Here is a 45,185-nt window from a genome sequence, read left to right on the forward strand (position 1 = left end):
TATAAACGAACAAAACCTGGAGTTATTTAACTTCAGGTTTTGTTCGTTTATAATTGTTTTAGATGTGATAGTTAAGGAGGTACGGAAAATTGCGTGAAGGAATCGCTATACATGAATGTTCACCAAAGTATACAGATCAAATTATAGATTTAATTTTACATATTCAACAAGAAGAATTTAATGTATCTATTTCAAAAGAAGATCAACCGGATTTATTAATCATTAATGATTTTTATCAAAAAGGTTTGGGTAACTTTTGGGTGTGTACTTATCAAGAAGAAATAGTAGGAACAATCGGGTTAATTGATATCGGTAACAGGCAAGTTGCACTCCGAAAAATGTTTGTGAAGCAAGAATTTAGAGGAAAAGAGTTTCTAGTCGCTCAAACGTTGTTAAATACTGCTATTAAATGGTCGAAGGAAAATGGTGTTAATCAGATTTTTTTAGGAACTATAGATGTTTTTAAAGCAGCTCAAAAATTTTATGAGAAAAATGGTTTTACAAAGGTTATACAATCAGAATTGCCGGAAAGGTTTCCTTTAGTGAAGGTAGATACTCTATTTTACAAATTAGATACGAAAGAGGCACAAGTTTAAATCTTAATTGTTTTAAGAAAGTGAACAATATAGATATACTTCGTGTCTTTCATATAAAATGGATTTGCCACGTAGCTTTTACAATGGGTATACTAAGGAAGTAGTACATAGACGGAGGTATAAAATAGATGATTAATAAGCAAAGAATACTTGATGAGTTTCTTGAGTTAGTACAAATCGACTCAGAATCAAAATACGAAACAGAAATTTCGAAAGTTTTGAAAGAGAAATTTGCTTCATTAGGACTAGAAGTAATTGAAGATGATGCTGCTGCGAAAACAGGTTTTGGAGCAGGAAACTTAATTTGCACTTTGCCAGCGACTAAAGAAGGAGTAGATACAATTTACTTCACTTCTCACATGGATACTGTAGTTCCTGGTAAAGGTGTAAAACCTTCAATAGTTGATGGCTATGTAGTAACAGACGGTACAACGATTCTTGGCGCTGATGATAAAACAGGCTTAGCAGCTATGTTTGAAGGAATTCGTGTATTAAAAGAACAGAATATTCCGCACGGAACAATTCAATTTATTATTACTGTTGGTGAAGAATCTGGTTTAGTAGGTGCGAAAGTTTTAGACCCATCTCTTATTACTGCTAAATATGGTTATGCATTAGATAGTGATGGTAAAGTAGGAGAAATCGTAGTAGCTGCTCCAACACAAGCAAAAATCACTACGACAATTAAAGGAAAAACAGCTCATGCTGGTGTAGCTCCTGAGAAAGGAGTTAGTGCAATAACAATTGCAGCAAAAGCTATTGCGAAAATGCCACTAGGTCGTATCGATGAAGAAACAACAGCAAACATTGGTCGTTTCGAGGGTGGTAAGCAAACAAATATCGTTTGTGACCATGTGGATATTCTTGCAGAAGCACGCTCTTTAGTCGGTGAGAAAATGGAAGCGCAAGTGGCAAAAATGAAAGAAGCTTTCGAATCAACTGCTAAAGAAATGGGCGGAGAAGCTATAGTTGGTGTAGAAGTTATGTACCCTGGATTTAAATTTGATCATGGTGATCACGTTGTAGAAGTAGCGAAGAAAGCAGCTGAAAAAATTGGCCGACCTTCTTCATTACAACACAGCGGTGGCGGTAGTGATGCCAACGTAATCGCAGGTTTTGGTATTCCGACTGTAAACCTTGCTGTTGGTTATGAGGAAATCCATACTACAAATGAAAAAATGCCCATCGAAGAGCTAGAAAAAATTGCTGAAATGGTAGTTTCTATCGTTCAAGTGGTGGCCGAATAATAATGGTTAAAAGCAGTACCCAGTGTCGGTACTGCTTTTTGTATACTTAAAATTTTAAAAATTTTAATATTTATGATAATATTTTCGTTATCTAGCGAAAAAAATGAGTACAAGCTTAATGAATCGATAATTTAAACGCAGGATGATATTAAATATAGAACTTTTTCAGTAGTAGGGTATTTGTTATTAATGTATAACATGTTAAGGGGATAAAGAGTAGATGACAAAGGAAATAGGGAATGTAGTGTTAGCTTTCTATGAGGAAAAATATAAGGAAATGATTTGTAATTATCAATTAGATGAAACACAAAAAACGTTTACAACGCTACCTTGTGAAGCGCTTATCGCCTGTGAAAATGATGCGTCTAGTTTTCCTATTGTAATATTGAAGGATGATCAACCAGTTGGTTTTTTTGTGTTGCAGGTTGGTGAAACGATTAGTCATCTCACTGAGGTTGATGATATGATGTTAATTCGATCAGTATCCATAAACCCTTCATACCAAGGCTTTGGTTATGCCCAGGATGCGATGAAGATATTACCTGAATTTGTAAAAGGATATTATCCAAATATTATGGAGCTTTTTCTCATTGTGAATTTCAAGAATACAAGAGCAGAACACGTTTATATCAAGACGGGCTATGTTGATAGAGGGAATAGAATACAAGATGCTAGTGGGCTAAAAAAGATTCTTCATTTTGTTTTGCATTAATATATTTAAAAATGAAAATGAATGAACCAATAAAAGAGGTTGCTTGATAGATTACTATTTTAAGCAACCTCTTTTATTGGTTTAATTTATAAAATTTAGTAATATATAACTATTGAGATTGATTTTAGATGTAAATAGTCTGATAAAAGGAGGAAAACAAATTGAATTTAAATGATGTTAAACTAGCATTTTATGAAGAGAAGTATCGAGAGAAGGTTTGTAGCTATGAATTAGATGATAATCAGAAAATATTTACGCTTATGCCGAGTGAGGCTATTTCTATGTTTGCTACTAATACTTATTCTGATCCAGTTGTCATGTTACTTCAACAAACTCCAATTGGTTTTTTTGTTCTTCATGATGCAAAGGACGCTTTACATGACAGAGAAGTAGTGAATACGATGTTTGTTCGATCATTATCCGTTAATCCACGATATCAAGGTAATGGTTTTGCTCAAAAGGCAATGCGTATGTTACCTCAGTTTGTTAGGCAACATTATCCACATGTTTTGGAGCTTTTCTCGGTAGTTAATTTGAATAACGCTCGAGCAGAGAGTGTTTACTTGAAAGCAGGTTATGATTTTCGTGGAATTAAACGTGAAGGCCTAGAAGGCATAGAAAAGATTTTGCATTACACATTGCAGGCTAGAGATTAATCGTGATAGATAGCTAATAATTGTTATAAATTTAAGTTTCATTTAAGCGTTTTTATAGACATAAAGTGAACAACTTTGATAGGCTCTTCTTTGTATTTATATTTACTAGGAGGGTATACATTGAAATCTGTCAAAATTTTACTTTTATTATTATTAAGTATTTCTCTCGTTGCTTGTTCATCAAATGATGATGAGAAAAAGGAAAAGAAGGAAAATAATGATGCTGTAGAAGTAGATAAAGGTTTATTGAACGTTGATGTAACGTTACCGGCAGCATTTTTCGAAGGAGAAGACATTGATACTACTATTGCCCAAGCTAAAAAAGATGGTGTGAAAGAAGTTATCAAAAATGAGGATGGCTCACTTACTTATAAAATGTCTAAATCTCATCATAAAAAAGTAATGAAAGAGATGGAAAAGACAGTAAAAGACTCTATTAAGGAGCTTGAAACAAATAAAGATTTAGCTTCTATTAAACGCGTAGAGACCAATAAGTCTTTTTCAGAATTTACAATTGTAGTGAATCAAGCAGATTACGAGAATAGTATGGATGGCTTTGCGATTTTAGGCATTGCCATGCAATCTATGGTTTATCAATTATTTGATGGTGTGAAACCTGACGATTATAAAGCTACAATTCATTTGAAAGATGAAGCAACTTCGAAAGTCTTTGATACAATCGTTTATCCAGATGCACTTGAAGAAGAACAAAAATAAAAGTGATTTTAATGGAAGAGGGGCTGAATGTATTCAGTTCCTCTTTCGCGTTATGTTATACTTGTCCAAAAAAAGTTGATAATTCATGGTATGGGAACCATACTTAATAAATATTGTTAGAAAATTAGGAGTGAATGAAAAATGTCAGAAATTCAATTTAGACAACCAACAATCGATGATGCTCAGGACATCGTTCAATTTTATAATTATGTAGGTGGAGAAACAACTTATTTAAGTTTTGAAAAAGATGAATACCCATTAAATGCTGATGAACAAGCTAAGTCGATTAAATCAATGGTTGAACAAGAAAATTGTATAATGATCCTCGCTTTAACAAATAACCAAATCATCGGGATAGGAACAATAACTTCAAGTAATAAAATCAAATCAAGACATTCAGGAGAACTTGGCATAGTTGTGCAAAAAGATTATCAAGGAAAAGGTGTAGGGAGTCAAATTATTCAGCAATTGATTGATTGGACAAAATCAAATGGAATTACTACAAGAATTCAGCTGGATACAAGATGCGATAATGTAGGGGCAGTAGAGCTTTACCAGAAATTTGGATTTGAAATCGAAGGATGTTTAAAGAATTCTACATTATTGAACGGAAAATACTATGATTTATATGTGATGGGATTACTGTTAGATAAATAAGAGAAGGTATAGGAATAAAGTGGTGAACACTGATTGTTCTGTCTGTGAACTAAGAAACTATGCTTAAATGAAGCCATTTGTTAAAATAGAGACATTAAGCAATATAAAATGGTGATAGTTATGAAGAATATGTATCCTGTTAATGGCAGAGTCATTTTACATGTTGATATGAATAGTTTTTATGCATCGGTAGAAATGGCATATAATCCGCAATTAAAGGGTAAACCATTAGCAATTGCGGGTAATCCGAAAGAGCGACGAGGTATTATCGTTACTTGTAGTTATGAAGCACGAAAATATGGTGTAAAAACAACAATGTCTCTTTGGGAAGCGAAGAAGCTATGTCCGAATTTACATGTTTTAAAACCGGACTTTGATAAATATCGCACGATGTCGATGGCTATTTTTCAATTGTTACGAACATATACAGAGTTAGTTGAACCTGTGTCGATTGATGAAGGGTATTTGGATATTACACAATGCAGTCATTTAGGTTCACCGATGGATATTGCACGAAACATTCAAAAAAGAATTTATGAAACGATGGATTTACCATGTAGTATTGGTATTGCTCCGAATAAATTTTTAGCGAAAACAGCTTCAGATATGAAGAAGCCGATGGGAATTACAATCCTACGAAAAAGAGATGTACCTCATATACTATGGCCTAAACAAACAGCGGAAATGTATGGTATAGGTCAAAAAACAGCTGAGAAATTACAAACTATCGGTATTCATACTATTGGTGATCTTGCTAAAGCAAATGAGATTCAATTGAAAGCGTTGCTTGGAATTAACGGTTTAAAGCTTAAAGAAAAAGCGAATGGCATTCATCAGTCACCAGTTGACCCTGAATCGATATATGATTTCAAAAGTGTGGGAAATTCGACCACCTTGCCGAAGGATATTACGAATCAAAGAGAACTCTTTGATGTTTTGCAAAAGCTATCTGCCAAAGTCTCATCACGTTTAAAAACGAAAAAGCTACTCGGTACAAAAATTGGTGTTACAATACGTTATCAAAATCGAAAAACCATTAATAGAAGTCAAACAGTGTTGAATCCTTTTGTTGAGAAAGAAGATATTTATCATAAAGCTAAGGATTTATTCCAGAAGCATTGGAATGGTAATGCCGTACGGCTTCTTGGTGTAACAGCTTTTGATGTGATTGAAGAACAAGAAGCTGTGAAACAATTAGATATCTTTTCATTTGAAAAAGATGCGAAAGAAGAACCATTATTGAAAACAGTGGAAGCATTACAACAGAAATTTGGGAAGAATATTATTTATAAAGCTGCTAAAGCATCTAATGCAGAGAAGAAATCATCCTTCACGGAAACGAGCTTTAGTAAAGATGTTTTTGATGATTTTCACAAGTTATAATTGGTTCTAAGTTTCATATAACCCAAGTTTCACCTTATGAAATAATGATTTGCGTAGCAAAATAGTATAAAATAAGATATGAAGTAATTTAAGTTGAAGGAAGCTTCAATCACTGGTACAGTAAGTAATGCTTAATATAATACTTATTGAGATTGACTACAGAAGGGACGTTACAATATGCAACAAATTGGTGTTATAGGTCTAGCTGTTATGGGTAAGAACTTAGCGTTTAACATTGAAAGCAGAGGATATTCTGTTTCAGTGTATAACCGTTCTCGTGAAAAAACAGAAGAAATGATGAAAGAATCTGAAGGAAAGCAAATTGTTCCTACATATACGCTTAAAGAGTTTGTAAACTCTCTAGAAAAACCACGTAAAGTGTTGTTAATGGTTAAAGCTGGAGCGGCTACAGATGCTACTATTCAGCAATTAAAACCGTTACTAGATAAAGGTGATATTGTTATTGACGGAGGAAATACATTCTTCGAAGATACAGTGCGTCGTAATAAAGAATTAAGTGAAGCAGGCATTAACTTTATTGGTACTGGTGTATCTGGTGGAGAAGAAGGTGCTTTAAAAGGACCTTCAATTATGCCAGGCGGACAAAAAGAAGCATATGAATTAGTTGCCCCAATCTTTAAAGAAATCGCGGCAAAAGTTAACGGTGATGCATGTACTACGTATATTGGTCCAGATGGTGCCGGTCATTATGTGAAAATGGTTCATAATGGAATTGAATATGGTGACATGCAGTTAATTTCTGAATCATATTTCTTATTGAAAAACGTGCTTGGTTTAAGTGCAAAAGAGCTTCATGAAGTATTCTCTGAATGGAATCAAGGTGAGCTTGATAGCTATTTAATTGAAATCACAGCTGATATCTTCAAGAAATATGATGAAGAAACAGGTAAGCCAATGGTTGATGTGATCTTAGACCGTGCTGGTCAAAAGGGAACAGGAAAATGGACGAGCCAAAGTGCGCTTGATTTAGGTGTTCCACTACCAATCATTACTGAATCAGTATTCGCTCGTTTCTTATCAGCGATTAAAGAAGAGCGAGTAGAAGCAAGTAAAGTTCTTTCTGGACCAGAAACAAAAGCCTATACAGGCGATAAGAAAGCGTTGATTGAAGCAGTTCGTAAAGCATTATACATGAGTAAAATATGTTCATATGCACAAGGATTTGCTCAAATGCGTGCAGCTTCTGATGAGTACAATTGGGACCTTCAATATGGAGACATCGCTATGATCTTCCGTGGTGGTTGTATTATCCGTGCTCGATTCTTACAAAGCATTAAGGAAGCGTATGACCGCAATCCAGAGCTTAAAAATCTATTATTAGATCCATATTTCAAAGATATCGCTTTGAACTATCAAAGTGCTCTTCGTGAAGTGATTGCGCTTGCTGTTACAAATGGTATCCCTGTACCTTGTTTCTCAGCGGCACTTTCATACTACGATAGCTATCGTTCTGAAAGATTACCGGCTAACTTACTACAAGCACAACGTGACTACTTCGGTGCTCACACATATGAGCGCGTAGACAAAGAAGGTATCTTCCATACTGAGTGGATGAAATAAAGAAGTATCAATACGCCTAAAGCGATTCGTCGCTTAGGCGTATTTTTTTGTCATGTTTGTAGTTACTTTTTCATACTATTCATAAGTGGTTATTTTCGGGTTTTGTTGGTTAAGAGTTAGGGAAAATAATAGTAAGGGTAGCATTGAAAAGGGAGATGCGTATGATGAAAATTATATTAAATACAATTGCTATTCTTTATATTTTATTCATTGTTATTGAAACAGGAGTTAGTTTATACATTAATCGAGGTAGAGAAAAAGAAGAAAAGAAAAAATGGATTTACCCAAAGTGGTTCCAACGAGTAATGCATCGAAATGAACATGAAAAGGGTGTCCAATAAGGAATGGTGCTTTGGGTTTTTACATTTATTTGAAAGTCATTGTTCCTATTTATAGGAAGATACATGCATTTCATCTCTTTCAAAAGCGCCAATTATAGGCATTTTCAACATATTCAACAAGCATAACAAATTTCACCTAACCTATAACGAAGGGCTAAAAAGCGTAAAAAGGCGTCTTAAAAGTGATTTATAATCACTTTTAAGACAGCCTCTTCCGCTTTTCTTAGCAAGTTTCAATGTCGAAATCTTCAATTGGCCACCATCGGTTGTCGTCTTCAGCTAACATTTCGTCTGATTTTGCAGGTCCCATTGTACCCGCTTTGTAATTTGGAAAATCCATTTCTATTGTTTCTTTCCAAACCTTCGAAATTCCATCAACGAATTTCCATGATAGCGCTACTTCATCCCAATGTGTGAAATTCGTTGCATCTCCACGCATGCAATCAAATAGAAGTTTTTCATAAGCTTCAGGCGTGTTCATGCGGTCTACACTCTTATTAGAGTAGCTTAAACGTATTGGTGTCGTAAAACCGGTTTGTCCTGATTTTCGAACGTTCAAGTGAAGTGTTACACCTTCATCTGGTTGGATATGAATAACCAAAAGATTAGGGCTAAGCTCTTCAGCTGGGTTGTAATAAAGATTCATCGGAATATCTTTAAATTGAACAACGATTTTCGTTGATTTAGCTGCCATGCTCTTTCCTGTACGAATGTAGAAAGGTACGCCAGCCCAGCGGAAGTTATCGAACATTAATCTTCCAGCTACGAAGGTTTCTGTGTTCGAATTTGGATCAACCATCGGCTCATTCCGGTAATCGGCTACACTTAAACCTCCTACTTCACCTGCTCCGTACTGTCCTCTTACGAAGTTTTTCAGTACTTCCGCATCAGAGTATGTACGTAATGAACGGAGAGCTCGTACTTTCTCACTACGAATTTCTTCTGTAGTTAACTTAATTGGTGGTTCCATTGCAAGAAGAGCAGCCATTTGTAACATATGATTTTGGACCATATCTTTCAGGGCACCACTCTTATCATAATATCTTCCACGTTCTTCAACACCTAAAGTTTCACTCGATGTAATTTGAATGTTAGAGATGTAACGATTATTCCATAACGGCTCAAACATCATGTTAGAAAAACGAATAACTTCAATGTTTTGGACCATTTCTTTTCCTAAGTAATGGTCAATTCGGTAAATTTCTTCTTCTTCAAAAGAAGCTCGAATCATGTTATTCAATTTCTCAGCCGATTCATAATCATGTCCGAAAGGCTTTTCGATTATAACCCGTTTATAACCTTTAGTATCAGTTAAACCTTCAGATTTTAAATGCTGTGTAATTGGACCGAAAAATTCTGGTGCCATAGCTAAATAAAATAAACGATTACCTTCAAGCTCATATTTCGCATCCATTTGTTCAGCTATAGCTTTTAATTCAGCATATGAATCTGTATTAGATACGTCATGAGAATGGTATTGAAAGTGTGTAACAAAGCTTTCTAGCTCGGTTTCTGATACGGGGTTAATAGCCGATAAAACAGAATCTTTAATGTTACTCTTGAATTGTTCTTGTGTTAAGGGTCTTCTTGCAACACCAATTACTGCGAATCGCTCAGTAATTTTCCCTTTTGTATATAAACGATATAGCGAAGGGTAAAGTTTTCGATTTGCTAAATCACCTGTTGCTCCAAATAGCATAATTAATGCTGTAGGTCTTTGATTGTTATCCACTGTTGAACCTCATTTCTAAAAAGTAACGATATATATGTATTATTTGTGATTTTTCTCATTTCATTGTATACATATAAATAAAAGTTTCAATAAGACATTACAATCTTATTATATATCTTTGTGAAAAGAAAATAAATTTACATTGCTTAACTTTTGTTTGCTACAATATATGTAATTTATAGTGAACGGCTTATCACGTTCAAACCTGTGATTATTAAGGGTCTAAAGCCATTGGTAGAACTGATAGTTTATAGAGAAGGAATCTCTATCGATTAAAGCTTCACTTTATTAGGAGGATTTTGTGTGAATTTAGTATTTTTAGGTACGGGAGCGGGTGTTCCAGCGAAGGCTCGAAATGTTTCTTCCGTTGTTCTTCAGCTTTTGGAAGAACGTCGTGCTGTTTGGATGTTTGATTGCGGAGAAGCAACCCAGCACCAAATTTTACATACAAATGTAAAGACTAGCAAAATTGAGAAAATTTTCATAACACATTTGCACGGTGATCACATATATGGATTGCCTGGCTTAATTAGCAGTCGTTCCTTTCAAGGTGGAACAGATGAGCTTGTTGTATATGGACCGAAGGGTATTGCTGAATATGTAACAACCTCGCTTCAAATTAGTGGAACACACTTAAAGTATCCTTTATCCTTTGTGGAGATTGAAGAAGGAATTATATTTGAGGACGAGTCTTTCACTGTAGAAGCTCGCAAGTTGGAACATGGGATTCCATGCTTTGGTTTTCGAATTGTAGAAAAACCACGGCCAGGTGAGCTACAGGTCGAAGCTTTACAAAAGCTAGGTTTACAGCCAGGTCCCCTATATAAAAGAATAAAAAATGGTGAGACGGTTGAACTGGAAAACGGCACTGTCATTCATGGAAGCGATTATGTTGGAGAGCCGAAGCTTGGGAAAATATTGGCTATTTTAGGCGATACTAAGGTTTGTGATAATAGTAAGCTTTTAGCCCAAGATTGTGATTATCTCATTCATGAGGCGACATTTGCTGGTGAATTTGAAGAGATGGCTACAGAGTACAACCATTCAACAACTACACAAGCGGCACGTACGGCTAAAGAAGCAAATGTGAAAAATCTTATTTTAACACATATAAGCTCTCGTTATTTAGGTGAAGAAGTGGAAGCTTTGCAACAAGAAGCGGCTGAGATCTTTCCAAATACAATGATCGCTGAAGATTTCATGAAGATTGAAATAAAGTAAGACCAATTAAAATGATCGTTTTCGGAAAGAAATTTATTTTAAAAAACAAAGGTGCCCAAAAGTCAGTTTTCACTGATTTTCTGGGCACCTCGTTTTATTCTTGAGGACTTATTGGACAGCCCTTTGTATTAGCCTTATTGACCAAGGTTTTGTTGAATTAGTTGATTTGTTTGAATTTGTGTTTGTCCATATTCTGTGACTTGTTTTGTAATATCGCCTGCAAGCGTTGGAGAAGATGTACTATACATTCCTTCCTGTGACATGAAATTATAGAGTTTTCCTTGTAAATCCAAGCTGCTTTGAGTGAGTGATAGGAAATGCTGTCGAACAGTTGGACAGTTTGATTCTGTTGTAGCAGTTGTATATTCTCTACAAGTTCGTTTTAAGTCAGCTAAGATTGTGTATAGTAAATCTTCATCTGCAAGAATGGGCTTTTGTTGGTTCATGAGTGTACCTCCTTAATGTAAGTCTTGTTGAAACCCTTGATTCGTTTGTTGCTGAGCAACGAATTGTTGATTTTGATGCTGAACGGTTTGAGCTTGTTGCTTTTGTTCCATCGCTGTAGCTTCTTCAACCGTTTTAGGTGCGAGTGAAGAATGCTGTTGTAATAATGTTAGCAGCCCTTGGTAATGTTGCTTATGTTGCATTAATAATTGTTCGCAAATTTGTTTTACAGCTGTTGTTGGAGTTTGCGCAGCTGCAGCTACACATTGTTTAATTAGTAAGTCTTCATTAGCCATGCAATCTACAATATATTCGAGTTCTTTAGCTGTTAATGGTTTCAATTGAAAACCTCCTCCTTACACATTCATTCTTTTTTAGAATGGTGAAAGGAGGAGGTTTTTATTCATAGCTTATATTTATCATTATTGGTATTTGACGGTAATGTGAATTACCATCCACGCTCATATTGTATAGGTGGTTTTATTTCAGTTCGTAGTTGCATAGCAGCTGTTCTTGCCCAGTAAGGGTCGCGCAATAATTCACGACCGATAAAGATTAAATCAGCTCGATCGTTTTGTAAGATTTCTTCAGCGTGCATAGCATTTACTATTAGACCAACAGCACCTGTACTAATGTCAGCATGATGCTTAATGCGATCACTGAAAGGTACTTGATACCCTGGAAAAGGTTTAATTGGTGCAGGTACTACAGCACCAGAGCTCACATCGATTAAATCAATACCATCTTCTTTCAGCCATTTTGCAATAGTTATGTAATCTTCAACAGTTAAACCTTCCGGATGATAGTCATTTGCTGACACACGAACAAGGACAGGGCCATCCCAGACTTGTTTAACTGCGCGAATGATTTCTTGTAAGAAACGGTAACGGTTTTCTGGTGTACCTCCATATTGATCATTCCGTTGATTTGAAAGAGGTGATAAAAATTCATTGATTAAATAGCCATGTGCACCATGAAGCTCAATAACATCAAAGCCAGCTTCCTTCGCACGTCGAGCACCTGCTTGAAAAGCAGAAATGGTTTCAGCGATTTGTTCAATGGTCATTTCCTGAGGTATTTTACTTTTACTATCGAATGGGATAGCAGAAGGAGCAATAATGTCACCAGGGATGACAGCTTTTCGACCAGCGTGTGCAATTTGAATGGAAGATACAGCCCCATGTTCTTTAATAAGCGTTACAAGCTCTGCTAAACCAGAAATATGAGAATCATCCCAAATCCCTAGATCCTGAACGCTAATTCGGCCTTGGGGTGTAACGGCTGTTGCTTCCAACATAACCATCCCAACTCCACCAACTGCGCGACTTCCATAATGGATTTTGTGCCAGTTTTCTACTTCACCGTTTTCTCCTTGTGCACTATACATGCACATTGGTGACATAACTATTCGATTTTTAAGAGTGACATCTTTTATTGTGAACGGGGTGAACAATTTCTTACTCATCATACTCGCTCCTTTTTATTTCGACTTGCTAAAAGTATAACAAATTCACTTGTTTTTTTTTGAAAAATACATCAATTTAAAAACAGCACCAAAGTTTGGTGCTGTTTAATATAAGCGAGTTTATCCCGTTCTAACTGGTGCTAAGACCCCCACTTCAAAACGAAAGTAAAAGCGAAGATGTTTAAGTGGGAGAATAAGCGCCAGTAAGAACATGCAAGGATAGTTCGCTCATAGCCCAAATTAAGTTAAGCTAATAACTTTGCACACTCTCTAAACTTCTTTCTTTTTTGGGAGAGTAACTTATCCCGATAAATACTAATAAAATTCCAAGAAGTTGATACACGTCAGGACGGTAGTTCAAAATAGTAACATCTAGCAAGATTGCGATTACTGGATCAACAAAAACTAAAATAGCAATAGTTTGAGCCTTCAACTCGCGCAAACTACTGAAAAACAAGTAAAATACAAGTCCTGTATGAATAAATCCAGTAATTAAGATGTAGACCCAATTTTCAATAGTAAGATTCATAAATTTTGACCAATCCACTAATGGAATTAGTAATATAACACCTAGGCTCGTTTGGATAACGGTAGTTAGCAACGGACTAAGTATTTGAATTCCTTTTCCAGTAATCGAAGTAAGGGCATAGAAAAATGCAGCTGCAAATGCCCAGAGAACACCAGTAGATAAAAATCCAGTAATGGATGAATATTGGTGGATTCCTCCAACTAATAGTGTTCCTACAAAGCAAATAAAGAAAAAGAGCAAACCTGTTCCTGTTATTTTTTCTTTAAAGATCAAAGAACCTAGGAGAAGTACAATAACAGGAGCTAAATGATAAATGGATACTGCCACGGTAATAGGCATTACTTCAAAAGAACGAAAGAAAAATATCCAATTTATAATCAGAAATACACCACATAGTATGGCGAGTAAATATTCCTGTCGTGGGACAGCATTTTTACGTACTTCTTTTGTTTTTAATGTGTGAAAACCCCATATTGCTCCTAAAAGAAGGCTTGCACATAGGCATCGTACAAAAACCAATTCAATCGATGGAAGACCTGTTTTTACTGAAAACAGGCCGATTGAACCGAATATAGCCATGGAGATGGCAAATTTTAGTTTGGCGTACATCTACTGTCCTCCTAAGTAGTTATTATAATAACGACTATTGATTTGTGATAAAAAAACAGCTTTTAAGCTAAGCTGTTTTTTCCTGTCATTACATGAATCAGGTCTTCACGTGTCTTCCATAGCTCCTCTAGCTTTTCAGGACCGTATGCACTTATGACTTCTTCTACCATAATGTCATGTCGAATGTATTCAGTCGCAATAAGAACAAGCGCAGGATCTGTTGACTTCACAGCCCACTCTGAACCCTTATCGCTAAATTTAGCAATCAGTGCCTCTTCTTCATCTCGGATAAGTATAGTGAGATATCCACCCATCCGTTTATTTACGATTTCTGGAGCCATATAGTTATGATGATACGTATGTCCTAACGTCACTTCTTCAGCTCCAAATAAGACTGTAAAAATGGGTATTGATCCTTCTTTCTCTCGCACAGCTTTTTCAATGTCTTTGACAACAGGAGCCCAAATCGATAACCAGATTTCCTTATTTGCTAATTGAATCATTGAAAGCATTTCTTGAACAATATGCTCATACTGGACAATTCTTGTCACGACGTCCACTTTCTGATCACTTTCTAAATTTGTAAGAGTAGATTCGAGTAAGTCTAATGATGAATTTATCTCTTCTTTAAGACGAGAAAGTAACAATTTTGGCTCAACTGGCTTATAAACAATTGGGTCAGAGGGAACAGTTTGAATGGCTCCTTTATCGAGTAATTTACCCAATACCTCATAGATCATTGAACGTGGTACTCCAGAACGCTTACTTAATTCATAGCCAGTAATCGCAGGCGATTTCAATAAACCTATGTATGCCTTACATTCGTATTTTGAAAATCCATGCTTTTGCAATTCAATTATTGCTTTTTCTTCCATAAAATCTCCTTCATAGCAGTTATTATACTAACTACTATAAAATATTCTTTTTGAATTGTCTATATTTTTAGGTAACTAATCGAGGACTAAAGGGTGATGCTTTTTATTTATGGTTAACCTTAGAGTACTTATTGTGATTGTGGGATAAATATTGCTTTATAATAAAATATATCGAAAAACGATAAAATAATATTGTTTTTAAATAAAAAATATTTTAAGGTTTAGAAAGTAGAGGAAAACAATGAAAAAAGTATAAATGCAAAAATAGTAATACCTTGTATTATCGTCTCTTTTGTTACTTTAACAACTGGATTGTTGAGCTTAGTCTTTTCAAGTCTGTTTGAAACAGCGATCGATATAAAAAATGAAAATGATCAAACTATTTAGGGTTGGTAGAAACTATGACTATTAAAATAAATTTAGATTTAATGATTCTTAGAAGGAAAGTAAGTTCTACTGAATTATCTCAGAAATTAGGTATTACGATGGCGAATCTATCAATTTTAAAAAATAATAAGGCAAAAGCCATTTGATTTACAACACTCAATGAAATATGTAAAGCGCTAGATTGCCAGCCGGGGGATATTATAGAATATGTGGAAGATAAAGGGGATTTTTAGAGTAAATATGCAAAAAAGAAAGGCTGTCGCTAAGACAGTTTTTCTTATATATAACGAGTCATTTATCATTCGAATGGATAGTGCTGTTTTGGAACATTTATTTTAATATTTGTAAAAATCAAAAATGAATCTTACAATATACTTTATGTAACAAGTTTTGAATTCAAAGGGGATTTTTTATGAAATTTGTTTTTGATTTAGATGGTACGATTTGCTTTAAAGGACAACCTATACGTGAAAAAATACTTAATACCCTTGATTATTTAACCAAAGCGGGGCATGAAGTTATATTTGCATCTGCAAGACCTATTAGAGATATGTTACCTGTCATAAATAAAAGATTTCATCATTATACAATGATAGGCGGTAATGGTTCGCTCATTTCTAAGGAAAGAAAAGTCGTATATTCAAATGCTTTTTCAACTGAATCAGTTAACGGGATCATGCAGTTGATTGAGGATTTTGATGCTACTTACTTAATAGATGGTAAATGGGATTATGCTTATACTGGATCTAATAATCATCCTATATTACAAAACTTAGACACGGAAAAATTGGCGAATTTAGTTCATGTAGATGCTTTATCTTCCATAGTGAAAATTCTTATCTTAACTTCAACTGATAACGAGCAATTGATTAGTAAGCTTTCAGAACTTGATGTATTTGTGAACATACATAGTAACGAAAATATAATCGACATAAGTCCAAAAGGCATAAATAAATGGAGTGCGTTGATGGAATTAGGTATAGAGCAAGGGACATATGTTGCTTTTGGTAATGATACAAATGATATTTCTATGTTTGAGAATGCAATGCATACAGTAATGGTCGGATATCACACACAGTTAGCTCCTTATGCTGCAGAGACAATTCATCTTGAAGGTGATTACGAACAAATGATTGTTGAGAAATTAAATGAGTTATCAAAGACTTATACATTGATGAATGCACAATAAGGAACTATACAGAAACAAACAAAAAGATCACAGAAAGTGGTCTTTTTTATATGATTAGTTAATGGTAAGGGGTATATTGTAAAGTAGAATATAACAAGTTATTTTCACTAAAGGGTGATTGAATGAAAAATACTTTTACAATTGGAGAAATCTCTAAACTACATAATATTTCGATTAAGACGTTAAGATACTATGATGAAATTGGACTTTTTAAGCCAATCGAAATAAACGAAACAAATGGTTATCGGTACTACTCAACGGAACAATTTGAGCAGTTAAACATTATTAAATATTTAAAGGCTTTAGGATTATCGTTGAAAGAAATTAAGAATCAATTCGAACAAGGTAGCTTAGAAAATTTTGTGCACTTATTGGAGGAACATAAGGAAAGAACGGATCAAAAAATAAAGGAATTGCAATTAATAAGTGCTCGCTTTCTCGATAGAATCGAGGAATTAAAGGCTGTTAAGCAAATTCAAGATTTAGGTATCGTTAAGTTAAAAAGCATTGAATCAAGAAGTATAGTTGCGATACAGGAGAATATATTCTCGGAGCACCAGTTAGAATTAACGTTAAAGGGATTGGAAAATAGTTTTAACTTGGAGCCATCTTTATTCATAGGAAGAGTAGGTCTTACTGTATCGGTACATAATCTTCAAAAACATCAATTCAATGAATATAGTTCTGTTTTTATCTTGTTAGAAGATCATCATTATAACGATGATTATACAACCGTGTTGCCACAAGGAGATTATGTTTGTATCGACTTTAATGGAAAGCGTGAAGACTCGGAATTTTATTATCATAAGCTGTTAAAATATATTGAAGACAATCAATTGAAGGTGATGGGTGATGCTATTGAAAGAATGATTGTTGATGAATTTATATCAAAAGATCAAAAAGATTATTTAACAGAAATTCAAATACCTGTTATGAAGTTGACCCTCCAGTAGAGGGAGGGTTTAAACTTGGTAACAGGTATTTTTTAAATCAAACGAGAAAGGAATAGAAAGAATGAAACAAGCGGTATCATCTGTTCAAGAAACCAGTCGCTCATCTAAGCGGCTTTGGTTGATATTAATTTTAGGAATTTTATCGGCATTTGGGCCTTTTTCGCTAGACATGTATTTACCGGCATTACCATCATTAGCGAGTGAGTTACATACTTCAGCTTCTAATGTACAACTTAGTTTAACAGCATGTATGGTTGGATTAGCAGTTGGACAGCTTTTCGCAGGTCCAATCAGTGATATAAGAGGACGTCGTAAGCCATTGATGTTCGGTTTACTGCTTTATACGATAGCTTCATTATTATGTATGTTTACACAAAATATTTGGGTTTTTATTTTATTACGGTTCATTCAAGGATTGGCAGGGGCAGTAGGTATTGTCTTGTCAAAAGCAATCGTTCGAGATTTATACTCTGGAAGTGAATTAACAAAATTCTTTGCTATGCTTATGCTAGTCAATGGAGCGGCTCCAATAATTGCACCGATTGCAGGTGGCCAATTGCTTGAAGTAACGTCTTGGAGAGGGGTTTTCTTCGCTCTTAGTATCATTGGTGTTGTTACCCTTCTATCAGTAGTATTTGGTTTAGGTGAAACATTACCAGCTAACCGAAGATTACAAGGCGGTATGAAGGAAACCTTTGTAGCATTTGGGCATATTATGAAAGATCGATTGTTTATGGGATATGCACTATCTCAAGGGTTAGTGGGAGCGGCAATGTTCGCATATATTTCAGGTTCACCATTCGTTCTTCAAAATATTTATAATTTTTCTCCACAAATGTTTAGTGTGTATTTTGCTATAAATGGACTAGGTATTATTATTGCTACCCAAATTACTGGAAAACTAGCAGGTAGATACGGAGAAACTAAGTTATTAGTGATAGGACTAGTACTTGCAGCCATATCTGGAGTAAGTTTATTAATTTCTGTATTAATCGATGCTCATATTTTGGGAATTCTGATTCCGTTATTTTTACTTGTTTCTTGCGTGGGCATTGTTGGTACAGCGGCGTTTTCACTTGCGATGGCCAATCAAGCGAAATCGGCTGGAAGTGCTGCCGCTTTATTGGGGCTATTAACATTCTTATTTGGGGCCATTGTTGCTCCATTAGTAGGATTGGGAGGAGAAAATTCAGCACTTCCAATGGCGATCGTTATTGCCGCTACAGAATTGTTAGCGTTGCTCATTTACTTTGTAATGGTTTATCCTCTACAAAAAAAGCAATAATGTTTTACAAAGTGGTAATAGGTTCATTTAAGCTTCTAATGTAGCGATGGACAGGAATAGGATGCACGAAGAGTTCAGCTGTATTATAATGGAATTAAATAATTGGATAATTAATCATCCAAATGTGTTTAGGTAGGTGAATGAAATGGCAAGCAAGATTAGAATGCCAGATTCTGCAACGTCTCATGCAAAGCCTAGTATTGGGAAGGCGATACTTTGCATGGGGATGAATTTATAATCAATCGCCCAAGTGAGCTTTTCTGATACACTGGCTTTGCCCCTTATTTAGTGAATTTAAATAAAATAAGGAGCTGGCGGAAATGGCATATGTAAAGGCAAACGCTATTTTACCTGAAAAGCTGATATCAGAAATTCAAAAGTATGTTCATGGAGAAATGATATATATTCCTAAACTTGAAGCGACTCATCAAAAATGGGGTACGCGTTCAGGGTCTAGAAAGCAAATTGATGAAAGAAATGTTTCAATGAAAACAGCTTTTAAAAACGGTACGTCAATCGATCAATTAGCTAGTGAATACCATCTCTCTATAGAAACAATCAAAAAAATTGTATATTCTAAATTAGAAAAGCACTGATGCCTTCATCAGTGCTTTTATGTATGGTGAGTTTGTTTCTTAATCACTCTATGCCTATAATATCTTTTATAAATCGTGTAATGTATAAATGACTAGTGAATTAACGGTATAATCATACCAATTGGAGTGATACAAATGGAACCTTTTATTAGAAATGACCAATTTAATTTTATTAGGGCCCAAACACAGACTTTAATCAATGGACACTCATCCGTAAATGATAAGGCTGTTCTAAATGCGCTGAAGTCTTTAGCAACAGAAAGAGTATTAAATTTGTTCAATAACATAGATGAAGAGAAAAAACAGCTTCTACATTCAATTACTGAAATAAAAGATAAAGAGCAGGCTGAAGAATTTTTATCACAATTAAAACCATATATAATGCCGTTTAAAGAAGTAACCCAACAATCGATAAAAAAATTAATGCCTAAGGTAAAGAAGTTGAAAGTTCCGATATTGGAAAATATGGATATGAAAGAGATATCATACTTAAGCTGGGATGATAAGGGATCTCAAAAAAAATATATTATTGCCTATGATAATGACAAGTGTATCGGTTTACACGGCACCTTTAAACCTATACACAAAAAAGGGATTTGCGCTCTATGTAATAAATTAGAAGAAGTTGGCATGTTCATGACTGAAACAAAAGGAACGGTGCAAGGCACATTCACTAAGAGAGGAAATTACATTTGTCAAGATGGACAAAAATGTAATCATAATATAACCTCTCTGGATAAACTAATGGATTTCATTTTGATGTGTAAGTGATGGATGAAGAGAGTTATGGGGGTGCAGAAAGAAGCATCTAATTAATCATTAAAATGACTTATTAGATGCTTCTTTCTCGTTATTTTCAATTGTTAGGTTTTGAAATTTGATTAAGAATTTACAGTGTACATCCCCTTCTGTTCTACAGCAGGTTCTTTTTACTTCTCGCGTTTTAAGGACGCTCTTTAACATATTTGTTTCACAACTACATGCCATTTTGAAATCATTTGCTACAGCAATGATGGGGCAGTTATATTCTACTAATTCGAAAGTGTTCTCATCTATTTGGGTACTGTCTGCCATGTAGCCTTTTTCATTTTGAATTTTTACTAATTCATCTATTTTTTCTGATGTAGGCATATTAATCATTCGGTTGGAATATTCTTGAGTGAGTCTTTGCTCTCTTTTTAAAAACAATTGATTAACTGTTTCTGTACCATGCATTTCTTGAATATCATGAAGAAATTCTACACTAATATTTTCATAGTTCTTTGGAAAAAGTCGTTCACCTTTTTCTGTTAATGAATATATTTGGAGAGGTCGACCCATCGGCTGCTTTACTTCAGTCGATTGAATAAACTGATCTTTTTCTAATATATTTAAATGTTTTCGAACGGCCATATCAGTAATATCTAATAGCTTGGTTAAATCACTTACTGTAAGTGAAACTTCTTTTTTTATATATTCAAGAATTTTTTCTTTCGTACTTTTTTTAGATTTATCCAATATAGGCACCTCTTTTCTGATCTACTAAGTCAGTATAGCTACTTTGAAAAAGCAGTGCCACGCTTAGTTCTACGATATTGATTATACTTATTATATAAAAAAGTTTAAAATATTGTTAGCTAGAATTCAACAATGGGGGATTTTAACGTATTTTGGCTCTTTAAAATTATTTTTTCTAAAAAGAGCAAATTAGTTGCTTTAAGAAATACATCCATAGTATCTTTTATTTATACTTTTTATACTTATTAGTTTATAAAGTTTAAAAATAGGAGGAATTCTTATGTCAAATTATTCATTACCAACTTTAAATTATGATTTCAAAGCTTTAGAACCAGTTATCGATCAACAAACAATGGAAATTCATTATGGAAAGCATCATCAAACATACGTTACTAACTTGAATGCAGCTCTGGAAGGGCAAGCTGAATTGCAAGAAAAATCGCTTGAAGAAATTTTAGCAAACTTAGAAAGTGTACCAGAAGGAATTAGAACAGCTGTAAGAAATAATGGTGGTGGACATTTAAATCACTCATTATTTTGGGAGATAATTGCTCCAGCTAAAGAAAATAATGCACCAACAGGACAATTAGGTGATGAAATTAATGCTACTTTCGGAAGTTTTGATCAATTCAAGCAACTATTCACTGCAGCAGCAACATCTAGATTTGGCTCTGGCTGGGCATGGCTTGTTGTTAATAAGAACAATAAATTAGAAGTTATGAGCACACCAAATCAAGATCATCCTATTATGGATGGTAAAAAAGCGATTCTAGGTCTTGATGTGTGGGAGCACGCATACTACTTAAACTATCAAAATAGAAGACCAGATTATGTTTCAAGCTTTTTTAGCATCATTAATTGGGATGTTGTTTCTAAAAAATATTCCCAATCGCTAAGTAAATAAAATAATAAAATAAGGTGCCTATATGGCACCTTATTTAAGAGGTTAAAATATTTTCGAAAGGAGTGGAAGAATGGAAATCATTCAAGTTACAGGGAAACCACCAAAAGATACGCAATCGCAAATACTGTTAATTGGCAAGTTCGATGGTGTACATATTGGGCATACCAAGATTATTCAAACAGCTAGAAGTTATATAGAGAATGATGAGATTTTATCAGTGATGAGTTTCACAGATCATCCTCTTTGGGTTTTGCGACAAGAAAAAAATATCAGCATGCCATTACTCCAAAGAATGACAAAATCCAAGTCTTAAAGAATTACGGAGTTGAGAGATTATATCAAATACATTTTACGAAAGAATACGCTAATACGACGGCAGAAGAATTTGTGTTAGATCATTTATCGCGTTTAAATATTAAACGAATAGTAGTCGGAGAAGGATTCCGTTTCGGTAAAGGGAGTCAATCGAATACTGATGATTTAATCGAATTATGTCGTCAGTTAAGTATTCAAGTGACTGTAGTGCCACATATGAAAATAAACGGTAAAAAAATTAGCAGCACATCAATTCGTAACTTTATTACAACGGGAAAAATAGAAGCAGCTCAATCTTTACTAGGGAGACCATATAGCGTTACAGGAAAAGTAATTCACGGAGAAGCTTTAGGAAGAACATTAGGATTTCCAACTTTAAATATTACAGGTTCTGATGATAATTACGTGCTTCCTAAACCTGGTATATATGCGGGTGTAGCTAGAATAAGTGATGATGAATATTGGAATACAATCATAAGTGTAGGTTTCAGACCAACTGTAAATGGAGAAAACTATTTAATAGAAGCTCATTTACTTGATTATTCCGGAGATTTATATGATCAAATGGTTTCCATATCTTTTCTTAAATATATACGAGAAGAAATTAAATTCTCGAATCTCGACTTATTAATTGAACAAATGAATAAGGATAAACATAACGCTAACGTCTTTTTTGGAATGAGTCATGGGTAAGCTTCTTAATCTAAGAAATTGAAGAGGTAAGCGCTATAGGAATTGTAGTAGTAGAAATATGTGATGGAAATTTAATTACTGTATTGAATATTGAAGAGATACTTGAACGTGAATATCCTGAAGTGGCAGTTATAAAAAGCGATTGTTTATCATTTTGTGGTATGTGTGCTCGAAGACCGTATGCGATTGTAAATGGTAAACGTATTTTTGCCAAAACAGCTGAGGAATGCTTAATCCGCATTAAAGAAAAAATTGAAGAAGAACTGGCGTTGTATCAGTAAAAGATTGAGAGGGGAAAGGGGGATTAGCTATGAAAGCAAATGATTCAAATTCGCCAAAAAAGAAAGCCCAATTTAATATTATCAAAAATGATCCAACTAATGGTGATGGTGGTTATGGCGTAGGAGCTCTTTCATTAGAAAATATTACTTCTGTCATCGTTGATCCTGAAAATAACGAAGCTTTTATCGATATGGAAGCATTACATGGACGAAGTAAAATCGAGAAAAAAGTTAGATTTCAAAAAGTTAACGAAGGATTAATTGACCCTAAATTATATTGGATTGTATGGGTAGCTTTAAATCGAGGGCAACATGGTCCTTACTATTCAGGTATTGGAGCATGCGAAGTTTTAGTATCAAGTGAAGAGAGAAGAATTCGCTTAGGTTATAAATCTATGCCTGAACAAGTGAATAGCTTGAGCAAAGTTTTGAAAAATAAATGTGATCTAAATAAGATGGACGATGTTTCAAAGACGATATTAAAAGAATTTTTATTTCATTTCAATGAAGATTATTGGAATCATTCTAGTGATGAATTTAAAGAGATATGGTAATGTATAAACTATTTTTTGGGGGAGAGAATTGAAATGGCATTTGTAATAACGGCACCTTGTATGGCAGAGAAAGCAGCAGATTGTTTGGATGTATGTCCAGTAGATTGTATCGTAGAAGGTGACGACCAATACTTTATTGATCCAAACATCTGTATCGATTGTGGAGCATGTGAGACGGCTTGCCCGGTTGAAGCAATCTTTCATGAGGATGAATTAGAGGATGGAGATCAAATTTATTTAGAGAAAGCGAAAAAGTTTTTTAACCATTAACATCAATGCATTTAAAAAGAAGCAAGCATATGGGCGAGCTTCTTTTTGCTATTAGTATTTTAGGTCCTTCCAACTTTCTAAATGGTGAATGGCAATACCGGAAATACGATCTTTATAGTGATCTGAAACTTTCTCTAATTCTTTTGACATTTCATTTTTCCCTTTTTGATAAAAAGATGTATGTTTCTCAGGAAGTTTTACTGTTTCGACCGCAATATATAAAGAAGTTCCTGCTTGCTCTGCCCAGTCCACTTCTTTAGCAGTGATATCGATAATGCCGTTATTTCCATTTGCAAAATTTCGATAAGCCATAATAGTGGTTTCATCGACATTGTGTATTATCCATTGGGCTAGAGACATGTTCTGTTTTTCATTTTTCAATACTATTTTATCGTACCAGAAAGGTATATCCACTCCGAGACTTGTTTTGGTATGAGTTGTTACTGCTTTTACTTTTGTGATTAGAGAGATATATTTTTTTACTATATCATCCTGAATGGTTTTCCATTCGTCTAACAAATAGGGTTCAACATCTAGATGAATCCCTTTGAATTTTTCTTTGTTTGTAGCTCCATCTTGATAATTAACAAACCAATTAAGGAAATGATCTTTATCTTCGTGATTTGTAATTCCCCAATCGGGCCCACCATCAAGAGCATATACGTCTACTCCAATGTCATGCATGCTTGTAATAAACCGTTTATATGTTCTAGTATTAATAGTAGAACTATATTGAATATAAACAGATTGTAGCTCCTGATCCTTAATAAATTTCACCGTTTGATCGAATTCTTTTTTTAATAATTCTGCATCCCAAACCCATGTAGCTATTCCGTCATTTTCTTTCCATTTCCACATATTTATTATTGAAGAAACGGATACTATTAATAAAAAAATAATGAGAATAAATCGTTTCTTATACTTCATTTCAAAAGAACACCTTCTTTATAAAGTGCAGCATTTATCGATGGGGATATTCGTCCATCTCCCACTTAAAAGTCTTAGCGCCTGATAGAACGCGATAAATTCAGAAATAACTGACTAAATAATAGATTGATAAAGTGTTTCTGGGAAAGGAAAATGAATTCTTAGCTATTCTATGTCAATAACCTCTTCTCAGTTTACAGTATACTAGAAAATAATAGATACATTCTCTTTAAAAACATAATTATTAATTCCTTAGCTTGTAGATAAAGTCAAGGTGGCTTAATCTATAGGATTTTTCTTATGTGATTAACAGTGCAACATATTAAAAAAATGAAAGAATATTTTTTATCCTCTTATATTATAAAAAGGGTGATGTCCCAACTGAAGAATGTAGTTGAGACCAATTTTGTAAAAGTAGTTTAACAGCATTTGTTATCAATAAAGATACAATATGAAAGCGCTTTACATTATGATGAAATCAGGAGGTAGTTCTAGTGCAATTAGAAGAAAGACCATCTTTGCTTTTTAGTCATCTAGTCACTTTAAAGAAAGTAACCATGCTGCAATTGATTGAGCAAACCCAATTATCTAAAAGACAAATACTCTATGATTTTGAGAAATTAAATCATTGGTTGAAGCAGCAATCGCTCACACCGATCGTTTATAAACGAACTCAAGTGATAGAAGTTCCAGAAGCGGTACTTCAATATGCTTACAATAAAATGCAGGAAAGCAATGATTCTTCTTTTTTCTTCTCTGAAGAAGAAAGAATGATGGCAATATATATGTTCTTGTTTATTCGTCAAGAGCCTATATCGTCAGCACATTTCACCTCGTTATTAAATGTAAGTAAAAACACTGTTGTATCAGATGTGAAGAAAACGAATGAAATCATTCAACCGTTTCTTGTAAAAATCGATTATTCAAGGCAAAAAGGCTACCATCTGAAAGGAACTGAGCTTGATAAGCGTGTTCTTCTTATGTATACATTGATGAAACTATTACAAAAGCCATTAGGTCCAAAAATCATCCAGTATCTTTTAGAAGGAGCAAATCATCGATTGCAACAAGAGAAAATATTACACATCCTTCGGGAACTAGAGAGCACTCATTCTGTTCAGTTTGTTGAAGAACGATTACATGAATTTGCTTACTTTCTTCAATTCTATACAATTAGGCAGCATGAACATAAGAGAGCTCGTCTCCATTCAGATGAAATAGATGCTTTGCTGCATGATCCTATCAAAAAAGTTGCGGAAGAATTAGTAGCAAGATTAGAAATTGATTTTGATGATTCTGAACTAGCATACATCATCATGCAACTACTTGGATTATCGTTAGGCAATAAGTCTATTACAAATAATGAGTTAGATTTATTAATTGATATATGTAAAAAGCTCGTATCCGATTTTGAACAAAAAACATGTGTTTCGTTTGAAAACAAAAAAAATATTATCGAGACATTATATCAACATTTAAAGCCTGCATATTTCCGTATGAAATATCGTGTGCCGATAAATAATCCACTGCTCGAACAAATCAAACGAGAGCATAGAGACTTATACGCTATTGTAAAGGAAATTCTTCTTCCTGTTGAACTATTACTAAACATTACAATACCTGAAGAAGAAATTGGCTTTATTACAATTCATTTTGGTGCACTTCTTGAGAAACCTAAACAAAGTTTGGCTTCTAGAAAAAAAGCGCTGGTCATTTGTCCGAGTGGAGTTAGTTCTTCATTGATGGTTAAGCATGAGCTACAATCCCTTTTTTCAGAGATTGTTGTTGAACGAACTATGTCATTGCATGAATTTAAGAATGAAAAAATTACGGAATATGAATTGATTTTTTCAACAGTGCCTTTACAAACAAAATTACCTTACTTTCAAGTAAAGCCGATTATGACACCTGTTGAGAAAAGTACGCTTCTTAATGAAGTGTATGAGCATATTTTCGGGATTAAATATCATGGAGTTACTAAGAAAGACTTAATCCATATTATTGAAGAGTTTGCCACTGTTTTTGATAAAGATGGACTAGAAAAGGCACTAAGTCGATTTACCTTTCATCGTAAGTCAGACATAACTAAGGGGGAGAAGCCAGTGTTAAGTGATTTAATTACAAAAGATAATATTCAATTGATCGATGAGATTTCTGATTGGGAAGATGCCATACAACAATCAGCCAAACCTTTACTAGAAAAAGGAGTTATTGAACCTTCCTATACAGAAGCTATTATAAATAACGTAAAAACATTAGGACCTTACATCATAATCGGACCTGAAATCGCTATTCCTCATGCTCGTCCAGAAATGGGTGTAAATAAATTAGGAATGAGCTTACTTAAATTAAGTAAACCTGTTTACTTTTTAAATGATGAGAAAAATCCAGTAACTATTCTTTTTTGCTTAGCAGCAATTGATAATACTACACATTTAAAAGCCCTGTCTCAGCTTACTCAATTATTAAGTGATAAAGAGCAAATGGAGCGCTTAAAATCGATTGAAACGATTGAAGAAATGGAACAACTTATTAAGGATTCTTCATTAGTAGAAAAGTAATGTCTAGCTACTAATAGGAAATAGATGCTTAATATCAATACTAAACAATAAATATATAAATCTAGGAGGAATTATATTATGAGAATCATGGCTATTTGTGGATCAGGTTTAGGAAGCAGTTTTATGTTGGAAATGAATGTACAACAAATTTTAAGAGACATGGGCGTAGATGGAATTGAGGTTGGACATTCTGACTTAAGTTCAGCTACACCAGATATGGCAGATCTATTCATTCTCTCAAAAGATATTGCAGAAGGTGCCGCAGGTCTAGGAAATTTAATCGTAATTGAAAGTATTATTGATATGGATGGTATTCGCGGAAAGCTTGAAGCTGCTCTAAAAGAAAGAGGATATATTTAATTAGAATATTAATAACTATCATGAGGAGGAGTTTACAATGGGTGAAAGATTACTGAAATTAGTCATGGATATACTAAGCCAACCCTCTGTGCTCGTAGCATTAATCGCACTAATTGGTCTCTTATTACTTAAGAAACCTGCCACAGAAGTTATTAAGGGTACGGTTAAAACATGTCTTGGCTTCCTAGTAATTTCAGCTGGGGCATCGATTCTAGTTGGAGCATTAGAACCATTTGGCATTATGTTCCAAGAAGCGTTTAATGTAAATGGTGTTGTACCTAATAATGAAGCAATCGTAGCAATGGCTCTTACTGAATATGGAACTGCAACAGCACTTATTATGTTCTTTGGTATGATCGCAAACATTTTAGTCGCACGTTTTACGCCGCTAAAATACATTTTCTTAACTGGTCATCATACATTATACATGGCCTGTATGATCGCTATTATTCTAGTAGTTGCAGGTTTAGAAGGATTCTGGTTAATTACAATTGGTTCTCTTGCTCTAGGCTTAATTATGGCAATCTTCCCTGCGATGGCTCAACCTTTCATGAGAAAAATCGTTGGTAATGACAACGTAGGTTTTGGTCACTTCTCTACAGTCGGTTATGTCTTATCAGGTTTTGTAGGAAAAGTTGTTGGGAAAGGTTCTAAATCTACAGAAGAAGTTAATTTCCCTAAAGGATTAGGTTTCTTACGAGATAGCTCGGTATCAATTGCGCTTACGATGACAATCCTTTATGTGATTATAGCGTTATTTACAGGACCAGCTTTCATTGAAGCAGAACTGAGTGGTGGCACTCACTATCTTGTATACTCTGTTATTCAAGCTGTAACATTCGCTGCTGGTGTATTTGTTATTCTTTCAGGTGTACGTCTAGTGTTAGCTGAAATTATTCCAGCATTTAAAGGTATTTCTGATAAATTAGTACCAAATTCTAAACCAGCGCTTGATTGCCCAATCATTTTCCCATATGCACCAAACGCTGTATTAATCGGATTCTTCTGTAGTTTCTTAGGTGGTATTGTTGGTATGGCAATTCTAGGATGGGCTGGAGCAATTATCATCCTACCAGGTGTAGTACCTCACTTCTTCACAGGTGCGACTGCTGGTGTATTCGGTAACGCAACTGGTGGTATTCGGGGTTGTACAATAGGTGCATTCGCAAACGGTCTATTAATCACTTTCTTGCCAGTATTCCTAATCCCTGTATTAGGTGACTTAGGTTTTGCAAACACAACATTCTCTGATGCTGACTTTGGTGTTACTGGTATTCTACTAGGAAATGTCGCTAACTACTTCGGATCAACTGGAGTAATTGCAACTGTAGTAGGTGTCTTAGTAGCAATAATTGCTTGGGGATTTGTTAAAAAATCAAAGACAACTACTGAAGCGTAAAATCACATGTTCAACACTGCTTATGTTCAATAGTGAACAGATAATGCTTTTACTAAACATAAGCCGAATGCTTTCAAGTATTCGGCTTATTACTTAAATCGCATGAATGAATACTAACTTTGCATATCCACATTAAGGAGGACAATTCATGAATATCCAAATGAATGAGCTTGAACAATTTCGGGATGAAATGAGACTGTTAACACTTAAAGAGTTATATAAACGTGGTTTTGGTCATTATGGTGGTAGTTTATCTGTTATTGAAACATTAACAATTCTTTATGGTGAAGTAATGAAAGTAGATCCAGCTAACCCAACATGGGAAGATAGAGATTTCTTAGTTCTTTCAAAAGGTCATGCTGGCCCTGCATTATATGCTGCTCTTGCATTAAAAGGCTTCTTCCCTGAAGAAATGCTTTATACATTAAACAATAACGGCACACATCTTCCTTCTCACCCAGACCGCACATTAACGCCTGGTATAGATATGACAACTGGATCATTAGGTCAAGGTATTTCAGTTGCAACTGGTGTTGCCCTTTCACATAAACTTACAGGAAAAAGTAACTATACTTATAGTATTGTCGGCGATGGCGAGTTAAATGAAGGCCAATGTTGGGAAGCTTTCCAATTTGCAGCACATCATAAATTAAATAACCTTATAGTCTTCATCGATGACAATAAAAAACAATTAGATGGATTAACAACGGACATCATAAATCCATTTGATTTTGCGGAAAAAATGAAAGCGTTTGGCTTCTTCACAATGAGAGTTGATGGTAGTTCTTTAGAAGAAATTTATGAGGCAATCTTAAGAGGTAAATCTCAAACAGAGCAACCAGTTGCTATTGTTTTAGATACAATAAAAGGTCAAGGTGTACCTTATATTGAGCAAATGGAGTCTAATCACCACATCCGTCCTACTCAAGCAGATGAAGAAGCAATTATGCAAGCAATTATCGATCTTGAAGCAAAAACAGGAAAGGTGGCGCAATGATGACTCATACGAACCCAACTATCACAGAAGATATTGAAATGAGAAAAGTATATGCAGATACAATTCTAGAATTAGCGGAAAACAATGAAAACATCTATTCACTTGATGCAGACTTAATGAATGCGATCTCTACGAATAAAATTCAAAGTAATTTGCCGAAGCAAATCATTAACTGCGGTATTATGGAAGCACAAATGGTTGGTGTTGCCGCGGGTCTTTCGCTAACTGGTAAAGTTCCTTTCATTCATTCTTTTGCTCAATTCGTAACCCGCCGAACGTATGATCAATTATTTATATCAGCTGGTTATGCAAAGTTAAATGTGAAAATTTTAGGCTCTGACTCTGGTGTAACTGCTGAATTTAACGGTGGTACACATATGCCATTTGAGGATTTAGGTTTAATGCGCCTTATCCCAAACGCCGTAGTATATGAAGCAAGTGATTCGACAATGCTTCGTTATCTAGTAAGAAAAGTAGCAGATGAATATGGTATTCATTACATTCGTACGATTAGAAAAGCTGCCGTAAAGTTATATGATGATAATGAAACATTTGAAGAAGGAAAGGGTAAAGTCCTACGTGAAGGCAAAGACATTACTTTAATCGCTTGCGGCATCATGGTAGCAGAATCATTAAAAGCAGCAGAGCTTCTAGCACAGGAAGGCATTGAAGCGACAGTAATTGATATGTACTCGATTAAACCAATCGATAAAGATTTACTTGTCGAATACGCTCAAAAAACAAAAGCAATTGTAACAGCTGAAAACCACAATGTAATCGGAGGTTTAGGAAGTGCAGTTGCTGAAGTATTAAGTGAACATTGTCCAACTCCATTAAAACGAATTGGTGTGAAAGAACAATTCGGACAAGTTGGACGAGCTCCATATTTGAAAGAAGTATTTAAGTTAACAGCTGAAGATATTGTGAAGGCTGCTAAGTCATTAAAAGACCACTAAAGTGAAACTACTAACAAATTATGAGGAAATCATAAGAAATAAGTAGTTTAACAAAATAAAAAACCGTAAGCATAATGAATGTCTAGTGTTAGAGAACTTCTAACTTAGGACTTAGTTCATTTGTTTACGGTTTTTTAATTCATAAATAATTTCTGTATTTAAGCGTCAATCTGTCTATATTTTGAACTCACTTCTTCTTTGATCTACCTCTCTTATACATATAAATATTAAGAATCATATCGATTACAAATAAAAGGGGAGAATGGTGATAATGAAAAACTTCAGAATCAAATTCTTCAGTAGAAGCGTAAATAGTAGTATCTACATATTGAGCAATACGAGCGTTTGGATTGTTCACAATTGCAACTGTATGAGACAGGTTGTATTTTAAATGCTCGGCTAATTCTAATGTGTTTGATGTATTTCCACTTTCTGAAATGATGATAATCAAGTCGTCTTTATCCACGATTTGTGGAAGGATATCAATAATAAAGGAATCGTATGTGAATACGACATTTTTCTTTTCGGTCACTAAAATTTTTGAGAAGTATTCACCTATATTTTTAGTCATACCTAGGCAAGCAATATACACTTTTGGAGCAAAAATAATTTGATCAACTAGTTTAATTATTTTTGCCTCTTCAATTTTGGAAATCCCTTGACGAACAATTTGAGAAAAAGTTGCTATAAGCTGATCAGAATTACATACTTCTGTATTGTTTTTTGGTGTTTGAAGTAAGTATTTTAGTTCAGAAAAACCTTTTAACCCGAGTTTATGACACATTCTTATAATTGTTGTTGTGCTAACATTGTTCACTTCTGCGAGATTTACTAATGTAGTGTTTTGAATATCTGCAATATGGTTGTTTATATAGAAAAAAACTTGTTTTTCTGAAGCGCTCAACTCTTCTAATTGATGAGCAAAAAGCTTATACAGGGAAGGGGCTTGCATACTATCGGCTCCTTATTCAGGAATTTTCTTTATATAAATATAATTAATACTTTATTAAAGTTTATTTTAATGTTATCCAAACTGATATGCAATATAAGGGTGTATAAATGTCCATTCTGATATGTAACATAAGTGTATAATTGTACGTTATTCGTACTTTTCAAGAAAAAGAATTATGGTATAACAGTGGTGTACTACTTAGTCGATATAAAAAATCCGGATTTTTAACAGCTTAGAAATATTGATGGGGAGTTGAATGAGATTGGAACTTAACAAGATGACCAATAAAAATCTCGTTTTTTTAGACCAGAATTGGAATTCTAAAGAAGAAGTTTTAGATCATCTGATTGATGCACTAGATCAGCAGGGCTATCTTTCAGATAAAAAGCAATACAAACAAGCTGTATTACACCGGGAAACTATTTCTGCCACTGGTATGGAAGCAGGACTAGCGATTCCACATGGTAAATCTACTGCTGTTAAACAAGCGGCATTTGCATTTGCTAGAGTCAATAATCCAATTGATGATTGGGGCAGTCTTGATCCTACTAATGATGTTAAATACATTTTTTTGTTAGCGATTCCAGAAACAGAAGCAGGTTCTACACATTTGCAACTCTTATCTGAGTTAAGCAAAAGATTATTAGATCAAGAATATTACGATAGACTTAAAAATGCTAAAAATGAAATCGAATTCATAAAAGCTTTGGATCATCAACTTGCTAAAGATGATGCACCTGTGGAATACACAAGAAAGATTGTAGCTGTAACAGCTTGTTCAACAGGTATTGCTCATACGTATATGGCAGCGGAAGCGCTTGAAAAAGCTGGTAAGGAGCTTGGTGTTCAAGTTGTAGTTGAGAAACAAGGTGCTAATGGAATTGAAGATAAAATTACTCCTGAAGTGTTAAAAGGAGCAGAAGCGGTCATTTTTGCTACTGATATCGCAGCAAAAGATAAAGGTCGTTTTAATGGAATGCCATATATTCAAAGAAGAGTAGCAGATCCTTTAAGAAACGCAAAAGAAATGATTACGAAAGTTTTAAACAACCCAGATGGTATTGTTCAAGATAATGAAGAAGGAGAACAAGTCTCAAAAGGAAAACAGTCAGTTTTATCACAAATCATTCAAGGTATAATGACCGGTATTTCTTATATGATTCCAGTCATAGTTGCAGGTGGCTTAATGATTGGTATTAGCCAATTAGGAGCTGGGGCTTTTGGTCTTGGAGCAGAAATTGGTGACCCTAAATACGCAACAGATCCGAATCAAATCATAGTGATTCTTCACTTTTTAGGTTTATTCGGTGGTATGATTATGAAATTTATGTACCCAGTCTTTGCTGCATTCCTAGCTTACTCAATCGCTGATCGTCCAGGTATTGCACCAGGATTTATCGGTGGAGCTTTTGCAGCTGGATTACATTATACGCTTTGGGGAGTAGAAGGTGGAATTCCATCAGGTTTCTTTGGAGCATTAATTATAGGTATTGTAGCAGGTTTTGTAGCTAAATTATTAAATGAAAAAATTCGTTTACACAAAAATTTACAAGCAATGAAACCAATGTTCCTTATTCCAGGAATCACAGTACTTGTCATTTTCTTTTTAAATTACTTTGTCGTTGATCCTATGTTTGGAGCATTAAATGCTTGGTTACAGGAATTGATTATTCAAAACAAAGATTCTGGAGAGATTATCTTATCTATTATTTTTGCATGTTTAACAGCATTCGACTTAGGTGGACCAGTAAACAAGGCAGCAGGTGCTATTGCGATTGGTTTAGCGGCAGATCATATTTTCCCACTAACACCAAGGGTACTAGCAATTGTTATTCCGCCAATCGGATTAGGTTTAGCAACCATTTTGGACAAATATATTGTAAAAAGACGTGTATTTGATGACAATCTACGCGTAACAGGTACAACTTCGTTAATATTAGGATTTATAGCAATTGGTGAAGGTGCTATTCCATTTATGCTTCGAAATCCGCTTATTACGATTTCGATCAATATGATTGGTGCTTCTCTAGGAGCAGTAACAGCAGTTGTTCTAGGAGCCGTACAATGGTATCCACTTCCAGCAATTTGGGGTTGGCCATTAGTAGAAAATTTCTGGGCTTATGGAACAGGAATGCTAGTAGGTATCTTATTCATTGCATTAGCTAATATTTTCGTTCGTTTCGCCATTATTAAAAGAAAAGAAAGAATGGCTAAATAAATAATTAAGGGGGACTTGGTCAAATAACTAGAAATAAATGCACATTTACATTATTTCTCTATTTGAATTTTAGTCCCCTTTCCATTAATGATTTATAAAGAAAGAGGTTATAAAAAATGAAAAAAACAAAAAAAGTACATGTAGTAGCACATTCGCATTGGGATCATGAATGGTACTTTACAATGGAAGATTCACATGTACTGTTAATTCAAAACTTAGATTATTTAATCGAAACGTTAGAAAATGATCCAGAATTTACAAGCTATTGCTTTGATGCTCAATTATCAGTAATTGAAAATTACTTGAAAATCCGTCCACAAAACAAAGAACGTCTAATGAAGCTCATTGAGGATAGAAGATTATTCGTCGGTCCTTGGTACACTCAAGCAGATGCACTTTTAGGTAAAACAGAAGCTGTTATTCGAAACCTACTTTATGGATATAAAATGGGAGAAGAAATGGGACATAGTATGTCAATCGGATATTCCCCAGATATTTTCGGACAACATGCTTATTTCCCTTCTATCTTTAAAGAATTTGGTATGGAACATAGCGTTTTCCAACGCGGTGTTTACAATGATCAAATTGAGAAAGATTTAAACTTTAATTGGGTTTCACCAAATGGTGAATCGATTAAAACAAATAATATTTTCTTCGGTTATGGTCCTGGTAAATTTCTAAGCAGTGATCCAGCATACGTTCAAGATCGCTTAATGCCGATTCTTGATAGACTAAGTGAAATGAACACAAATACAGATGTTTTACTTTTACCTGCTGGTGGAGACCAAGTATTAGTTCGTCGTCATTTCCCGCAAGTGATTAAAGAGTTAAATGAATTAGATTCACCGTATGAATTTGTTCTTTCTGATTTTGAAACATTTATGGAAGACGCTTGGAAAGATCCTAAATTCCAAAACGTGATTGAAGGTGAATTACTTGCATGTCAGAAATCAAGAATTCACAACACATGTCGTTCAGAACGTTATGATATGAAACGACTTAACTATTTAGTAGAAAATAAAGTTGTCAATATTTTGGAACCATTAGCTATCATCGCGCAACAAAACGGGTTAGAGTACCCACAAGAATGGTTAGATATCATCTGGAAAAAAATCTTTGACTGTCAAGCTCACAATGGTATCGGCGCTTCGAACTCTGACGATGCAAACCATGATATTGTCATCCGATTAACGAGTGCAATGCGCATTACAGAAGATCTAATTAATTTATTGAAGAAGCAAATTACAAATGCTGTCGGTAAAGAATTAAATGAATCAAACATTGTAACGGTATTTAATACAAACCCTCAAGCATTTACAGGTATGACAAAAGCTGTCGTGTTTACGAATGAAGATCAGTTTAAACTTCTAGATCGTGAAGGAAAAGCAGTAGAGTTCAGTACATTAAAACAAGAAATGCTTCTTGGTGGTAGACAAGTCATTGTAACTGCAAAAGGAGAAAAAGAAGTAGATGTTCCTAATTATTATCGTACAGAATTATTAGTGAAAGCTGACAGCATTCCAGCAATGGGCTACGCAGCATATATCGTAAAACCAGTTAGTGAAGAAATGAACATACTTGTTACTAAACAAGTAAATGAAATCGAAAATAATCACTTAAGTGTTTCTATAGAAAATGGACAACTAGCGTTATTTAATAAAGATGAGCAAACAACATTAGTTGACTTTATTAGATTTGAAAATGTTGCAGATGCTGGGGATTCATTTGACTTCTCTCCATTAAAAGGCGATTCACCACTTTATATGGAGAAACCAGAATTATTAAATGTTGAAACTAGTCCACACTTTGCGAAGATGACAATTAAACATCAAATTGTCCTTCCACAAGATATTGAAGAACGAAAAGAAAACAAACAATCAACATCATTTGAAATCATTACAGATCTAGAATTACGTGCAGATGAGTCATTCTTACGCGTTCGCCATACGATTGATAACAATGTGAAAGACCATAGAGTTAGAGTACTTCTGAAATCAAATATAAATAACCCTGAAAAATCCTATGCTGACCAAGGATATAGTTTAATGGAACGTTCTGTTACGAACCCATACCTTGCAACATGGAGAGAAACAGGCTTCGTGGAAGCACCAGTTCCAATCTACCCATTAGAAAACATTGTTGCTTTATCTGATGGAAAGCAAACATATGCTGTTTTGGTAGGTGGAATTAAAGAATATGAAGTTCTTCCAGAAACAGACGAGTTAAGCTTAACATTATTCCGCAGCAACGGATTATTAGGACAAGATGATTTATTATGGCGTCCAGGTAGAGCATCTGGTATCAATAACAAAGTCGTTTATACGCCAGATGGTCAAATGTTAGAGGAAATGGAGTTTGAATACGCTATTTATACAGCTCAAACTGACATTCAATCTGAAAAACTATACGAATTAGCTAATTTATTTGAAGTGCATCAAGAAAGCTATCAATTGCAAAAACTAAATACGTTTGAGGAAAGACTAGAGCGTTTTGAAATTCCTTACCCAGTAGACAAGCTACCAAGAGAACAATCATTATTTAATATTGATAATGCGGCAGTATTTATGAGTACTTGTAAAAAAGCATGGAGCGATGATTCGGTTGTCATCCGTTTATTCAACCCAACAGAAACAGTACAAGAGGTAGCGATTCAATCCGATTTACTACAAGAAAAATGGATTGTATCAATGGCAGAGGAAAAAGTAGAACAAATCACTGAATCTAAAGTTGTTCTTCAACCAAAAGATTACGTGACAATTATGATGAAATAGAAGGTGGTTCTGAATGGATCAATTATTGAAAAGTAAAATTGAAGAAAAGTTAAAGGAAATCTACTCAGACCAGTTCAAAGAAGAATATGTAACTGAAATGATGAGCTGTGTTTCTAAATATGCTACGAAAATTAAGAAGGATACAAATGTTTTATCAGAAGAAAACATATATCTGATTTCTTACGGAGATAGCATTTATAAAAAAGGCGAAGCTCCTTTACAAACATTGCATACATTTTTAAATAATTATGCAAAGGAAACAATCACAGATGTACATTTGCTACCAACTTTCCCTTTTACATCAGATGATGGTTTCTCTGTAACTGATTATCGAAAGATAGCGCCTGAATTAGGAGATTGGAACGATATTCGTTCCTTCTCCAATGATTTTAGAATAATGTTAGACTTTGTTGCTAATCACATGTCTAAATCGAGTGAATGGTTTCAAAAGTTCTTAAATAATGATCCGAAGTATAAAGAATTCTTTGTTGAGAAAGAAATGGATTTTGACACAGCTAATGTTGTGCGCCCGAGAACATCTCCGTTATTCCATAAATATGATGGTGTTGATGGAGAGAAAGAAATTTGGACAACTTTTAGTGAAGACCAAATTGATGTTAACGTTAAGAACTTTTCAGTTTTGCTTGAATTAACAGATGTTCTTCTTTATTACGCGGAACAAGGTGCAACAAGTATTAGGTTAGATGCGATTGGATTCCTATGGAAAGAAACAGGCACATCTTGTATGCATTTGCCGCAAACGCATGCCATTATTTCGATGTGGAGATTGATCTTCGATTATCTTCAACCGAATATGCAAATTATTACTGAAACAAACGTACCTCATGAAGAGAATATTAGTTATTTTGGTGATGGGAAAAACGAAGCTAACATGGTTTACCAATTCTCGCTTCCACCACTTGTCTTGCATTCAATGACAAGCCATGATGCTTCGAAAATGACGGAATGGGCAAAAACCATTTCAAAAGTATCTGATACATCCACTTATTTTAACTTCTTAGCTAGTCATGATGGAATTGGAATGCGACCAGTTACTGGTATTTTAAGTGATGATGAAATCGATGCCTTAATCGAGAAAGTGAAAACGAACGGCGGAAGAGCATCTTATAAAACAAATCCAGACGGTAGCCAATCGGTATACGAATTAAACATTAACTATGGAGATGCTCTAGTTAATAAAGGTGAAGATACAACAGATGAATTAATTATTCAAAAAATCCTAGCTGCGCATGCGATTTTATTAATGAGTATCGGTGTACCAGCTATTTATTATCATTCATTATTAGGGTCACAAAATGATTATAAAGGCTTAGAGGAGTCAGGGATTAATCGAAGAATTAATCGTGAAAAGCTGGAGTATAACGAATTAGTACAACAGTTAGAAACAAATCAACGAAGAAAACTAATCTTCTCTGGTATGAAACAATTAACAAAGATACGTAGAGAGCACAGCGCATTTTCTCCATATGCTTCACAAACAGTTGTAGATTTAGGAACTAAGTTTTTTGCATTGAAACGAGAAAATGATGAAGAATGCATTTACGGAATTGTCAATGTTGATTGTCATGATCAAATGGTTGAGCTTCCGGTAGCAGGAACTAATTTAATGGATGGTAGAATCTTAAGCGGAAAAGTTGTACTCCGTCCATATGAAGCTATTTGGTTGAAAGAAGAAAAGTAAGATTTAGAAGGATGGGTGACAATGAAAGTTGTAATCGCACCAGATTCATTTAAGGAAAGTGCTACTGCAAAAGAAGTTGCAAATGCAATAAAAAATGGATGGAAGCGAATAATCCCACATGCTGATGTCCATACCGTTCCTATGTCAGATGGTGGCGAAGGAGTCATGGAGATTCTTGTTGAAGCAACGAATGGGACAGTATACGAAGAATATGTAACGGGTCCAGACGGTGTTAAGGTTCAATCGAAATTTGGAATTTTAGGAGATAACAAGACAGCGGTGATCGAGTCAGCATTAGCTGCTGGGCTCGATCTCCTTCCACTATCCAAAAGAGACCCTTATCATACAACATCTAAAGGAGTTGGCGAACTCATCTTATCTGCTCTAGAAAAAGGAGTAGAAAATATCATCATCGGATTAGGCGGAACAGCGACCAATGATGGTGGTGTAGGTATGTTGCAAGCCTTAGGTATTAAGTTTTTAGATGAACAGCAAAATGAAGTTCCTGTTGGTGGAATTAATGTACGTAAAATTGCTACCATTGATGCTACTGAAATGGATGAACGACTTAAAAAGACTACATTTAAGATTGCAAGTGATGTAGAAAATCCTTTATTTGGACCAAATGGTGCTTCACATATTTTTGGACCACAAAAAGGAGCTTCACCTGAAATGGTAAAGGAGCTAGACAAAGCTCTTACACATTACGGTAAGTTAATAAATGAATGGTCAGGAAAAGACATTAGTTCTACTAAAGGTGCAGGTGCGGCTGGAGGAATGGGTGCAGGAATACTAACCTTTTTCCAATCAGAAATATGCAATGGTGCCGAACTTGTAATGGAAAAGGTAAAAATGGCTTCATTTTTAGAAAATGCCGATATCGTGATTATTGGTGAAGGTCGTTTAGATGGACAAACAATAATGGGTAAAACACCGATACGAGTAGCGAAAGCCGCTAAAAAATCGGGCGCGTTTGTCATCGCGCTAGCTGGAAGTCTAGGAGCTGAAAGTCAACTCGTTCACGATCATGGAGTAGATGTTTTATTCCCAATTGTATCAGGGATTACGAACCGCGAAACGGCTTTTGCACAAACATTAGATAATCTTGAACGAACTGCTGAGAATATTGCCAAATTAATTCACTTTAAAAATGAAAAATAATGGCGTAATTTATTACGCCTATTTTTTTAAGATAGGAGCATGAGAGTCAGTGACAAATTATGATGTAAGACCTGAAGTTTCAATCAAAAATTATAACACTGCTTGGGAAGGTTATGAAAGCATTCTTTCAAAGCTAAAAGAGACAATCAGAGAAATTGAAAAATCTCAGTTAATTCTTGCGATTGAAAGTTATCCTGGTGTACGTAATGAGGAAATTGTTAAAGAAATTATTGAGAAATTGGAACCTGCAAAGGTGATTTTTTCCGATGATGTTTCTTTTGATAGTGAAACTGTTACGAATATGATTCAACGTAATCTGACAGACGATCGAGTATTTGGATTAGTATCACATCATGAGATAGATGAATTCTTTGATAAAGCCAAGCTTGAAGAAGTACAAAAAGAGATAAATGAGACAGAGGGACTTGTTGTTGTATATGGAACGGGTGCTACTGTTGTTGTACCAAAACCAGACTTACTCGTTTATGCTGATTTATCAAGATGGGAAATTCAATTACGTCATCGTGCCGGCACGCCGAACTGGAAAGCAAACAATGAGAATGAAGATAAGTTACGAAAATACAAACGTGGTTATTTCTTTGAATGGCGATTAGCAGATCGTCAGAAGAAAAAAGTTTTCAATCAAATTGATTTCTTATTGGATACACATATTGAAAACAATCCAAAAATGGTTTCTGGTCAAGATTTCCGTCAAGCACTTAAAGAAGTAGCTAGTCAACCATTCCGCGTTGTTCCATACTTTGATGAAAGTGTGTGGGGCGGACAATGGATGAAAGAGAAATTTAACCTTGATCCAAGCAAGGCTAACTATGGTTGGGCATTTGATGGAGTACCTGAGGAAAATAGCTTAATTCTTCGTTTTGGTGATGTCCAAATAGAAGTACCTGCTGTCAATGTAGTTCATCATTATCCGCAAGAGTTACTTGGAACAAGAGTATATGGTAGATTCGGTACAGATTTCCCTATTCGCTTTGATTATTTAGACACAGTAGGAGGCGGAAACTTGAGCCTTCAAGTTCATCCATTGCTTGAATATGCTCAAGATAAATTCGGTGTCCACTATACACAAAATGAAAGCTATTATATTCTACATGCACAAGAGGATTCTACAATCTATCTAGGTGTAAAAGATGATACAACGAAAGAAGCACTATTTGCTGATTTAAGAAAAGCGGAAAAAGGAAACTATCGCTTCCCTGATGAAAAGCATGTTAATGTATTTCCTGTTAAAAAGCACGATCATTATTCCATTCCAGCTGGTACAATCCACTGTGGAGGACCAAATACTGTCGTGTTAGAAATTAGTGCTACGCCAAATACATTTACATTTAAACTTTGGGATTGGGAGCGACTAGGACTTGATGGAATTCCACGTCCAGTTCATTTAGATCATGGAGAGGCCAATGTACGAATGGACTTCAACACTACTTGGGCCAAGGAAAACTTAATCAATCCATTTAAAACAATCAAAGAAGATGAAAATGAAAAAGTAGAAATAACAGGGCTACATGAATTAGAATTCATTGAAACTAGACGTTATTGGTTTAAAGATAAAGTGAATATAGAGACTTTCGATAGTGTTAATATGCTCATGATGGTTGAAGGTGAAGAAGCCGTTGTCGAGAGTTTAGATGGTTCATTTAATCCATTTTCCGTTCGTTACGGCGAAACGTTCATCGTTCCTGAGCAAGTGAAGCAATACACAATTAGAAATTGCAAGAACGATGGTAAGGAAATTGCAATACTACAAGCTTTTGTAAGAAATTAATAAAGTGAAAAAGAAAGAACGGTTTAATATGTCCCCCTCTATCTTAGCTAAAGATAGAGGGGGCTACCATTTAACGATGATTGTATAAGTATAGAATTTTTCATTTTAAATACTTATAAAAAAGGTGTTGTTTATTTTGGAATGGAAGCAAAAGTATGAAAGATGGGTTCTATTTAATCGATTAGAACCAGAACTTAAAGAAGAGTTAGATAGCATGAAAGACGATGAAGAATCTATAAAAGATCAGTTTAATCAAAATTTAGAATTTGGGACTGCTGGTATTCGTGCTGAAATAGGTGTTGGGACAAATCGCCTAAATAAGTATACAATTCGTAAAGCTACAGAAGGTCTAGCTCGCTCTATTGTTGAACAAGGTACAGAAGCAAAAACGAGAGGTGTAGTTATTGCTTATGATTCACGTCACAAGTCAAAAGAGTTTGCGATGGAAGCAGCAAGTACACTAGGAGTTCATGGTATTACAACTTATGTTTTTGAAAGTTTACGTCCTACGCCTGAGCTTTCATTCGCTATAAGACATTTACAAACCTATCGTGGAATTGTAATAACGGCTAGTCATAATCCACCTGAATACAATGGTTTTAAAGTGTACGGTGAAGATGGTGGTCAATTGCCTCCAAAAGATGCTGATAAAGTAATGCATTATATGAATGAAATAGAAAATGAATTAACCATCCAAGTAGCAAGCAAAGATGAGTTATTAGAAAAAGGATTGCTACGAATAATTGGCGAGGATATAGATAAGGAATACATCGAACAATTAAAAACGGTTATCATTAATCCTGAATTAATCAATCTTGCTGGCGATGATTTAAAGATTGTTTTCACTCCGCTTCATGGAGCAGCAAATATGCCTGTTAGAAGAAGTTTAGAAGCAGTAGGCTTTAATCATGTAACGGTTGTTAAAGAACAAGAAGTGGCTGATCCTAATTTTTCTACAGTAGAGTCTCCAAATCCTGAAGAACGTAATGCATTTACAATAGCTATTCAATATGGACAAGCGATAGATGCAGATATACTAGTTGCTACTGATCCTGATGGGGATCGCGTTGGTGTAGCAGTTCGAAATGATGAGGGTGATTTCGTTGTATTAACAGGAAATCAAACAGGCGCACTTATGGTTGATTATCTTTTATCTGAAAAGGAGAAACAAGGTATTTTACCAGAAAATAGTGTAGTTTTAAAATCGATTGTTACTTCTGATTTAGGTAGAGCAATAGTGGATTCATATGGATTAACAACTGTTGATGTTTTAACAGGCTTTAAATATATTGCTGAGAAGATAAGTCAATATGAAGAGACAGGAGAGTATGTATTTCAGTTTGGCTATGAAGAAAGTAACGGATATCTTGTTCGTGATTTTGTACGTGATAAAGATGCGGTTCAAGCTATTTTATTAATATGTGAAGTGGCTGCACACTATAAGCTTCAAGGTAAATCATTGTATGGACGTTTAATGACTATTTATGAGAAGTTCGCTTTCTATCGAGAAGAGCAAATTTCTTTCACGTTGAAAGGAAAAGATGGAATCAGTAAAATTCAGAACATTATGAATGACTTCCGCGAGAATGCACCATCTGTTATTGGAAAGATGAATGTTGTTCATATGGAAGATTATCTTGAGGGCAAATCTATTTCAATGAATGATGGAAAAACTGCTGATATCAAACTACCACAGTCAAATATTTTAAAATATTATCTGGAAGATGGATCATGGTTCTGTTTACGACCTTCTGGTACCGAGCCAAAAATCAAAGTGTATTTTGAAGCAAAGGGTCGTTCAAAACAAGAAAGTGAAGATAAACTTAAGTCTATTAAACAGTGTATTTTAGAAAAAGTTGAAAAAGTAAAGTAGCTGCTGAAAGGAAGGTTTATTTTGTTAAAGAAAAAAATGCAATCAATCAAATTAAATCCACATTTACAGGAGCGTATTTGGGGAGGCAGCCGGTTAAAAGAGTATGGGTTTGAGACTTCCGATGTACATCCACTCGGCGAAGCGTGGACTGTATCAGCTCACTCGGTAGGGCAAAGTGTTGTATCAGAAGGTGAGTTTTCGGGCGTATTATTTGAAGATTTATGGAAAGAACATCCGGAACTATTTGGGGTAGATACTACAAATAGTTTTCCTTTACTTATTAAATGGATTGATGCTGCGGATGATTTGTCTGTTCAAGTACACCCTAATGATCGACAAGCACAAGAACGAGAAAATGTTCCCTATGGAAAAACCGAATGCTGGTATATTGTTGATTGTGAAGAAAACGCTGAAATAATTTTCGGTCATCAGGCTAATACCCATGAGGAACTTACAAATTTAATTTCTAACCAACAATGGGATGATGTGCTTTTAAGAAAACGTGTCAAAAAAGGAGACTTCTTCTTTGTCCCAGCCGGTACAGTTCATGCATTAACAAAAGGGGTAGTTGTATTAGAAATTCAACAAAGTTCGGATACAACATATCGCTTATATGACTATGAACGTGAAGATGATAGTGGACAAAAAAGACCTCTACACATTGAAGATTCTTTAGCTGTAACAACAGTTCCTCATGTAGAGGTTCAAGAACGTTATATTGTAATAGAGGAAGATGGTGCTAAGCGTAAGCAGCTTACATCTAATAACTATTTTGCAGTAGAAGAAGTAATAATGTCAGGTAAGTGGGAATATGAATCTAAACAATATACGTTTCTATCAATGATTTCTGGTGAAATTAAGATAAATGGAGGAACTGTTAAAGCTCCAGAAACACATTTTCTACCAGTAAATTCTATTTTTGATATTACAGGTGAAGGTAGCTTTTTACTATCTACACCTCCCAATGAAGAGAAAGAGAAAGTGCATTTGAGTATCTCACAAAAACATTCGAGTTTGGACGTATCAGCTATTAAAGAAAATGGAACTATTATTTGTCAGTGGAAAATGATGATTGATGATCAGATCGTTTCAATGACAATGGTTGAACAGATGTTTAAATTATGTCGAGAAGCACAAAAAAGCTTTAATGTTCAATCAATCGGTATGGATGTATCCGTTTTGAAAGATGAGTCTATAAGAAAGCTTTTCCAAACAGAGTTTGGCTCGCCTATAGTTGTAGAAGCTGATAATGAAGAGGCTTTGTAAGAATTGTGAAAGTATTTGTTTTTTTGAAATTAAAACGAGTTATAAGTTATAAATTTAACTTATAATATAAAAGAATAAAAAAGGTTCCATTTTATTGATATATATAATGGAACCTTTTTTATTCTTTTAAAAGCTCATCCATTTTAGAGGGTTATATATAAAATTACGTTAGTCGTTCCGATAAATCATGTACATAAGTTTGAATACTAATGAATGTATTTCATTTTTATTTGATTTCACTACTGATTTTTCCCTTTGCAAATCAGATGATTAGAGAAACAATAATAAATGTAAAAGTTATCAGAAGTTTGGTTGGTGAAATTTGGTGAATGAGAAAGGTGATTGCATGGAGGATCCACGTGCTGAGAGGTCAAGAGCTTATTTAAAAGAAGCGTTACTCATACTTTTATTGAAGCATTCATACGAAAACATAAAGGTAGAAGACATAGCAAGAAAAGCAGGTGTAAATCGTTCAACATTTTATGCCCATTATAAATCAAAAAACATGCTTCTGAAGGATGTGATTTATGATACGTTAGAAAAAATCCATACAGTGTTATATAG

The 45,185-nt window shown here is 34.6% G+C and carries 42 protein-coding genes and 2 pseudogenes; 35 read left to right on the forward strand and 9 right to left on the reverse strand.

Annotated elements, in window-relative coordinates:
* Positions 1-89 precede the first annotated feature (89 nt).
* The 9 genes from V7014_RS04160 to V7014_RS04200 all read left to right on the forward strand — a co-directional run bounded on the left by V7014_RS04160 (position 90) and on the right by V7014_RS04200 (position 7,890).
* The gene (locus V7014_RS04160) at positions 90-596 is read left to right on the forward strand and encodes a GNAT family N-acetyltransferase (RefSeq protein ID WP_335504477.1); all 507 of its coding nucleotides are present in this window, start codon (positions 90-92) and stop codon (positions 594-596) included.
* A gap of 128 nt (positions 597-724) precedes the next feature.
* Positions 725-1,843, forward strand: coding sequence for a M20/M25/M40 family metallo-hydrolase (locus V7014_RS04165; RefSeq protein ID WP_335504479.1), 1,119 nt, complete (start codon positions 725-727; stop codon positions 1,841-1,843).
* 220 nt (positions 1,844-2,063) lie between these two features.
* Positions 2,064-2,555 carry a GNAT family N-acetyltransferase gene (locus tag V7014_RS04170; protein ID WP_335504481.1) on the forward strand — a complete coding sequence of 164 codons (492 nt, stop codon included), beginning with the start codon at positions 2,064-2,066 and terminating at the stop codon, positions 2,553-2,555.
* A gap of 161 nt (positions 2,556-2,716) precedes the next feature.
* A complete protein-coding gene (locus V7014_RS04175; protein ID WP_335504483.1) occupies positions 2,717-3,211 on the forward strand; it encodes a GNAT family N-acetyltransferase in 495 nt (164 codons plus the stop codon).
* 120 nt (positions 3,212-3,331) lie between these two features.
* Positions 3,332-3,928 (forward strand): hypothetical protein, encoded by a 597-nt coding sequence (locus V7014_RS04180; protein WP_335504485.1) that lies wholly within the window; start codon positions 3,332-3,334, stop codon positions 3,926-3,928.
* A gap of 141 nt (positions 3,929-4,069) precedes the next feature.
* On the forward strand, positions 4,070-4,585 hold the full coding sequence (locus tag V7014_RS04185; protein ID WP_335504487.1) for a GNAT family N-acetyltransferase: 516 nt from the start codon (positions 4,070-4,072) through the stop codon (positions 4,583-4,585).
* A gap of 120 nt (positions 4,586-4,705) precedes the next feature.
* Positions 4,706-5,968, forward strand: coding sequence for a DNA polymerase IV (locus V7014_RS04190; RefSeq protein WP_335504489.1), 1,263 nt, complete (start codon positions 4,706-4,708; stop codon positions 5,966-5,968).
* A gap of 177 nt (positions 5,969-6,145) precedes the next feature.
* Positions 6,146-7,549 carry an NADP-dependent phosphogluconate dehydrogenase gene (gene gndA, locus V7014_RS04195; protein WP_335504491.1) on the forward strand — a complete coding sequence of 468 codons (1,404 nt, stop codon included), beginning with the start codon at positions 6,146-6,148 and terminating at the stop codon, positions 7,547-7,549.
* A 164-nt stretch (positions 7,550-7,713) separates the two neighbouring features.
* Positions 7,714-7,890, forward strand: coding sequence for a hypothetical protein (locus V7014_RS04200; RefSeq protein WP_335504493.1), 177 nt, complete (start codon positions 7,714-7,716; stop codon positions 7,888-7,890).
* Positions 7,891-8,113: 223 nt separating this feature from the next.
* Here the strand turns inward: V7014_RS04200 and zwf are convergent, their stop codons facing one another.
* A complete protein-coding gene (gene zwf / locus V7014_RS04205) occupies positions 8,114-9,622 on the reverse strand; it encodes a glucose-6-phosphate dehydrogenase (RefSeq protein ID WP_335504495.1) in 1,509 nt (502 codons plus the stop codon).
* A 303-nt stretch (positions 9,623-9,925) separates the two neighbouring features.
* On the opposite strand from zwf, the gene rnz reads away from it, so the two are divergent.
* On the forward strand, positions 9,926-10,843 hold the full coding sequence (gene rnz, locus V7014_RS04210) for a ribonuclease Z (protein WP_335504497.1): 918 nt from the start codon (positions 9,926-9,928) through the stop codon (positions 10,841-10,843).
* 134 nt (positions 10,844-10,977) lie between these two features.
* Here the strand turns inward: rnz and V7014_RS04215 are convergent, their stop codons facing one another.
* The 5 genes from V7014_RS04215 to V7014_RS04235 all read right to left on the reverse strand — a co-directional run bounded on the left by V7014_RS04215 (position 10,978) and on the right by V7014_RS04235 (position 14,765).
* Positions 10,978-11,289: a spore coat protein gene (locus V7014_RS04215; RefSeq protein ID WP_335504499.1), complete on the reverse strand. Its 312-nt coding sequence runs from the start codon at positions 11,287-11,289 to the stop codon at positions 10,978-10,980.
* 12 nt (positions 11,290-11,301) lie between these two features.
* Positions 11,302-11,628: a hypothetical protein gene (locus tag V7014_RS04220; protein ID WP_335504500.1), complete on the reverse strand. Its 327-nt coding sequence runs from the start codon at positions 11,626-11,628 to the stop codon at positions 11,302-11,304.
* 107 nt (positions 11,629-11,735) lie between these two features.
* Positions 11,736-12,752, reverse strand: coding sequence for an NADPH dehydrogenase NamA (namA, locus tag V7014_RS04225; RefSeq protein ID WP_335504502.1), 1,017 nt, complete (start codon positions 12,750-12,752; stop codon positions 11,736-11,738).
* 250 nt (positions 12,753-13,002) lie between these two features.
* Entirely contained in the window at positions 13,003-13,890 is an 888-nt protein-coding gene (locus V7014_RS04230; RefSeq protein ID WP_335504504.1) for a DMT family transporter, read from the reverse strand.
* A gap of 62 nt (positions 13,891-13,952) precedes the next feature.
* Positions 13,953-14,765 carry a TrmB family transcriptional regulator gene (locus V7014_RS04235; protein WP_335504506.1) on the reverse strand — a complete coding sequence of 271 codons (813 nt, stop codon included), beginning with the start codon at positions 14,763-14,765 and terminating at the stop codon, positions 13,953-13,955.
* Between the two features lie 252 nt (positions 14,766-15,017).
* Here V7014_RS04235 and V7014_RS27180 point away from each other — a divergent pair, with 252 nt between their 5' ends.
* The 7 genes and pseudogenes from V7014_RS27180 to V7014_RS04265 all read left to right on the forward strand — a co-directional run bounded on the left by V7014_RS27180 (position 15,018) and on the right by V7014_RS04265 (position 19,946).
* Positions 15,018-15,152, forward strand: coding sequence for a DUF2975 domain-containing protein (locus V7014_RS27180; protein ID WP_438824862.1), 135 nt, complete (start codon positions 15,018-15,020; stop codon positions 15,150-15,152).
* Between the two features lie 14 nt (positions 15,153-15,166).
* Positions 15,167-15,385 (forward strand): annotated as a pseudogene (locus tag V7014_RS04240) (helix-turn-helix domain-containing protein).
* A gap of 179 nt (positions 15,386-15,564) precedes the next feature.
* Complete coding sequence (locus V7014_RS04245) at positions 15,565-16,341, forward strand: HAD-IIB family hydrolase (RefSeq protein WP_335504508.1); 777 nt, start codon at positions 15,565-15,567, stop codon at positions 16,339-16,341.
* 122 nt (positions 16,342-16,463) lie between these two features.
* Positions 16,464-17,294: a MerR family transcriptional regulator gene (locus V7014_RS04250; protein WP_335504510.1), complete on the forward strand. Its 831-nt coding sequence runs from the start codon at positions 16,464-16,466 to the stop codon at positions 17,292-17,294.
* A 61-nt stretch (positions 17,295-17,355) separates the two neighbouring features.
* Positions 17,356-18,579 (forward strand): multidrug effflux MFS transporter, encoded by a 1,224-nt coding sequence (locus V7014_RS04255; protein WP_335504513.1) that lies wholly within the window; start codon positions 17,356-17,358, stop codon positions 18,577-18,579.
* A 320-nt stretch (positions 18,580-18,899) separates the two neighbouring features.
* Positions 18,900-19,175, forward strand: coding sequence for a CD3324 family protein (locus tag V7014_RS04260; RefSeq protein WP_335504515.1), 276 nt, complete (start codon positions 18,900-18,902; stop codon positions 19,173-19,175).
* 135 nt (positions 19,176-19,310) lie between these two features.
* Entirely contained in the window at positions 19,311-19,946 is a 636-nt protein-coding gene (locus tag V7014_RS04265; RefSeq protein ID WP_335504517.1) for a FusB/FusC family EF-G-binding protein, read from the forward strand.
* A 48-nt stretch (positions 19,947-19,994) separates the two neighbouring features.
* Here the strand turns inward: V7014_RS04265 and V7014_RS04270 are convergent, their stop codons facing one another.
* Positions 19,995-20,681, reverse strand: coding sequence for a helix-turn-helix transcriptional regulator (locus V7014_RS04270; protein WP_335504519.1), 687 nt, complete (start codon positions 20,679-20,681; stop codon positions 19,995-19,997).
* A gap of 271 nt (positions 20,682-20,952) precedes the next feature.
* Here V7014_RS04270 and V7014_RS04275 point away from each other — a divergent pair, with 271 nt between their 5' ends.
* The 5 genes and pseudogenes from V7014_RS04275 (at position 20,953) to V7014_RS04295 (ending at position 23,689) form a co-directional block, all read left to right on the forward strand.
* Positions 20,953-21,576, forward strand: a complete 624-nt coding sequence (locus V7014_RS04275; protein ID WP_335504521.1) for a superoxide dismutase — start codon at positions 20,953-20,955, stop codon at positions 21,574-21,576.
* A gap of 70 nt (positions 21,577-21,646) precedes the next feature.
* Positions 21,647-22,584 (forward strand): annotated as a pseudogene (locus V7014_RS04280) (bifunctional riboflavin kinase/FAD synthetase).
* A 35-nt stretch (positions 22,585-22,619) separates the two neighbouring features.
* Positions 22,620-22,865: a DUF1450 domain-containing protein gene (locus tag V7014_RS04285; RefSeq protein WP_335504554.1), complete on the forward strand. Its 246-nt coding sequence runs from the start codon at positions 22,620-22,622 to the stop codon at positions 22,863-22,865.
* Positions 22,866-22,894: 29 nt separating this feature from the next.
* Positions 22,895-23,419, forward strand: a complete 525-nt coding sequence (locus tag V7014_RS04290) for a YwhD family protein (protein ID WP_335504523.1) — start codon at positions 22,895-22,897, stop codon at positions 23,417-23,419.
* Positions 23,420-23,452: 33 nt separating this feature from the next.
* A complete protein-coding gene (locus V7014_RS04295; RefSeq protein WP_335504525.1) occupies positions 23,453-23,689 on the forward strand; it encodes an indolepyruvate ferredoxin oxidoreductase subunit alpha in 237 nt (78 codons plus the stop codon).
* Positions 23,690-23,740: 51 nt separating this feature from the next.
* Here the strand turns inward: V7014_RS04295 and V7014_RS04300 are convergent, their stop codons facing one another.
* Positions 23,741-24,616 carry a hypothetical protein gene (locus V7014_RS04300; protein WP_335504527.1) on the reverse strand — a complete coding sequence of 292 codons (876 nt, stop codon included), beginning with the start codon at positions 24,614-24,616 and terminating at the stop codon, positions 23,741-23,743.
* A gap of 494 nt (positions 24,617-25,110) precedes the next feature.
* On the opposite strand from V7014_RS04300, the gene V7014_RS04305 reads away from it, so the two are divergent.
* From V7014_RS04305 to V7014_RS04325, 5 genes are all read left to right on the forward strand, one after another.
* Positions 25,111-27,177 (forward strand): BglG family transcription antiterminator, encoded by a 2,067-nt coding sequence (locus V7014_RS04305; protein WP_335504529.1) that lies wholly within the window; start codon positions 25,111-25,113, stop codon positions 27,175-27,177.
* A 78-nt stretch (positions 27,178-27,255) separates the two neighbouring features.
* Positions 27,256-27,537 (forward strand): PTS sugar transporter subunit IIB, encoded by a 282-nt coding sequence (locus tag V7014_RS04310; protein ID WP_335504531.1) that lies wholly within the window; start codon positions 27,256-27,258, stop codon positions 27,535-27,537.
* 37 nt (positions 27,538-27,574) lie between these two features.
* Positions 27,575-28,936, forward strand: a complete 1,362-nt coding sequence (locus V7014_RS04315) for a PTS ascorbate transporter subunit IIC (RefSeq protein ID WP_335504533.1) — start codon at positions 27,575-27,577, stop codon at positions 28,934-28,936.
* Positions 28,937-29,084: 148 nt separating this feature from the next.
* On the forward strand, positions 29,085-29,933 hold the full coding sequence (locus V7014_RS04320; protein WP_335504535.1) for a transketolase: 849 nt from the start codon (positions 29,085-29,087) through the stop codon (positions 29,931-29,933).
* The gene (locus V7014_RS04325) at positions 29,933-30,889 is read left to right on the forward strand and encodes a transketolase family protein (protein ID WP_335504536.1); all 957 of its coding nucleotides are present in this window, start codon (positions 29,933-29,935) and stop codon (positions 30,887-30,889) included. The genes V7014_RS04320 and V7014_RS04325 overlap by 1 nt, the downstream gene beginning before the upstream one ends.
* A 187-nt stretch (positions 30,890-31,076) precedes the next feature.
* On the opposite strand, the gene V7014_RS04330 is transcribed toward V7014_RS04325, so the two are convergent.
* Positions 31,077-31,841: a MurR/RpiR family transcriptional regulator gene (locus V7014_RS04330; protein WP_335504538.1), complete on the reverse strand. Its 765-nt coding sequence runs from the start codon at positions 31,839-31,841 to the stop codon at positions 31,077-31,079.
* 277 nt (positions 31,842-32,118) lie between these two features.
* Here V7014_RS04330 and V7014_RS04335 point away from each other — a divergent pair, with 277 nt between their 5' ends.
* From V7014_RS04335 to V7014_RS04370, 8 genes are all read left to right on the forward strand, one after another.
* Positions 32,119-34,059 (forward strand): fructose-specific PTS transporter subunit EIIC, encoded by a 1,941-nt coding sequence (locus V7014_RS04335; protein WP_438824863.1) that lies wholly within the window; start codon positions 32,119-32,121, stop codon positions 34,057-34,059.
* Positions 34,060-34,175: 116 nt separating this feature from the next.
* Complete coding sequence (locus tag V7014_RS04340) at positions 34,176-36,830, forward strand: glycoside hydrolase family 38 C-terminal domain-containing protein (RefSeq protein WP_335504542.1); 2,655 nt, start codon at positions 34,176-34,178, stop codon at positions 36,828-36,830.
* A 13-nt stretch (positions 36,831-36,843) separates the two neighbouring features.
* A complete protein-coding gene (locus V7014_RS04345; RefSeq protein ID WP_335504544.1) occupies positions 36,844-38,532 on the forward strand; it encodes a sugar phosphorylase in 1,689 nt (562 codons plus the stop codon).
* A gap of 21 nt (positions 38,533-38,553) precedes the next feature.
* Positions 38,554-39,693, forward strand: a complete 1,140-nt coding sequence (locus V7014_RS04350; RefSeq protein ID WP_335504546.1) for a glycerate kinase family protein — start codon at positions 38,554-38,556, stop codon at positions 39,691-39,693.
* A 49-nt stretch (positions 39,694-39,742) separates the two neighbouring features.
* Positions 39,743-41,482 (forward strand): class I mannose-6-phosphate isomerase, encoded by a 1,740-nt coding sequence (locus V7014_RS04355; protein ID WP_335504548.1) that lies wholly within the window; start codon positions 39,743-39,745, stop codon positions 41,480-41,482.
* A 136-nt stretch (positions 41,483-41,618) separates the two neighbouring features.
* Positions 41,619-43,355 carry a phospho-sugar mutase gene (locus V7014_RS04360; protein ID WP_335504549.1) on the forward strand — a complete coding sequence of 579 codons (1,737 nt, stop codon included), beginning with the start codon at positions 41,619-41,621 and terminating at the stop codon, positions 43,353-43,355.
* Positions 43,356-43,376: 21 nt separating this feature from the next.
* Positions 43,377-44,621, forward strand: coding sequence for a type I phosphomannose isomerase catalytic subunit (locus V7014_RS04365; RefSeq protein ID WP_335504551.1), 1,245 nt, complete (start codon positions 43,377-43,379; stop codon positions 44,619-44,621).
* A 346-nt stretch (positions 44,622-44,967) separates the two neighbouring features.
* A partial coding sequence (locus tag V7014_RS04370; protein ID WP_335504552.1) for a TetR/AcrR family transcriptional regulator occupies positions 44,968-45,185 on the forward strand: 218 nt, incomplete at its 3' end.

This window comes from Bacillus sp. JJ722 (assembly GCF_036963345.1).
Classification (GTDB): Bacteria; Bacillota; Bacilli; order Bacillales; family DSM-1321; genus Bacillus_AD.

What these genes read in the sequence shown, in the direction of transcription:
- V7014_RS04295 (WP_335504525.1), top strand. Translation starts at nt 23,453, where the DNA reads ATGGCATTTGTAATAACGGCACCTTGTATGGCAGAGAAAGCAGCAGAT.
- V7014_RS04245 (WP_335504508.1), top strand. Translation starts at nt 15,565, where the DNA reads ATGAAATTTGTTTTTGATTTAGATGGTACGATTTGCTTTAAAGGACAA.
- V7014_RS04325 (WP_335504536.1), top strand. Translation starts at nt 29,933, where the DNA reads ATGACTCATACGAACCCAACTATCACAGAAGATATTGAAATGAGAAAA.
- V7014_RS04200 (WP_335504493.1), top strand. Translation starts at nt 7,714, where the DNA reads ATGAAAATTATATTAAATACAATTGCTATTCTTTATATTTTATTCATT.
- V7014_RS04255 (WP_335504513.1), top strand. Translation starts at nt 17,356, where the DNA reads ATGAAACAAGCGGTATCATCTGTTCAAGAAACCAGTCGCTCATCTAAG.
- V7014_RS04265 (WP_335504517.1), top strand. Translation starts at nt 19,311, where the DNA reads ATGGAACCTTTTATTAGAAATGACCAATTTAATTTTATTAGGGCCCAA.
- namA (WP_335504502.1), bottom strand. Translation starts at nt 12,752, where the DNA reads ATGAGTAAGAAATTGTTCACCCCGTTCACAATAAAAGATGTCACTCTT.
- V7014_RS04290 (WP_335504523.1), top strand. Translation starts at nt 22,895, where the DNA reads ATGAAAGCAAATGATTCAAATTCGCCAAAAAAGAAAGCCCAATTTAAT.
- V7014_RS04310 (WP_335504531.1), top strand. Translation starts at nt 27,256, where the DNA reads ATGAGAATCATGGCTATTTGTGGATCAGGTTTAGGAAGCAGTTTTATG.
- V7014_RS04320 (WP_335504535.1), top strand. Translation starts at nt 29,085, where the DNA reads ATGAATATCCAAATGAATGAGCTTGAACAATTTCGGGATGAAATGAGA.
- V7014_RS04345 (WP_335504544.1), top strand. Translation starts at nt 36,844, where the DNA reads ATGGATCAATTATTGAAAAGTAAAATTGAAGAAAAGTTAAAGGAAATC.
- V7014_RS04315 (WP_335504533.1), top strand. Translation starts at nt 27,575, where the DNA reads ATGGGTGAAAGATTACTGAAATTAGTCATGGATATACTAAGCCAACCC.
- V7014_RS04215 (WP_335504499.1), bottom strand. Translation starts at nt 11,289, where the DNA reads ATGAACCAACAAAAGCCCATTCTTGCAGATGAAGATTTACTATACACA.
- V7014_RS04235 (WP_335504506.1), bottom strand. Translation starts at nt 14,765, where the DNA reads ATGGAAGAAAAAGCAATAATTGAATTGCAAAAGCATGGATTTTCAAAA.
- V7014_RS04165 (WP_335504479.1), top strand. Translation starts at nt 725, where the DNA reads ATGATTAATAAGCAAAGAATACTTGATGAGTTTCTTGAGTTAGTACAA.
- V7014_RS04230 (WP_335504504.1), bottom strand. Translation starts at nt 13,890, where the DNA reads ATGTACGCCAAACTAAAATTTGCCATCTCCATGGCTATATTCGGTTCA.
- V7014_RS04250 (WP_335504510.1), top strand. Translation starts at nt 16,464, where the DNA reads ATGAAAAATACTTTTACAATTGGAGAAATCTCTAAACTACATAATATT.
- V7014_RS04340 (WP_335504542.1), top strand. Translation starts at nt 34,176, where the DNA reads ATGAAAAAAACAAAAAAAGTACATGTAGTAGCACATTCGCATTGGGAT.
- V7014_RS04330 (WP_335504538.1), bottom strand. Translation starts at nt 31,841, where the DNA reads ATGCAAGCCCCTTCCCTGTATAAGCTTTTTGCTCATCAATTAGAAGAG.
- gndA (WP_335504491.1), top strand. Translation starts at nt 6,146, where the DNA reads ATGCAACAAATTGGTGTTATAGGTCTAGCTGTTATGGGTAAGAACTTA.
- V7014_RS04275 (WP_335504521.1), top strand. Translation starts at nt 20,953, where the DNA reads ATGTCAAATTATTCATTACCAACTTTAAATTATGATTTCAAAGCTTTA.
- V7014_RS04335 (WP_438824863.1), top strand. Translation starts at nt 32,119, where the DNA reads ATGACCAATAAAAATCTCGTTTTTTTAGACCAGAATTGGAATTCTAAA.
- V7014_RS04170 (WP_335504481.1), top strand. Translation starts at nt 2,064, where the DNA reads ATGACAAAGGAAATAGGGAATGTAGTGTTAGCTTTCTATGAGGAAAAA.
- V7014_RS04350 (WP_335504546.1), top strand. Translation starts at nt 38,554, where the DNA reads ATGAAAGTTGTAATCGCACCAGATTCATTTAAGGAAAGTGCTACTGCA.
- V7014_RS04190 (WP_335504489.1), top strand. Translation starts at nt 4,706, where the DNA reads ATGAAGAATATGTATCCTGTTAATGGCAGAGTCATTTTACATGTTGAT.
- V7014_RS04185 (WP_335504487.1), top strand. Translation starts at nt 4,070, where the DNA reads ATGTCAGAAATTCAATTTAGACAACCAACAATCGATGATGCTCAGGAC.
- V7014_RS04300 (WP_335504527.1), bottom strand. Translation starts at nt 24,616, where the DNA reads ATGAAGTATAAGAAACGATTTATTCTCATTATTTTTTTATTAATAGTA.
- V7014_RS04260 (WP_335504515.1), top strand. Translation starts at nt 18,900, where the DNA reads ATGGCATATGTAAAGGCAAACGCTATTTTACCTGAAAAGCTGATATCA.